We start from the raw sequence: 55,673 nt of genomic DNA, 5'->3' as shown, positions 1-55,673 counted from the left end.
ATGATGGGCTACGCGGGCGTCTACTCCAGCTTCCTGCGCCACGCCGAACGCCAAGCCGAACGCTACGGCGTCTCCGCCGCCGAAATGCTCGTCCGAGCAGGCAAGCGCAAACTCATCGGCGGCCAGGAAGACCAGCTCATCGACATCGCCCTGGAACTCCAGCGCGAGGCATCCGTCAGCGCGTGAGCCGTGCGCCGCGTGGGATCCCACGCGGCGCACGATCAGCGGTGGTGCATCGACTCCTCGTTGTCGTAGCCGAGGGTGACGTCGTGGGTGATCTCGCCGCGGGTCACCGACACCTGGCTGGCGACCGGCGGATAGCCGCGCGCGACCACGGTGTACTCGCCTTCCGGGAGGTCGGGGACCAGATACTGCCCCTGCTCGTCGGTGCGGGTGGTGGCCGCCGGGTCGCCACCCGCGTCGAGGACGGTGATCTGGACGTCGGCGACGGGGCGGTCACCGTCGACCCAGGCCGAGCCGATCAGGATGGCCATCGGCTCGAGATCGATGTCGTGGTGCAGCGAACCCGTCTCCGGCACGGTCAGCGCGACCGCGGACGGGCGCATGTGGTCGGCGACCGCGACCAGCGTGTATGTCCCGCTCACGACATCGCGGCACACGTACACCCCGTCCTCGCCCGTGATCGCCGCACCGACGACGTCACCTTCGGGATCGGTGAGGGTCACGGTCGCGCCGAACAACGGTTCACCGCGCCGCGCCGACCGCACGGTGCCGGTGAGTTCACCTGCCCCGGTGAGCATGAGGTCGACATGCAGCGCCCGCTCCCCCAGCGAGACGCTCACCGCCTCGGGCTGATGGCCCGCCGCGGCGGCGATGAGGACGTAGTTCCCCGGCTGCGGCGCCGCGATGACATAGGCGCCGTCGGCGTCGCCGTTGCCGCGCGCCACCTGATGACCGTGCTGGTCGATCAGGGTGAGGATGGCCGCGGGTACCGGGCGGGCGTCGTCGCGGCGCAACAGCCCCGCGATGACCCGGCCGGTGGCGGCGGGCCGCAGGTGATCGACCATCTCGTGCGCGTCGTGCAGGCTCACGTCGCGCAGCAGCGTACCGTCCGAACCCTCCTCGGGCACCGGATCCTCGCGCAGCGGAATCTCTTTCATGAACACCAGCACCAGGCAGGCCACGATCGCGAGATCGGCGGCGAGCAGGAACACGCCCTGCATCGCGTCGGTGAAGCCGGCCAGGATCGGCATCCGCAACTCGTCGGGCAGCGCGGCGATGCCGGAGGTATCCCGTTGCAGCGCATCCAGACCAGCGGCGTCGAGACCGGCGGGCAGGCTGCCGCCGAACGCGGACAGGATCGATCCGGGCAGCCGATCGAACAGGACGGTGAGGAACACCGCGACGCCCAGGGTGCCGCCCAGCTGCCGGAAGAAGGTCGCCGAGGCGGTCGAGACCCCCATCTCGGTGCTCGGGACGGCGTTCTGCGCGGCGATGATCAGCGTCTGCATGCAGCCACCGAGGCCGAAGCCCATGATCGCGCTGTAGGCGAGCGGCTGCCACAGTGGGCTGTCGTAGCCGACGTGGGCGAACAGTGCGCAGCCGATCGCCAGGATCAGCGCGCCGAGGACCGGCAGCACCTTGTACCGCCCGCTGGCCTTGGTGATCAGGCCCGACAGCTGCGCGCCGACCATGATTCCCAGCACCAGCGGCAACATCAGCAGCCCCGCCTCGGTCGGCGAGAAACCACGCACGACCTGTAGATACTGCGGAACCATGGTGATCGCGCCGAACATCGAGACACCGACAAGGAAGCCGCCGAGGATCGCGATGCTGAAGGTCGGACTGCGGAACAACCGCAGCGGGATCAGCGCCGCGTCCTTCATGCAGAACTCGACGATCAGGAACAGCAGCAGCCCGCCCGCGCCGATGCCGTAGCAGAGCAACGACTTCGGCGACGTCCAGCCCCACACCCGGCCCTGCTCGGCCACGATGAGCAACGGCACGACAGCGACGACGAGGGTGAGCGCGCCCAACCAGTCGATCCGGCTTCGCCTGCGTGTATGCCGCACATTCAGCACCCGGGCGACGACCAGGAACGCCAGCACCCCGACCGGCACGTTCACCAGGAACACCCAGCGCCAGCCCTCGATCCCGCCAAGACTCTCGTACTCGGACAGGAACCCGCCGACCACCGGGCCCAGCACCGTCGCGATGCCGAACACCATGAGGAAATACCCCTGGTAGCGGACCCGTTCGCGGGCGGGCACGATATCGCCGACGATGGTGAACGCCAGCGACATCAGCCCACCCGCGCCCAGTCCCTGGAACGCGCGGCAGGCCGCCAGCTGGTACATCGTGGTCGCGAAGCAGCAGGCCGCCGAGCCGATGACGAACAGGGCGATCGCCAGCAGATAGAACGGTTTGCGCCCGTAGATGTCGGCCAGTTTGCCGTAGAGCGGCGTGGTGACGGTGGCGGTGATCAGGTACGCCGTTGTCGCCCATGCCTGTTCGTCGAAGCCGTCGAGACTGTTCGCGATCCGCACGATCGCGACGCTGACGATGTTCTGGTCGAGCGCGGCGAGGAACACCCCGAGTAGCAGGCCGGACAGAATCGTGAGTGTCTGGCGGTGCGTGAGGCGTGGTTCGGCAACGACGGTATCGGTCATGGAAAAGCCCTGGTTCTGATCGGCTGGCAAGTGGGGGTCGATCATGCGGCCCACACGAGGGCCGACAACCCCGCTGCGAGGAAAACTTTGCGCCGCGGGTGGAACTCTTCATGCACTGGTGCGCAGAGCTTACCCACGTCGAATACGCCGCCGTCAACGAGGGATCAAGTGACCGTTCATTTCGCACCGAATCGATAGGCGGCGGCGATCAGAACTGCCAGTTCGCCGATCGCGTGTCTCGGCCACGGAATGCACGACGACCAGGTTATTCCAGCGCGAGCGGCCGACCTGATTCACCCGGTACACCGGTGGCCGCGCTATTTCCTCGTCGATCGCGAGCATGATTTGGACGGTGCCTTGCGGATTCCGGCCGGTGATGTTGTAGAGCGATACCTACGCGAACTTCCGGGCGAGGCCGAAGGTGATCTGCGATGCCACCGACAGTTCCGCCGGACCGTTGGCCGCGATCAATTCCCGCAGCACGGTGAAGATCTCGAGAGAATACGGTTTGCCCGCGAAGAAGGTTTCGATCGCGGCGTCGACGGATTCGTTCATCGCCCGGCGATCGCGCTCGGTGTGATGAGCCGTTCGGCCAAGGCGCACAACGTCTCCGAGCAGCCTGCCGAAATCCGCACGGTGGCCAGATCGTCGCCGCGTGTGCCGCCGCGATTCACGATCACCACCGGCACACCGTTTTTCGCCGCCCGCCGCACGAAGCGCAGGCCCGACATCACCGTCAGCGACGAGCCTGCCACCAGCAGCGCCTGCGCGTCGTCGACCAGGTCGAAGGCCGCGGCCACCCGGTCGGCTGGCACGGATTCACCGAAGTAGACGATGTCGGGTTTGAGCATGCCGCCGCAGGTCGCGCAGTCGAGCATCCGGAAACGGGCGGTATCGGTCACCACCGCGTCCGCGTCGGGAGCGACTTCGATCCCGGTCGCCGCTGAAACATGTTCCGCGAAACCGGGATTTGCTTCCTCCAGACGTTCGGCCAGCGTCATGCGCGAGATCATCGCGTGGCAGCGCAGACAGCACACCCGCGCGTAGGTGCCGTGCAGGTCGATCACGCGACGCGCGCCCGCCTTGGTGTGCAGCAGGTCCACGTTCTGGGTGATCACGCCGGCGACCACCCCGGCGCGCTCCAGCTCGGCGACGGCCCGGTGCCCCCGATTCGGCCGCGCGGCGTCCATCCGCCGCCAGCCCAGGTGGTTGCGGGCCCAGTAGCGCTGCCGGAACTCGGCGTCGCCGACGAACTGCTGGTAGGTCATCGGGTTGCGCGGCGGCGAATCCGGGCCGCGATAGTCGGGGATTCCGCTGTCGGTGCTCAGGCCGGCTCCGGAGATCACCACCAGGCGGCGCCCGGCCAGCAGTTCGGCCGCGCGCTCCACCGCGGCCGCGGTGTCGTCCGGGGTGGGATCCACCATGAATCCACTGTACGAGCGGTCGCGGGCACGGCGGATGACCGGGTCGCGGCGGCGAACACGCCGCACCGAGTTGCGTACCGCGCAGGTCGGGCGACATGATGGCTCATCTGCCCGGCAGCACGCCACGCGTGCGAGATCGACCGTCAGAGGAAACCTGTGTCCGACAACGACGAGTACGGCCGCGCCGCGCTCAACGCCGCGGTCGACGGGACCATCGTCGCCGTCCGCCGGATGTTCTACGTCCTGGGCGACGACATCGACCGCACCGAGGGCCCGATCGAATTCACCTTCCACAACGGATCGACGCTGCTGCTCGACGCCGGCGTCGACGGCGCGGAACTGCGGATCGGCGCGGCGCCGTGGCGCGACCCGTTCGAACCGCTGGTCGACCCGGTGAACATCGAATACGTCGCCATCTCGGGTAAGTACACCGCCTTCGACGTCACCGACGAGCCGCCCTACGACGTGCTCGCGGGCCGCCGGGTCGACGCGGTCTCGGTCGTGCCGCTCCCCGACGGCAGGCCGCAGGCCGCCACGCTGTACCTCGGCGAGGGCATGGTGAAAGCGGAGTCCATCGCCGACGAACTGATCGTGACCCTGATTCCGGCATGAGTTCTTCGCGGTCGCGCGATCTTCGTCATGGCCGAGCAGACCGGCATCTAGGGCCTTCGAAGCCCGCCGACTATCGTCCCGATTCCGACCGATCGGCGGGATGGTGAACGTTCAGCGCATGCGGTGACACGGTGCGCGGTTACCCGCGTGGGGGTTCCGCTCGAGGCAGCATGGGGCGCGGCGGAGTGGGTGAACCGGGTGGCAGGGAAGGTGTGTGGGCGGGTGCGTGCAGCGGTGCCGGGGCAGGTCAGGTGGCGGGCGGGCTGGGGTGTGGCGGCGGGATTGTTCGTTGCCGTATTCGTCCTGGTTCCCGCGACATTCGCCGTGCAGGACGCGTGGGAGGTGCCGATGCCGCGGACGATCGCGTTCGCGGAGATCGAGCCGATCCGGACCTCGTACTGGCTCAGCTGGGCGCTGACCCTGGCCGCGCTGCTGACCCCGACGCTGCTGCTGGCGCTGCTCCCCGCGGCCCGGATGATCGCGCTCGGCTATCTGCTGACCACCACCGCGGCCGGGTTCGTGCTGTGCGCGACCACGGTGGGTCTGGCGTTCAGCGGCCTCGATCCGGCGTGACCTGGGACAGCGAGAACTCCTCGGACAGGTTGTCGATGACCGAGCCGTGGATCTGCCGGTGCTCGTTGGCCAGCGCGGTGGTGGTGCAGATACCGAAAGCGCCCTCGGCGTCGTAGAGGACCGCCGCACCGGCGGCAATGCCGTCGTCGCTGAGATGCGATTCCGCCTCGATGCCCATCTCGAGCCCGATCGGCATGCGCGAGAACGTGATCGAGACGTCGGTGTTGATGAACCCGATGCCCTCGGTGCCCCAGTTGGTGACCAGGCTGGTCTGCTCACCGGCCATGGCGGCGAAGCAGAACGGGGAGGATTCCTCGCCCGCGACCACGGGGATATTGCGCACCCACTTGCGTTTCCTGGCGTCGTTCTGGTGCTCGGTCATCTTCACCGACCACCCGTTGCCGTCGCTACCGAACAGGTGCATGGCCTCGTCGACGGTGGCGAGCGCGTCGCGCGGCGGCAGCGGACGTTCCCGCCCCGGCCGCCACACCTCCCCCGGCGGCTGGGTCGACCGCTTCAGCAGCAGCGCGCTGCCCCTGGCGACGGGCTCACCGCCGGAACGCAGCACGATCGCCACCGCGCGGACCCGTTTGCCGTCGCGCACCAGTTCGCTGTCGACGGTCAGCGGCACCGCGGGCACCGCCCGGTGCAGGTCGACGGTCAGCCGGGCGGGCGCGAACCCGTCGCCGCAGTAGCGCGCCTCGACTTCGCGGGCGATCAGTCCGCACACCGGCGGCCCGGACAGCGTGCTCGGTGCCCACAGGCTCATGGAGAACCGGGTGGGCTGGAAAACGCCGTCATCCTGCGTGAAGTACGCCGGAGAATTGCTCATTGCGACCCTCTTCTGCCCTGCGGCCGACACGCACGTGCCGTGGTGCGCCAACGCACCACGATCAGATTAGAACGCGTTCTAGTTTTCCGGCAAGTCGGCACCCTCAGGCGCGCGCTGCGTACCGCCGCGCAGCGGAATGTAGGCGTCGATCGCCGCGCCGCTGATCTGCCTGCGCTCGTTGGCCACGCCCGACACGGTGCAGACACCGAACTCGCCGTCCGCGTCGTAGAGCACGGCCGAGCCCGCGGCGATGCCGTCGTGGCTGAGGTGGTTGCCCGCTTCGATGCCCATCTCCGGGCCGATCGGCAACCGGGCGAAGGTGATCGAGACATCGGTGTTGATGAAGCCGATCCCCTCGGTGCCCCAGTTCGTCACCAGGCTGGCCTGCTCGCCCGCCATGGCGGCGAAGACGAACGGCGAACCGGCTTCCCCGGCCACCACCGCTATACCGCGGACCCACTTGCGTTTGCGGGTGTCGTTCTCGTGCCGGGAGATCTCGACGGTCCAGCCGTCACCGGACCCGTCACTGTCGAACAGGTGCACGGTCGGCGCGACCGAGGCCAGCAGCTCGGTCGGCGGCAGCGGCGGCTGCCGCACCTCGCGCCACACCTCACCCCGCGGCTGCGCCGACCGTTTCAGCAGCACTGCCGAGGCCCGCGCGACGACCTGGCCGTCGGCGCGCAGCACCGCCTGCGCCGCGCGCACCCGGTTGCCGTCGCGGGTCAGCTCGCTGTCCACGGTCAGCGGGACCGCGGGCACCGGCTGATGCAGGTCGACGGTGAACCGGGCGGGCACGAATTCCCCGGTGCGGTACCGGTTCTCGATCTCGCGGGCGAGCAGTCCACACACCGGCGGGCCGGACAGGATCCCGTCGGCCCACAGGCTCCGGCCCCACGACGTCGGCGTGTACACCTCGCCGTCGCGCCGGAAATACGCGGCGGACTGCTCGCTACTCACTCCAGCTCGCCCTCGGTCTCGAGGTAGACCTGACGCAGCTTGTCCAGCGTCTCGGGCTCGGGGTGCTCCCACAGCTTGCGCTCGGCGGCCTCGAGCAGGCGTTCGGCGATGCCGTGCAGCGCCCACGGATTGGACTGCTCCATGAACTTGCGGTTCACGTCGTCGAAAACGTAGCTCTCGCTGAGCTTCTCGTACATCCAGTCGGCGACCACGTTGGTGGTGGCGTCGTAGCCGAACAGGTAGTCGACGGTGGCGGCCATCTCGAAAGCGCCCTTGTAGCCGTGGCGGCGCATCGCCTCGAGCCAGCGCGGGTTCACCACGCGGGCACGGAACACGCGCGCGGTCTCCTCCGAGAGCGTGCGGGTGCGCACCGCGTCGGGGCGGGTGGAGTCGCCGATGTAGGCCTCGGGGTTCTTGCCGGTCAGCGCACGCACGGTGGCGACCATGCCGCCGTGGTACTGGAAGTAGTCGTCGGAGTCGGCGATGTCGTGTTCGCGGGTGTCGGTGTTCTTGGCGGCCACCGCGATCCGCTTGTAGGCGGTGCGCATGTCCTCGGCGGCGGGGGCGCCGTCGAGGTCGCGACCGTAGGCGTAGCCACCCCAGGTGGTGTACACCTGCGCGAGGTCGTCGTCGGTGCGCCAGCTCTTGGAGTCGATGAGCTGCAGCAGGCCTGCGCCGTAGGTGCCCGGCTTGGAACCGAAGATGCGGGTAGTGGCGCGGCGGGCGTCGCCGTGCTCGGCCAGGTCCGACTGGGCGTGCGCGCGAACGTAATTCGACTCGGCGGGCTCGTCGAGCTCGGCGACGAGCCGGACGGCGTCGTCGAGCAGGGCGAGCACGTGCGGGAAGGCGTCGCGGAAGAAGCCGGAGATGCGCACGGTGACATCGATGCGCGGACGGGCGAGTTCGTCGAGGGGGATCACCGCCAGGGAGGTGACGCGGCGGCTGGCCTCGTCCCACACCGGCCGCACACCCAGCAGCGCGAAGACCTCGGCGATGTCGTCACCGGAGGTCCGCATGGCCGAGGTGCCCCACACCGACAGGCCCACCGACGTCGGGTATTCGCCGTGGTCGGCGAGGTAGCGCGCCAGCAGCGACTCCGCCATCGCCTGGCCGGTCTCCCACGCCAGCCGCGACGGGACGGCCTTGGGGTCGACGGAGTAGAAGTTGCGGCCGGTGGGCAGCACGTTGATCAGGCCGCGCAGCGGGGAGCCGCTGGGGCCCGCGGGGATGAAACCGCCGTCGAGGGCGTGCAGGACTCGCGCGATCTCGATGCTGGTCTCGCGCAGGCGGGGTACGACCTCGGTCGCGGCGAACCGCAGGATGGTGGCGACCTTGTCCAGTCGCTCGGCATCGCGGTGTCCGTCACCCGTCGCGGCCCGGTGCCCGTCGAGGATCGCGGTCTCGAAGTCGGCGACCAGTCGCTCGACCGCGTCGACGGCCCAGTCCGTCGCCTGCAGTGCCGCCAGCAGTTCGCGGGCGCGGCCCTCGACCACGTCGACCCGCTCGCGGGCTTCGTCACCGGCTTCGCTGAGCCCCAGCGCTTCGCGCAGGCCCGGCACGTTCTGCTCGCCGCCCCACAGCTGGCGGGCGCGCAGCATGGCCAGCACCAGGTCGAGTTCCATCTCGCCCTCGGGCGCCTGGCCGAGGATGTGCAGGCCGTCGCGGATCTGCACGTCCTTGATCTCACACAGCCAGCCGTCGACGTGCAGCAGCATGTCGTCGAAGACGTCTTCCTCGGGACGCTCGGCCAGGCCGAGGTCGTGGTCCATCTTGGCGGCGCGCATCAGCGTCCAGATCTGCTGGCGGATGGCGGGCAGTTTCGCCGGGTCGAGGGCGGAGATGTTGGCGTGCTCGTCGAGCAGCTGCTCGAGCCGCGAGATGTCGCCGTAGGTCTCGGCGCGGGCCATCGGCGGGATCAGGTGGTCGACCAGGGTGGCGTGCGCGCGGCGCTTGGCCTGGGTGCCCTCGCCCGGGTCGTTGACCAGGAACGGGTAGATCAGCGGCAGGTCGCCGAGAGCGGCGTCGGTGCCGCAGGAGGCCGACATGCCGAGGGTCTTGCCTGGCAGCCATTCCAGGTTGCCGTGCTTGCCGAGGTGCACCATCGCGTCGGCGCCGAAACCGTCGGGCGCGGACAGCCAGCGGTAGGCGGCCAGGTAGTGGTGGCTCGGCGGCAGGTCGGGGTCGTGATAGATGGCGACGGGGTTCTCGCCGAACCCGCGGGGCGGCTGCACCATCAGCACCACATTGCCGAAACGCAGTGCGGCGATGACGATCTCGCCATGGGGGTCGGCCGACCGGTCGACGTACAGTTCGCCCGGCGGCGGACCCCACGCCTCGGCCACGGCCTCGCGCAGATCCTCGGGCAGGGACTCGAACCAGCGGGTGTAGGTGGCGGCGCCGATGCGAATCGGGTTGCCCTCCAGCTGTTCCGCGGTGAGCCAGTCCGGGTCCTGACCACCTGCGGCGATCAGGGCGTGGATCAGGGCGTCACCGTCGCGTTCCAGGAGGCCGGGGATCTCGCCGAGATCGCCGAGATCGTAACCGGCGGTGTGCAATTCGGTGAGCAGGCGGATCGCGCTCGCCGGGGTGTCGAGACCGACCGCGTTGCCGATGCGGGCATGCTTGGTCGGGTAGGCCGAGAGCATGATCGCGATCCGCTTGTCGGCGGCGGGGATGTGGCGCAGGCGGGCGTGGCGCACGGCGATGCCGGCGACCCTGGCGGCGCGTTCGGGATCGGGAACGTAGGTCGACAGGCCGTCGGCGTCGAATTCCTTGAACGAGAACGGGACCGTGATGATGCGGCCGTCGAACTCCGGCACCGCGACCTGGGTGGCGACATCGAGCGGCGACAGGCCGTCGTCGTTGGCCTCCCACTGGGCGCGGCCGCTGGTCAGGCACAGGCCCTGCAGGATCGGCACATCGAGGGCGGCCAGTGCGGCCACGTCCCATGCCTCGTCGTCGCCACCGGCCGAGGCGGTGGCCGGCTTGCTGCCGCCTGCCGCGAGGACCGTCACGACGAGGGCGTCGGCGCGGCCGAGCAGGGCGAGCAGTTCCGGTTCCGCGGTGCGCAGCGAGGCGCAGTAGACGGGCAGTGCGCGAGCGCCCTTGGCCTCGATCGCGGTGCACAGTGCGTCGATGTAGCCGGTGTTGCCCGCGAGGTGCTGGGCGCGGTAGTAGACCACGGCGACGGTCGGAGCGTGCGGTTCGAGGATGCGGGCGGTGCGGTCGAGCTCACCCCAACTCGGCAGTTCCACGGGGGGTTCGAAGCCGTGGCCGGTGAGCAGGACCGTGTCGGAGAGGAAGTTGTGCAGCTCGCGCAGGTTGTCCGCGCCACCGGCGGCGAGGTAGTTGTGCGCGTCGGCCGCGACGCCGACCGGGACGGTCGAGCACTCCATCAGTTCCGCGTCGGGGGCGATCTCGCCGCCGAGTGCCACCATCGGCACCCCGCTGGCCCGCACCGCCTCCAGGCCGTCCTCCCAGGCGCGCTTGCCGCCGAGGATTCGCACGATCACCAGATCGACGCCGTCGAGCAACCCCGGCAGATCCTCGACCAGCAACCGGGCGGGATTGCCCCACCGGTAGTCGGCGCCGCTCGCGCGTGCGCTCAGCAGATCGGTGTCGGAGGTGGACAGCAGCAGGATCACAGGGTGTGGCCTTCCTCGGGTGACGCGCCCATCGGGATGCGGTGTGGTGCTCGCCGGAGAGGGTCTGGCTGTTCACAGTGGCGCGACCGCACCGGATTTCCACCGGTTTCCTCGACGCCCGCCGAGCATCCCGATCGTACTGTCCGCCCTCGCATCGCAACTTTCCAGCCCGCGGGCGGCGGTCATCGGGAGGTCTCCTCGGTGTCGGGACGGCACGGCATAGCCAGGGTCAGCAGGTCGCCGTCGTCGGCGGAGCGGATCCGGGCGGGCAGGTCGGGGGCGATCAGGTCGAGCATCACGTCGGGGCCGACGGCGCCCGCGACGGCGGGGTACAGGGTGATGACAGCGAAATGGATCGTCATTCCGGGACCGGTGACGGTCGCGGGCAGCAGGACGGCATCGCCGTTCCCGGCAATCCGCACCGCCCGTGCCGGATCGGCGATGGCGCCCGCGACCGACGCCGCGCGGACGGCCTCGACATCCCTGGCGTCATAGCCATGGCCGAGGATGAACGCGAACGCGGGGGTGGCGGCGAGATCGGCACGCGTGAGCTCGTCGAGGCCGTGCTCCGGGATCACGTGCAGGGTGATCGTGGCCGAACCGGCCTGCTCGAGCGCATCCAGCAGCTCGGTTCTGTTCAGGACGACGCGGGTGACGACAGCGGGCAGCGCCGCCAGCATCGCGCGGTAGTCGGGAAACTCGTCGGCCGCGCGGCGGCAACGTCGCCGATCCGGGCCGAGCGCTTCTGCCCTGCCGTTCTCGGTCGGTGTCGTGTCTGCCTGCTCGGCCGAATCGCCGGAGATGATCTCGAGGTGGGTGGATCCGGGCCGGATCGCGACCGTATGCCTGCGGCGCAGCCAGGATGCGGCGGCGCGGAGGTCGTCGGCGTCGACGGTTGCCGTCCACTCCGCCGTCGTCGCGCGAGCGGGCCGCAGGCTCCGGGTGGCCAGGCGGTACCGGTCGGTGGCGGTGAGGATCAGTTCCTGCGTCCGTGCCTCGAGGTGAATGCTGTTGAGCACCGGCATCTCCGGATCCATGATCGTCGCGGTCGCGATCTGGTCGACAGCAGCCGCGAGCAAAGGCCCGCGCACCCACATGACGCTGTCGGCGAGCGGGTCCACAGCAGTACTCGCCCCGGCGCCGGTCGCCGAAACCGGTCCCGCCGCCGAGCCCGGGGCGATCGCCGAAGCCGTGCCCGATGCCACGAGCGGGCCGAAACGCACTGCGGCACGGGCTGCGTCGGCGGCTGCGCGCACCGACTCCAGTTGACGGTCCAGGCTGGTGAGGTAGCCCTCCACCAGTGTTGCGACGCGGGCCTGGTCGCGCTCGGTGAGGACGGTGATGACCACGGGCAGCGGCATGTCGACGGCACGCAGGTGCCGGATCAGCCGGGCGGTGCCTGCCTGGTCGGGCGCGTAGTAGCGGTAGCCGGTGATCTCGTCGACCACGGCGGGGACGAGGACGCCCGCGTCGGCGTAGAAGCGCAGGGCGCTGGTGCTCAGACCGCACGCACGGGCGAAGGCACCGATGGTGAGCAGTTCGGATTCGGACATCGGCACATCATCGGGGTTCGAGTGGCTCGAAGGTCAAGCCGACAGTCAGCCGCGGCGGGTGCCGGCCGCGACCATCTCCGGGGAGCCGGTGCCGAGGTTGCGGTACACGTTGGCGACCACCATCTGGCCGAGGGCGTTGTTGCCGACGCCGCCGATGACCGCGCCGATACCGGCCGGGATCAGGGTGCCGAACAGCAGCAGCGTGCGTTTGACGAGATAGTTGACCAGAAAACGCTTGGCCGGTGAGTCCGGCATGCTCGCCAGGCCGGGAATGTGGTCGGTGACGACCGAGAGCCACTGGCTGGTCTTGTGTCCCGCGGTCTCGTCGAGCAGCTTGGTGCCCGCGTCACCGAGCACCACCTTCGACACCAGCTGCGCGCGGCGCGGGTCGGCGGGGTCGAGGTCGTAGGCCGCGGCGGCGCCGACGGACAGCACCGAGGACGCCTCGAGGAACACGATGGTGTCGACGCCGGTCGCGGCCAGACCCAGCAGCGTGCCGACCCCGGGCACGGCGGCGGTGAGCCCGACGACGACGCCGCTGGTGGTGACGACGACCAGGTATTGGCGGGAGAGCCGCCGCAGCGTCTGCACCGGCGCGTCGTCCGGATGCCTGCGTTCGAGCCAGTCGACGTAGCGGCCGACCGCGGCGGTTTGCGCGTGCGCGGCCTTGTCCAGTGCGGGAACGACACGCTTGTCCACGAATTCACGCAGCATGCGGCGACCTCTCCTGTCGGCGATCGACCTGGCGAACGATTCCCGCCCACCCTAGGCGACGCGGCCCGGCGACGCCTCGCGTAGCCGCCCGCGTCGGCGGTCGTAGGCTGGACGGATCATGACCAGGAGCACTCCCGACTCTTGCCCCGGTGTCCTGCGACTGCACCAGGCCGCCGACGGACCGCTGGCCCGGATCCGGGTGCCCGGCGGCAGGCTCGAACCCGAGCAGGTGCAGGCACTCGCGGACGCGGCCGTCGACCTGGGCAACGGTCACCTCGAATTGACCTCCCGCGGCAATATCCAGCTGCGGCAGGTGCGTGACGCCGCCGCGCTCGCCGATCGGCTCGACGCCGCCGGCCTCCTGCCGAGCCGCACCCACGAGCGGGTCCGCAATATCGTCGCCTCGCCACTGTCCGGCCGGGTCGGCGGCTGGGCGGATGTGCACGGGCTCGCCGTCGGCCTCGACGCGGGTCTGCGCGCGGATCCGCGGCTGGCGGAGCTGCCGGGACGGGTGCTGTTCACGCTCGACGACGGTCGCGGCGATGTGAGCACGCTGCGCGGCGACATCGGTATCCAGGCCGTCGGGGCGGACGAGTTCGCGCTCCTGCTCGCCGGCGCCGACACCGGCGTGCGGGTGACGGCGAGCGAAGCGATCGACGTGATGCTCGACGCGGCGCGTGGCTTCCTCGATCTGCGCGGGACCGGCGAGGACGGGCAGTGGCGATTGCACGAGATTCCCGGCGGTGCCGAGCGGGTCACCGAGGCCCTGGACCGCTCCCCCGCCGGTGCACGCCTGGAACTCGGTGCGACACACACAGTTCCGATCGGCTGGCTGGATCAGGACAACGGATTGGTCAGCCTCGGCGCGGGCGTGCCGCTGGGCACCCTGCCCGCGCGGACCGCGGAATTCCTCGCGGCCGTCGAGCGGCCCGTCTATGTCACCCCGTGGCGCAGTCTGGTGATCACCGATCTCGACGAGGGTCCCGCAGAAACCGTGGTGCGGGTGCTGGCGCCGATGGGGCTGATCTTCGATGCGCAGTCGCCGTGGTTGCAGGTCAGCGCCTGCGCGGGCCGACCAGGGTGCGCCAAGTCGCTCACCGATGTCCGCGCCGACCTCGCCGCCGCCGTCGACTCCGATCGCGTGCTGCCCGGCGAACCGGGCACGGCGGAGATGGTCGTGCCCGCCGAGGACGTCTCCGTGGCGGGCCGTCAGCACTGGTCGGGCTGTGAGCGCCGCTGCGGCCGTCCCACCGGGCCGGTCACCGATGTCGTCGCAACACCCGACGGCTACCGCATCGACCCGTCGTGACCGCGCGCCTGCGGGACGGTTGTCCCGCAGGGAAATTCGATCGACCCTGTCGGTGCCGGCTCGTACGCTGACCTTCTCATCACGAGGGGGTTTCCATGTCCACACTGCAGGTGACGGCCGAGCGGCTCGTCGTCCTTCCACATCCGAACGCCGATCGGCTCGAGCTCGCCCAGGTCGGTTTGTACCGGGCCGTCGTGGCCAAAGGCCAGTTCGCGACCGGTGATCACGCGCTCTACATCCCGGAGCAGGCCCTCCTGCCCGAGGAGCTGATCGCCGAACTCGGACTGACCGGGAAACTGGCCGGGTCCCAGCGCAATCGGGTGAAGGCGGTGCGGCGGCGCGGGGAGGTGTCGCAGGGCATCGTGTGCACCCCGGCCGCGCTGGGCGGGGTGGATCTGGCGGCGGCCGCGGCCGAGCGCGCCGACTTCGCCGAGCGGCTCGGGATCGTCAAATGGGTTCCGCCCGTTCCGGTCTCGATGGCCGGACAGGTCGAGGCTGCCCCGGATCTGGTGCGGTGGATCGATGTCGAGAACATCAAACGCTTTCCGGATATCTTCACCGCCGGGGAGCCGGTGGTGGCCACGGAGAAGATCCACGGCACCGCCTGCCTGCTCACCCACGTGCGGGCCGACGACCGGATCCTGGTGTCCTCCAAGGGTGTCGGCGGGAAGTCGCTCTCGCTGACACCGTCCGAGGGCAACCTGTACTGGCGGGCGATCCGCACGCACGGACTCGACGAGGCCGCCAGGAAGATCGCCACCGCGCTCGACGCCGACCGGGTCGGGCTGTTCGGTGAGGTCTACGGCGCGGGTGTGCAGGATCTGCACTACGGTGCCTCGGCCGCCCACGACGAGTCGCTGGGCTTCGGCCTGTTCGACATCGCGGTGGACCGCGGCGGCGAGCCGGTGCGCTGGCTCGACCACCACGAGATCGGCACGCTGCTCGGCGAACTCGGCATCACCGTGCCGCGGGTCCCGGTCCTCTACGAGGGCCCCTACGACGCGGACCTGCTGCTGACGCTCGCCGAGGGCACCGAGACCGTCAGCGGTGCTGGCACGAACATCCGGGAGGGCCTGGTGGTCCGCCCTGCCACCGAGCGGCAATCTCCGGTGCTCGGCGGGCGGGCGATCGGCAAGATCGTCTCCGACGCGTACCTGCTGCGCGATGGCGGCACCGAGTTCGAGTGAGTACCGACGGTCTACGCGGGTGAGTGCGGCGTCGGCGTGTCACGGCGCGAGTGCAACTCCAGCACGCAGCACTTCACGCCGCCGCCGCCCTTGCGAAGTTCGGACATGTCGACCGGGACCGGCGCGAACCCGCGAGCCCGCAGCGCCGCGATGAGGCTGGTCGCGCCGGGGTCGAGGAAGACGTGGTGGCCGTCGCTGACGCCGTTGAGTCCGAAGCAGAGGGCGTCGTTCTCGTCGGCGAGGATCGCGTCCGGGTAGAGGGTGGTCAGGACGTCGCGGGCGGCGGGGCTGAACGCGGCCGGGTAGTAGGCGACGGTGGTGTCGTCGAGGACCATCAGCGCGGTGTCGAGGTGATAGAAGCGCGGATCGACGAGTTCGAGGGAGACCACCGGGAGGTCGAAGTACCGTTCGACCTCGGCGTGCGCGGCCGGCGCGCAGCGGAAGCCGACACCGGCCAGGATCCGGTGCCCGGCGAAGGCGAAATCGCCCTCGCCCTCGTTGGTTTCGCAGGCGGGCGCGAGGGCGCGCAGTTCCCTGGCCGCGAACCAGCGGTGGAACGCGGGGCCCTCCGCGGCGCGTTCGGGGTGGGCGAAGCGCGCCGAGAGCGCGTGCCCGTCGATCACGATTCCGCTGTTGGCGGCGAACACCATGTCGGGCAGGCCGGGTTCGCCGGGCACCGTCTCCACGCAATGCCCGTGTTCCTCGAGCACGGCCCGCAGGATCTCCCACTGGGCCAGGGCACGCGGCCGGTCGACGGGGGTGGCGGGGTCCATCCACGGATTGATCGCATAGGCGACCTCGAAGTGGTCGGGCCTGCACAGGACATAGCGGCGCGGGGTGGCGACCCGCGCGGGCGCTGTGGCGCGAAGGGGGGCTGCGGCGGTCATCAGGGCTCCCGGTGGCTGCGCGGTTCGAGTGTTCCTACGAAGGTAAATGTCGTCGCATTGCACGGGGAACACCGATTCGTTGCGCATTCTGGTGCGAGAATGGGGAATCATTGCGTCCAGGCAAGGGAGGAGTGACGTGGACGATCTCGATCGGCGCATCCTGGCAGTGCTGCTCACCCACGCGCGTGCCTCGTTTCAGGAGATCGGCTCGGTGGTGGGGCTCTCGGCGCCCGCGGTAAAGCGGCGGGTCGACAAGATGGTCGCCAGCGGGCAGATCACCGGATTCACCGCGCAGGTCAATCCGGCGGCGCTGGGCTGGAAGACCGAGGCGTACGTGGAGGTCTACTACCGCGACAACATCTCCCCCGCCGAACTGCGGCGAACGCTGGAACCGATCCCGCAGGTCGTCGGCGTCTGGACGATCGCGGGCGAGGCCGACGCGCTCGTGCACGTGATGGCCACCGACATGGCCGAGATCGAGGTGACGGTCGAACGGATCAGGGAGAACGCGCGGGTCGGTCGCACGCGCAGCTCACTGGTGATGTCGCGCATCCTCGAGCGGCCACGCACCTGAGATCGCGCGCCCGCGCACCGGAGCGACCCGCGACGAACACCACGTCCGGCCCAGGTTCTAGGGTTGACCGCATGTCCGACGTGCGTGCCAGCTACCTCACCGACGGGGCCGAGATCTATCGGCGCTCGTTCGCGACGATTCGCGACGAAGCCGATCTAGCCGGTTTCCCCGCCGAGATCGAGCGGGTGGCCGTCCGGATGATCCACGGCTGCGGACAGGTCGACCTGGCCGGTGACATCGCCTACTCCCCCGGGGTGGTCGCGGCGGCGCGCGCCGCCTTGCACGCGGGCAAGCCGATCCTCTGCGACGCCAACATGGTCGCCTCCGGCGTCACCCGCAAGCGCCTGCCCGCCGACAATCCCGTGCTCTGCAACCTCGCCGACCCGCGCGTCCCGGCGCTGGCCGCGCAGCTGGGCAACACCAGATCGGTGGCGGCGCTGGAACTGCTGCGCGACCAGCTCGACGGCGCCGTCGTCGCCATCGGCAACGCCCCCACCGCGCTGTTCCACCTGCTCGACATGCTCGACGCAGGCGCACCGAGGCCCGCCGCCATCATCGGCATTCCGGTCGGTTTCATCGGCGCCGCCGAATCCAAGCAGGCGCTGATCGACTTCGGTGGGATCGAGTTCCTCACCGTGCGCGGCAGGCGGGGTGGCAGCGCGATCACCGCGTCGGCGCTCAACGCGATTGGGAGCGAACAGGAGTGAGTGAGATCAGCACCGGCAAACTGTGGGGTATCGGCCTCGGCCCCGGCGATCCCGAACTGGTGACGGTGAAGGCGGCCCGCCTCATCGCCGAAGCCGACGTCGTCGCGTTCCACAGCGCGCGCCACGGACGCAGCATCTCGCGCGGCATCGCGGCGCCGTACCTGCGGGAAGGCCAGATCGAGGAGCACCTGGTCTACCCGGTGACCACCGAGACCACCGACCATCCCGGCGGCTACCAGGGCGCCATCGACGAGTTCTACGAGCAGGCCGCCGCCCGGCTCGCCACGCACCTCGCTGCGGGGCGCACCGTCGCGCTGCTCGCCGCGGGTGACCCGCTGTTCTACAGCTCCTACATGCACATGCACCGGCGCCTGGCCGACCGGTTCGAGGCCGAGATCGTTCCCGGCATCACCTCGGTCAGCGCGGCCTCGGCCGCCCTGGGCACCCCGCTCGTCGAGGGCGAGCAGGTGCTCACCGTGCTGCCCGGAACCATGCCCGTCGACCAGCTGACCGAGCGCCTGCGCAACACCGAAGCGGCCGCCATCATGAAGCTGGGCCGCACCTATCCCGGTGTGCGCCAGGCACTCTCGGACTCCGGACGGCTCGCCGACGCCTACTACGTCGAACGCGCGAGCAGCACGCGCGAACGCGTCCTCCCGGCCGCCGATGTCGACGACGCCGACGTGCCGTACTTCGCCATCACCCTTGTGCCGGGGCCGACGCCGACGACGCCGATCGTCACCCGCTCGCAGCCCGCGACCGCGCTGGACAGCAGGTCGGTAACGCCGGGCGCCCCCGCCGACGCAGGCCGCCCCGAATCGGCCACCACCGAGCCTGCGGCCGGCGCCCTTGTCGACGCGGCGCCGACCGGCGGCGGCCTCGCCGCGCCGACGACGTCCGCACCCGCCGAGACCGTCACCGCCGCCCAGGCCGAACTCGCAGGCGGCGATACCGGCGGCCAGCAGGGCGAAGTCGTTGTCGTCGGACTCGGCCCCGGCGATACCGCGTGGACAACGCCGGAAGTCACCGCGGCGCTGGCGGAAGCGACCGATCTGGTCGGCTACACCACCTACATCAACCGCGTCCCCGAGCGGCCGGGTCAGCGCAGGCACGCCAGCGACAACAAGGTCGAATCCGAACGGGCCGCCATGGCACTGGATCTGGCCAAGCGGGGCGCGCGGGTCGCGGTGGTGTCCTCGGGCGATCCCGGTGTCTTCGCGATGGCCGCCGCGGTGCTGGAGGTGTCGGCCGAACCGCAGTTCAAGGATGTGCCGGTTCGGGTGCTGCCCGGGCTGACCGCGGCCAACGCCGTCGCCAGTCGCGTTGGCGCGCCACTCGGGCACGACTACGCGATGATCTCGCTCTCGGACCGGCTCAAGCCGTGGGATATTGTCGTCCAACGACTTTCGGCGGTCGCGGCCGCGGATATGGCGATCGCGATCTACAACCCGGCCTCCTCGCAGCGTCGCTGGCAGGTCGGCGCGATGCGCGATGTCCTGCTCGCGCACCGGCCGCCGGAGACGCCGGTGGTGCTGGGTCGCGATGTCGGCGGCCCGACCGAGTCGGTCCGGGTGATCACCCTGGGCGAGCTCGATCCCGACGTGGTGGACATGCGTACGCTGCTCATCATCGGCGCGTCCACCACGACCGCCTTCGACACCGCCGAGGGCACCAGGGTGTTCACGGCGCGCCGGTACGGCACCGGCGAGTAGCGAACCCCGCGCGACACCGGCATTCTTGGTTGCCGACACACCCAGGGCGTAACATTCCACTTAGGAATGTAGTTCGAAGGGAGTTGACCGTTGACCGATACCGCGACTCGACGCCGCCCGCTGAACTCCACCGCGGCCTCGCTACTCGGGTTCCTGCACGAAGGTCCGATGTCGGGCTGGGACCTGGCCACCCAGGCCCAGCTCCGCATCGGCGACTTCTGGACCATCACCCAGAGTCAGGTGTATCGCGAACTGTCCGCCATGGATTCGGCAGGCCTGGTGACCAAGGGCGAGCGGGGCGCCAGGGAGCGCACGCCGTACCGGATCACCGACACCGGGCGTGAGGCGTTCGCCGAGTGGATCGCCCGCGATCCGGGCGCCGAGACGATCCGGGTGCCGCTGCTGCTGACATTGTCCTTCGGCGAGCACCTCGAACCTGCCCATCGCGATCGGATCATCGCCGCCAACCGCAACATCCATCAGGATCGCCTCGACCGCTACCTCGACGAGGACCCGACCGCCCTCGCGCCGCACCAGCGCGCCACCCTCGAATTCGGCATCGCCTACGAACGCGCGGTGCTGCACTGGTTCGACCAGCTCCCGCGCATCTTCACCCCGCCGAACACGGTCTGACCCGCGGTCAGCGCACCCGATGCGAGGCGGCGTCGTGCAGCCAATCCACGGCGGCGGCGACCTCGTCGACCGTCACCGCGCCGACGGGCAGCGGCGGCCGGTCGATCATCACGACAGGGAGCCCGGCGGTGCGGGCGGCGATGATCTTCGCCTCGGTCTGTTCACCACCGCTGTTCTTGGTGACGAGCACATCGATCCGATGCCGTGACATCAGGACGAGTTCGTCGTCGAAGGTGAACGGTCCACGCGCCAGCAGCAATTCGTAGCGCGGGGGCAGCGGAGCCGCGGGGGCGTCGATCGAGCGGATGACGAACCGATGCCGGGCGCAGCCGGCGAACGCGCCGACACCCTGGCGGCCGATGGTGAGCAGCACCCGCTCACCGTGGGGGGCCAGCGCCGCGGCCGCCGACATCAGATCGGGCACGCGCGTCCACAGGTCGCGGGGGCGCTGCACCCATTCCGGCCGCCGCAGGTGCAGCGCGGGAATGCCGAGTTCGTCCGCGGCGGTGGCCGCATGGGTGCTGACCTGGGCCGCGAAGGGATGGGTCGCGTCCACGACGGCGTCGATCGCGTTCTCGCGCAGCCAGGTTCGGAGGCCCTCGACACCACCGAAACCGCCTATGCGTACCGGACCGACCGGCAGCCGCGGATGAGCGACCCGTCCGGCGAGGGACGACACGATGTCGAGGCCCCGCTCGTCGGATGCGATCCGGGCCAGCTCCCGGGCTTCGCCCGTGCCGCCGAGGATCAGGACCCTCAGGGCTGCCTACCGACGCCGGCCGAACCCGCGCCGACCGGCGACGAGCCGCCGGTGCCTGCGGTAGCGGTGTCCTGCACCGCGGGGGCGGTGAACTTCGAGTACTTCATGTAACTCCCCATCATGGATAAAAACGAACCGAGGGATTTACCGGAACGGCCACGACCCTACCCCCGAGGCACACGTTTTACACCTTCGGTTCGTAACTTTCATGGCGTCACGACCCTGCATGAACGGTTTCACCGTGATCTGCGCGTGATCTGCCTGTGATCGAACCCACGCGCTTATCCACCGCTAACCAGCGGGTTTTCCGACGATCCACTGGGCGACCGGCAGGTGCGGCCGCCAGGCCGTGAACCCACCGAGTGCTTCGCCACGGTAGACCTGAAATTTTCGCAGGACCCCACCGTAGGTGGCTGACCAGTCCAGCAGCTGTGCTTCCGATTCCGCGGTGACCGCGTTGGCGACCAGCCTGCCGCCGGGGCGCAGGCGCTGCCAGCACTGCGCGAACACGCCGTCCTGGGTCAGACCGCCACCGAGAAATATCGCGTCCGGCGCGGGAAATTCCGCGTCGGCAAACTCTGAGCGCACTTCGCCGCGGATCGTTATTCCGGGGACGCCGAGCGCGGTGGCATTCGCCGCGATCTGTGCACGGCGCGCGGGAAGGCGTTCGAAGGTGTCAGCACGGCACAGCGGATGCGTGCGGCACCATTCGATGGCGATGCTCCCCGATCCCCCGCCGACATCCCACAGCAATTCTCCCGGCGCCGGTGCCAGCGCGGTGACGGTGAGCGCGCGGACCTCGGCTTTGGTGAGCTGCCCGTCGCCGGTGAAGGCCGTGTCGGCCAGGCCGGGCAGGCGGGTGTCGCGGCGGCGGCCCCGGGCGGCGGCGCAGTCGACGGCGACGATGTTGAGCGGGTCGCCGTGGGGGTGAGCCCAGTTCGTCGCGGTGCCGGTGAGCAGGCGTTCGGCGGGGCCGCCGAGTTGTTCGAGGACGGTCAGCGTGGAGTCACCGAACCCGTTGTCGGACAACAACTGTGCCAGCTGGGCCGGGGTGGACTCGTCCTCACTGAGCACCAGGACGCGGCGGCGGTCGGCCAACTCGGGCAGGACCGTCGGCAACGGCCGGGCAACCACGCTCACCACGGGGGTCTCGGCCAGCGGCCAGCCGAGTCGCGCGCACGCCAGCGACGCCGAGGACGGTTGCGGGAACACGCGCAGCGCGCTCGCGCCGAAGCGACGGGCCAGGGTGACGCCGATGCCGTAGAACATGGGGTCACCGCTGGCCAGGACGCCGATACGGCGATCGGCGTTGCGCGCGAACAACTCCGGCAGGGCGGGCAGCAGCGGGCTCGGCCACGGCACCTGTTCGGCAGCGCCGGGCGGGAGCAAGGCCAGTTGACGCGGCGAGCCGAACACGACGTCACACTCCAGGATCGCCGTCCGCGCGGTCTCACCGAGCCCGGACCAGCCGTCGGCGCCGATCCCGACCACCACGATGGGCCGACCGGCCCACGCCGCGTCGGTCACCGCGGCATCCGGCGCCAGACGAACTGCGGTACCAGCCGCATCACGAAGAATGCCACGGCGAGCTTGCCGGGCACCGCGACCCTGGTCGCGCCCTTGTCCAGGCCGCGCACGACGGCGTCGGCGACCTGATCGGGCGTGCTCGACAGCGGCGCGGGGTCCATGCCGGTGGTCATGCGGCCGATCACGAAACCGGACCGGACGAGCAGCAGCTGCACGCCGGTGCCGTGCAGGGCGTCACCGAGGCCGCTGGCGAAGCCGTCCAGGCCTGCTTTGGCCGCACCGTAGACGTAATTCGCCCGGCGCACGCGGACGCCCGCGATGGAGCTGAAGACGACGATCTGTCCGGCGTCCTGGGCCCGCATCAGGGTGGCGAGGGTGGTCAGCACGCTGACCTGGGCGACGAAGTCGGTGTGCACGACGGCGACCGCGTGCGCCGGGTCGTGCTCGGCGCGCTCCTGATCGCCGAGGACGCCGAAGGCGAGGACCGCGGTCGCGATGCCACCGTGTTCGGCGGCGAGCTTGTCCAGCAGCGGTGCGTGGGCGGCGGTGTCGTCGGCGTCGAATTCCACGGTGTGGACGGCGCTCGCGCCCGCCGCGCGCATCTGCTCGACCTCGGCGTCCAGCGTGTCGGACCGGCGCGCGGCCAGGATCACCACGCGTCCGGGGGCCAGTCTGCGCGCCACCTCGAGGCCGATCTCACTGCGCCCGCCCAAGACCAGCACCGGCCCGTCGTTCTGCTGCTTTCCCATGGGGTCAGTCTGCCCGATCCGGCCGAGGTCGCAGATCCAGGTCGCGGGCCGAAACCCGCGGACCCGGCCCCCGATGGGCCCGGCTACCGTTTCCCCATGCCGACCGCCACCGCACAACTCTCCCCCGCCGCCCTCGAATTCGTCGCCGAGCGGCACCTCGCCACCCTCACCACCCTGCGCGCCGACGGGACTCCGCACGTGGTCGCGGTGGGCTTCACCTGGGATCCCGAGAGCGGAATCGCCCGCGTGATCACCGACGGCGCGTCGGTGAAGGCACGCAATGCCGGACGCGGTGGCTATGCGGCGGTGAGCCAGGTCGACGGTGCGCGCTGGCTCACGCTCGAGGGGCCCGCGACGGTACTCGGCGAGGCCGACGACGTCGCGGAGGCCGTGCGCCGCTATACCGAGCGCTACCGGGTGCCGCGCGAGAACCCGACGCGTGTCGTCGTCGCGATCCAGGTGCGCCGGGTGCTGTCGTCGAGCACGCTGAAATAGCCTGCGCCAGACCGCACCGCGCGGGCGCCTGCCCACGCCCTGACATTGTCTCTGCGCGAACCGCTTACAGCACCGTCAGACCGTGCGGGCGGTTGTTCATCGACTCGGCGCCGTCCTCGGTGACCACCACGATGTCCTCGATGCGGGCGCCCCACTTGCCGCGGAAGTAGATGCCCGGTTCGATGCTGAACGCCATGCCGGGCTCGAGCACCAGGTCGTTGCCCGCCACGATGTAGGGCTCCTCGTGCACCGACAGGCCGATGCCGTGGCCGGTGCGGTGCACGAAGGCATCGCCTAGGCCCGCCTCGGCCAGCATCGTGCGCGCGGCGGCGTCGATGGACTCCGCGGTCACCCCGGGGCGCACAGCGGCCACAGCGGCCGCCTGGGCGGCCTCGAGCAGGGCCACCTGCTCGGCGACCTGCTTGCCCGGGGTGCCGAGCACATAGGTGCGGGTGGAGTCGGAGAAGTAGCCGGGCTCGACCGGACCGCCGATGTCGATGACGACCACGTCGTCCTTCTCGATCGTCCGATCGGAGACCTCGTGGTGCGGGTCGGCGCCATGCGGGCCGCTGCCGACGATCACGAACGCCGCCTCGGTGTGGCCCTCCTCGATGATCGCGGCGGTGATGTCGGCGGCGACCTCGGCTTCGGTGCGCCCCGGGCGCAGGAACTCCCCCATCCGGGCATGCACCCGGTCGATGGCCGCGCCCGCCCGGCGCAGCGCCGCGATCTCGGCGTCGTCCTTGATCATCCGCGATCGCCGCAGCACCGGTGTCGCCGAGGCGGGCAGACCGGTGGTGGACTGGGCCAGCGGGATCAGGTGCAGCGCGGGCATGGTCTCGGCAACGGCGATGCGGGAACCGGCGTGCAGCGTCGAGTGCACCAGCTGGTAGGGATCGATGCCGTCGACCCAGTCCAGCACCCGCAACCCGAGTTCACCGGCTGCCGACTCCGCCAGCGACGCCAGCTCGAGTTTCGGGATCACGACCGCCGGGGTCGCCCCGTCGGAGGTGATCACCAGGCAGGTGAGCCGCTCGAAGGACTGGGCCCTCGAACCGATCAGATACTGCAGGTCGGGGCCCGGCGTGATGAGCAGGGCGTCCAGATGCGCCGCGCGCATCCCCTCGACCGCCCGCTCCAGTCGCCTGCCGTAGACCTCCGCCGCGAACCTTGCCTCCGTCTGCGCGCTCATGGGATGCGACGTTACCCGCCCCGCACCCACCGTCGCAGTATCGGCAACCGGAGCGGAATCGGATCGTGCCACACGGTCCCGTCGCGACCAGGACGGCGCCGTCACGGGCACCGGGACCCGCCTTCGGGGCACAATCACCGGTGTGACCGTTGACCAGACCTCCCGCGGACCCCTGTTGATCCTCGACGGCGCCAGCCTCTGGTTCCGCGCCTACTACGCGATTCCCGACAAGCTCAGGGGCGCAGACGGGCGCTCGGTGAACGCGCTGCGCGGTTTCACCGACATGGTGGCCTCGCTGATCACCAAGCACCGGCCGAGCAGGCTCGTCGTCGGGCTCGACCTGGACTGGCGGCCACCGTTCCGGGTCGCGCTGGTGCCGTCCTACAAGGCGCACCGGCTCGACACCAGCAGCGGCGCGGCGCCCGGCGCCGAGGAAGTGCCCGACACGCTCACCCCGCAGGTGGAGATGATCCTGGAGGTGCTCGCCGCGGCGGGCATCTGCACCGGCGGCGCGGAGGGGCTAGAGGCCGACGACGTGCTCGGCACGCTCGCCAGCCGGGAACGCACGGATCCGGTCGTGGTCGTCAGCGGTGACCGTGACCTGCTGCAGCTGGTCCGCGACGACCCGGCCCCGCCCGTGCGGGTCCTCTACGCGGGCCGCGGGCTGGCCAAGGCCGAGTTGTTCGGACCCGCCGAGGTGTCCGCGAAATACGGTGTGCCCGAACAGAACGCGGGCCCGGCCTACGCCGATATGGCCACTCTGCGCGGTGACGCCTCCGACGGCCTGCCCGGTGTCGCAGGCATCGGGGACAAGTCGGCCGCCCAGCTGATCTCGAAGTTCGGCTCGCTGGACGCGCTGCTGGCGGCGGTGGACGACCCCGGTTCCGACCTGGCCAAGGGTGTGCGGGCGAAACTGGTTGCGGCACAGGACTATCTGAAGGTCGCCGCGCCGGTGGTCCAGGTCGTGCGCGATGCCGAGGTGATCCTGTCCGGCCCGGACACCCTGCCCGCGACCCCTGCCGACCCGGACCGGCTCCTCGAACTGGCCACCACCTACAACGCCGAGAGCCCGATCACCCGCCTGGTCACCGCGCTGACGGCGGTGCACCGCGCCGGGTGACGCAGAGACGACACCGGGCCGCCCGCGTGCTCGCGGACGGCCCGGAACCTGGGGTGCGGCAGCCTAGTTCGGGCGGCCGACCTCGTAGGTGCCGTCGTCCTTGGTGATCTTGACGGTGACCTTCTTCGCCTCGCCGCTGACCTTCAGGTCGCAGGTGAAGGTCGCGTCGACCTCCACTGCCTGACCGGAGGGGCACGACACGTCGGTCACGTCGGCGATGCCGTAGGAGTCCTTCAGCACGCGCGCGACGCCGTCCTGCACCGCGGCATTGTCGAGTTCGTCGGAGGAGAACACGAACAGGAGCAGGGCGACGACGGCGGCGAGCACCAGCACGCCTGCCGCGACGAGGCCGATCACCAGGCCCTTGCCCTTGCCACCGGAGGCCGGCTGCAGCTGGGGCTGCTGGCCCCACTGCTGCTGCGGCTGCTGGCCCCACTGCTGCGCGGGCTGCTGCTGGCCCCACTGCTGTCCGGCGTTGCCCGCCTGGGCATTCCAGTCCTGCGGCGGCGGCTGGGTCTGGCCCCACTGCTGCTGCGGACCGGTCGGCTGCTGCGGCTGCTGCCCCCACTGCGGCTGCTGGCCGGGCTGCTGCGGCTGCTGGGGCGGCTGCTGTCCCCACTGCTGCTGCGGCTGCTGCTGTGCGTTCGGGTCACCCCAGTGCTGGGTGGGCTGGGCCTGCTGCGGCTGCTGCGGTGGCTGTGCCGCTCCACCCCAGTGCTGGGTGGGACCGGCGCCACCGGCCCCTTGCTGACCTCCCCAGTGCTGGGTGGGATCGTTGCTTCCCTCCCCTGGGCCATTCGGTCCGTACGGGCCGCTCATCCACTCGCCTCCACTCGCATCGTTGTACATACGGTAGCCCCCCGCGCCAGGCCAGCCGCTTTCGCACGACTCCGCCATCACGGTCGGTACGCCAGGAAATCAAATCACAGACGTATCGACTACGCGGCGTCCACCGCGACGACACCCCTCCGGACGGCGCGCACGGCCTTGGCCGCGGTGGCCGCGATCTCGGGATCGTCGGCGGTGTTGTGGATCTGGTCGAGCAGGTCGATGACCTGCCTGCACCAACGCACGAAATCACCCGCCGACAGCGGCGTGCCCTGATCGCCGCTGGCCAGCAACGCCTCGGCCAATGCGTCACCACGGGCCCACTTGTAGACGCCGGTGACGAAGCCGAGGTCGGGTTCGCGGGTCGGCGGCAGCTTGTGCCGCGCCTCGTCGGCGCGCAGCTGCGTCCACACCTCGATGGTGGCGCCGACCGCCCTGCGGATCGGTTCGGTCGGGCCGGACGCGGTCAGGAAGCCGCCCTCCTGGCGCGACTCGTAGACCAGCGTGGATACCACCGCGGCGAGCTCGGCCGGGCCGAGTCCGCGCCACAGCCCCTGCCGCAGCACCTCGGCGACGACCAGATCGCTCTCGGCGTAGATCCGGGCCAGGCGCCTGCCGTCGGCGGTCACTTCACCGCGCTCGACGAACCCGCGTTCCTCGAGCAGCCCGACGATCCGGTCGAAGGTGCGCGCCAGCGAATTCGTCGTCGCGGCAACCTTCTGGCGCATCGTCTCGGTCTCGCGCGCGAGCCGGGCGTACCGCTCGCCGGTGCGGCTGAGCTGTTCCCGATCGGGCCGCGTGTGCGCCGGGTGCGAGCGCAGGCTGCGGCGCAGGGTCGAGAGTTCACGATCCTCGCCCGCGCGGGTGTGGTCGTTGCGCCTGCGCCTGCCCGGCGCGGAGATCCCGGTGCTGCGCAGCGCCGAGGCGAGGTCGCGACGGATGCGGGCGGTCCGGTGATCGACGCGCCGCGGCAACCGCATGTGGCCCAGCGCTTCGGCGGGAACGGGGAAGTCGGCCGCCGAGACCCGGCCCGCCCAGTGGTCTTCGGTGAGCACCAGCGGACGCGGGTCGCCGGGGGTCTGATCGGGTTCCAGGATCACCGCGAGCCCGGCTCGCCTGCCCGACGGGATCGCCACCACGTCACCGCGGCGCAGTTCGATCAGCGCTTTCACCGCGGCGCCGCGCCGGTCGGCCTTGCCCTGCTGCTGGATCTCGCGCTCGCGCTGCTTGATCCGCTCCCGCAACGACAGGTACTCCATGAACCCGCCGTCGACGCCGCCGAGCTGACTCTCCAGCTTGCGCATCGCGCCCTGATTGCGTTCGATGCCACGCACCAGCCCGACCACCGAACGGTCGGCCTGGAACTGGGCGAAGGACCGCTCGAGCAGCGCCCGCGCCTCCTGCGCGCCCATCCGGTCGATCAGGTTGATCGACATGTTGTAGCCCGGCCGGAACGAGCTGCGCAGCGGGTAGGTGCGGGTGGAGGCCAGGCCGGCGACCGCGCTGGTGTCGACCTCGGGCTGCCACAGCACCACCGCGTGACCCTCGATGTCGATGCCGCGCCTGCCCGCGCGCCCGGTGAGCTGCGTGTACTCGCCCGGGGTCAGCTCGGCGTGGGATTCACCGTTGAACTTCACCAGGCGCTCGAGCACGACGGTCCGCGCCGGCATGTTGATGCCGAGGGCCAGGGTCTCGGTGGCGAAAACCGCGCGCACCAGGCCCTTGACGAACAGTTCCTCCACGGTGTGCCGGAACGCGGGCAGCATGCCCGCGTGGTGCGCGGCCAGCCCGCGGTGCAGCGCCTCGCGCCATTCCCAGTAGCCGAGCACTTCCAGATCGCCCTTGGGCAGGTCGCCGGTGTGCTTCTCGATGATCTCGTCGATCCGTTCGGCCTCGTCCGGCCTGCTCAGGTCGAGTCGCGCCCGCAGGCACTGCGCCAGCGCGCCGTCGCAGCCCGCGCGGCTGAAGATGAACGTGATCGCGGGCAGCAGACCTTCCTCGTCGAGACGGGCCAGCACCTCAGGGCGCGGCAGCGGCCGGAAGTTGCCGCGCGCGCCACGACCGCGCGGGCCGCCGTAGCCCTGCATCCGGTCGGCGGCTTCGCGCTGGCGGATGAACCGCACGAGGTCTTCGTCGACCAGCACCTTCTGGTCGCTGGATTTCGTGTCGAACAGGTCGAACATCCGCCTGCCGACCATCACGTGCTGCCACAGCGGCACCGGCCTGGTCTCGTCGACCACCACCGCGGTGTCGCCGCGCACGGTCTCCATCCACGCGCCGAACTCCTCGGCGTTGGACACCGTCGCCGACAGACTCACCAGCCGCACATCCGGCGACAGGTGCAGGATGACTTCCTCCCACACCGCGCCGCGGAACCGGTCGGCCAGGTAGTGCACCTCGTCCATCACCACGTAGGACAGTCCGCGCAGCGAATCCGAGGACGCGTAGAGCATGTTGCGCAGCACCTCGGTGGTCATCACGACCACCGGTGCGTCGGGGTTGATCGACTGGTCACCGGTGAGCAGGCCGACGCTGTCGCGGCCGTAGCGTGCGGTCAGGTCGGCGAACTTCTGGTTCGACAGTGCCTTGATCGGCGTGGTGTAGAAGCATTTGCCGCCCGAGGCCAGCGCCATGTGGACCGCGAATTCACCGACGATCGTCTTGCCCGCGCCGGTCGGGGCGCAGACGAGCACGCTGTGCCCGTCTTCCAGCGCCGCGCAGGCGGTCCGCTGGAATGGGTCGAGATCGAACGAGATTTCGCTGGCGAACTGCGCCAACTCGTTGGCCCGCGCGGGAGAATCGGTCACCCGTCAGAGCGTATCGGAGTAGTCCGACACCGGACGGGTGGTTTTCTCAGGGTCGGCGACCGGGTCGGCGGGCCGGACGGGTTCCGGGGTGTCCAGCGGCGAGGCTTCCTCGTCCGAGAGCGCGCCCCAGCCCTCGTTCGCCGCGCGACGGGCCCGGCGGGCGTCGTTGAAGCGGGCAAACTGCACCGCCAGCTCGAACAGGACCGTCAGCGCGATGGCCAGCGCCAGCATCGAGAACGGGTCCTGCGGTGTCACGATCGCGGCGAAGACGAACAGGCCGAAGATGATGCCGCGCCGCCACGCCTTGAGCTTGACGTAGGGCAGCACGCCGACCAGGTTCAGCCCGATGATCACCAGTGGCGTCTCGAAGCTGACGCCGAAGATGATCAGCAACTGGATGATGAAGCCGAAGTACTGGGTACCGCTGAGCGCGGTGATCTGGACGTTGTCACCGATGGTCAACAGGAACGACAACGCGTGCGAGACGACGACGTAGGCCAGCACCGCGCCCGTCACGAACAGCACCGTGCCCGAGACAACGAACCCGACCGCGTACTTGCGTTCCTTGGCGTACAGGCCGGGGGTGATGAACGCCCACAGCTGGTACAGCCAGAACGGCGCCGCCATGACCACACCCGCGGTGAAGCCGACCTTCAAGCGCAACATGAACTGCTCGAACGGCGCGGTCGCCAGCAGGCGGCAGGCGCCGTCGGGGCTCAGGCTCGCGCGCGCCGATTCCGGCAGCGAACAGTAGGGCCCGCGCAGGATCTCGCCGAGGCTCTCGAGGCCGAAGAGGGAATGCGCGTACCAGAAGAAGCCGATCAGCGTGGTGACCGCGATCGCGGCCAGCGCCAGCAACAGCCGGGTGCGCAGTTCCTGCAGGTGCTCGACCAACGACATGGTGCCGTCGGGATTCGTCCTGCGCTTGCTGCGCCGTGGATCGAACGGAATGCGCATGGTGGGTGGTGGCCTCTAACCCTCGACGTCGGCGGTTGCTCGCGAAACAGCACTCAGCCCCGGAGCGTTATCCGCGCTCCGGGGTGAACACCGAGGTCAGACCGACTTCTGGCCCGGCTGCGGTTCGACGATCGGGGTCTGCGCCTGCGGGGCGGACGCGGGCAGCTGCTGCTGCGGCGCCTGCGGGGCGGGCGGATTGGCCTGCGTGGCCGACTCCGACTGCATCTGCCCGACCTCGCTCTTGAAGATCCGCAGCGACCGGCCGAGACCGCGCGCCGCGTCCGGCAGCCGCTTCGCGCCGAAGAGCAGGACGAACAGCAACGCGATGATCAGCAGGTGCGTCCAGCTGAACGTGCCCATTATCAGATACCTCCAAAGACTGTGGTGATTACCGATGCTACCTGCACTGCGGCGGTGGTGACCGGTCACCCGCAGCGGTGTTCGCCACGCGTTCAACCCTGCACAGCGGCCGCCGCCCCGGTCAGCTCCGCGAACAACCGGCTTCCGCTGAACCGTCGGGTGTCCCCCGATTCGGCATTGCGGATCAGCTCGGTGAGCCTGCGGTTGACCGGCGTCGGGCGCCCGACCATCTCGCCGAGGCGCACGATTTCACCGCACAGCCACGCGATTTCCGTGCGTCTGCCCAGGGCAAGGTCGTCGGCCATGGACGAGCGGGCGAGCGGGTCGATGGCCAGTACCCGGCCGAACACCCGGCGGAAGATCGAGTCGGGCACACGCAGCAGATGCACCATCAGCTCGGGCGGTACCGGCGTCAGCTGGGCGGGCCGAATTCGCGCAGTGTTCATCACCGCGAGCGCTTCGGCCTGGGTGAGTGCGAGGCAGCGCCGGTAGTCACGCTCGGCGAGTTCTTCGCGCAGCGGACGCCCCGAGAGCGCGTTGATCGGGTTGTTCAGGTTGAGCAGCAGCTTGGCCCACTGCACCGGACGCAGGTCGCGATGGCGGCGCAGCGGCAGGCCCGCGGCCCGGAAGCGCTCGGCGAACCGGTCGACCACCGGGTCGTCCTGGATCGCCACGACGCCGTCGCTGGCCCGGTGGAAACGGCCGTGGTCGCGGTGCACGACATTGAACATCACCATGCCCGCCAGCACGATGCTGGTGGGCAGGATCTCCCGGATCAGGGTGTCGTTGCCGATGCCGTTCTGCAGGCTCACCACCGGGGTGCCGGGGCGCAGCCTGCCCGCGACGGTCCTGGCTACGGCCGCGGTGGCGGCGGATTTCACGGTGACGAGGACGAGGTCGGCCAGTTCCGGTTCGTCCGGTTCCAGGGCCAGCCCGAAGCGGTCGGGCGGGACGTCGGTGACGCCGCCGTCGAGGTCGGTCAGGTGCAGACCGTGCTCGGCGATGTCGTCGAGGACGCGCTGACGCCCGACGAAGATCACTTCCATGCCTGCCGCGGCCAGATGACCGCCGATGAAGACCCCGATGCTGCCGGCGCCGAGGACCAGTACTCGCTGGTTCACGCGGGTTCGGTCTCCCCCGGCAGTCCGGCGGCCGCGTACGCGGCCAGTGCCGCATCGGCCCGGTCACGCACCGCCGCCACCAGCTCCGGTGGGCCAAGCACGCTCACGCCCGTGCCGAAGCCGAGCAGCAGTCGCGCCATCCAGTCCGCGGTCGCGAACCGCATGCCCGCCTCGATGCTGCCGTCGGGCCTGGACTGGATGCGGTGCATCGGGTACTGGTCGAGCACCCAGGCGTAGTCGGCGCGGATCCGCAGCCTGGCCAGCGGCACGTCGGGATCGTCCTGGAACAGGTCGAGGGCGGCCGCGTCGGTGGCGGCGTGGCTGGGCGGGCGGGCGGGTTCGTCGAGTTCGGTGGCGTCCTCGATCCGGTCGAACCGGAACAGCCGGACGCCCTCGGCCTGCCTGCACCAACCCTGCAGATAGCTGTTGTTGTCGACCAGCACCACCCGGATGGGGTCGACGATCCGCTCCGAGACCTCGTCGCGGCTGGCCGAGTAGTAGACCAGGCGCACGGCGCGGGTGTCGGCGAGCGCGGCGCGCACGGTGGCGACGACCGGCTGCTCCACGGGCACGTCGACGGGCTTGCCGGTGACGACGGCGTCGCTGCTGGCGATGGCCGATTCGATCTTGGCGATCGCGGCGTGCGCGGCGGTCGGGTCGACCATGCCCGGCATCTCCACGATCGAGCGCAGCGCCACCAGTAGCGCGGTCGCCTCGGTGGAGGTCAGTCGTAGTGGCCTTTCGATGCCAGCGGAGAAGGTGACTTCGATGCTCTCCTCGGAGAACGACAGGTCGATCAGGTCGCCGGGCCCGTAGCCGGGCAGCCCGCACATCCACAGCTGATTCAGGTCGCTCATCAGCTGCTTGGTGGTCACGCCGAGCTCGGCGGCAGCCTCGGCCGCGCTGATGCCCGGGTGCGCGAGCAGGTACGGCACCATGTTCAACAGGCGCGAAAGGCGTAGGGACAGGCGCGAACTCACGACGTCACCTCCGTGTGGTCGAGTACCGACCGTAGCCGGTTCATCACGTCGGCGCGCAGTTCCGGTGGATCAAGCACGAGCACGTCGGGGCCGAGGCCGGTGATCAGGCGGGCCACCCAGTCGCGCGAGCGGACCGGGACTTCCACGACCGACCCGTCGCGGCCACCGAGTTCCCTGGTGCCGACCTCGGTGCCGATGCGGCGCAGCTCGCGTCCGCGGCCCTTGGCGACCCACACGGTGGCCGATCCGGTGACGGGCGCGTCACCGGTGACGCGGTCGACGATGGCGCGCAGGTCGGCGTCCTCGGGTTTGCGGACCGCGTTGTGCGGACCGTACGGGGTGACCTCGCCGCCGATGCGGGACAGCCGGAAGGTCCGCACGGCGTCACGCTCCCGATCGTGCCCGACCAGGTACCAGCGACCGTGCCGGGTGACCACACCCCACGGCTCGACATCCCGGGTGACGAACGGATCGGTGACGGCGCTGTGGTGCCCGAAGCGCACCGCCTGCCCGGCGTCGATCGCGGCGAGCAGCTCGCGCAGCACGGGCTCGGATCCGCGGGTGCGGGCGGGGACCGCGGGCACCGACACCCCGACGTTCTCGGTTTCGACGGTGACGCCCGCCGCGCGCAGCTTCAGCAGCGCGCCCTCGGCGGCGCTCGCGAGTTCCGGCGACGCCCACATCTGCACGGCGACCGCGACCGCGGCCGCTTCCTCGCTGGACAGGTCGATGTCGGGCAGTTCGTAGGCGTCCCGGTTGATCCGGTATCCCTCGAGTGTCGAGAAGCGCCCCACCGGACCGACTTCCAGCGGAATGCCCAGGTCGCGCAGTTCGTTCTTGTCGCGCTCGAACATCCGGCTGAACGCCTCGTCGGTCGCGGAGTCCTCGTAACCGGCCACGCTGGCGCGAATGCGCTCCGCGCTCAGGAACTGCCGGGTCGACAGCAGCGCGATGACCAGATTCATCAGCCGCTCGACCTTGGATATCGCCACGCGATAGAGGGTAATGGTCGCGCTGCGGTCACGGCGCGTCGGCGCACGGTTGCGGGCCCGGCGGGGCGGCATGATGATCCGGGTACCCGTAGCGAAAGGATCACCATGCTTGTCGCGTTCTCCGTGGCGCCCAGTGGCGCGGCCAAGGCCGACGGGTCGGTCGGGGAAGCCGTGGCGGCGGCGGTGCGCGTGGTGCGGGCCTCGGGGCTGCCGAACCGCACCGATGCGATGTTCACCACGATCGAGGGTGACTGGGACGAGGTGATGGCCGTGGTGAAGGCGGCCTGCGACGCGATTCTCGCGGTCGCGCCGCGGTGCAGCCTGGTCCTGAAAGCCGATCTGCGGCCGGGCGTCACCGACATGCTCACCGCGAAGGTGGAGACGGTCGAGCGGTACCTGGCCGACGACGACTAGCGACCGGCGGCACGATCTCGTCCGTGCCGCCGGTCGGCGTGGTCAGCTCAGGTAGCGGGCGATGGCGTCGGCCACGCAGGCGGGCCGTTCGGCGCCCTCGAGTTCGACCGTGACGCGCCGGTGTACCTGCACGCCGCCGGGCACCTCGGTGACCTCGGTGAGCGCGACCCGGCCGCGGATCCGGCTGCCGACCGGGACCGGTGTCAGGAAGCGGACCCGGTCGAGGCCGTAGTTGATCGCGGCGCTCGCGGCGCTGACGGTCATCACCTGCTGGGTGATCGGCACGATCAGCGACAGCGTGAGGAAGCCGTGCGCGATGGTCGTGCCGTACGGGCCGGCGGCGGCTCGCACCGGGTCGACGTGGATCCACTGGTGATCACCGGTGGCCTCGGCGAACCGGTCGATCCGGTCCTGATCGATCGTGATCCAGTCACCGGGGCCGAGTTCGGTTCCCGCGGCGGCGCGCAGGGCGTCGAAATCGGCGAAATCCGTTGTCATGCCGCTCCTCCGAATCGACGGCGCAGTTCGCGCTTGAGCACTTTGTGGGTGGGTCCGAGCGGGAGTTCGGTGACGAACTCGACGCGGCGCGGGTACTTGTACCTGGCGACCTGTTCCCTGCCGAACTCGATCACGTCCTGCTCGGTCAGCTCACCGTCGGGGACGACGACGGCCACGATCTCCTCACCGTAATGCTCGTCGGGCACCCCGATCACGGCGACCTGCGCGATCCTCGGATGCCGCATCAGCGCCGCCTCGACCTCGGTCGGATAGACGTTGAATCCGCCGCGCAGGATCATCTCCTTGATCCGGTCGACGATCCGCACCCGGCCGGTCTCGTCGCGTGTGCCCAGATCACCGGTGCGGAACCACCCGTCGACCACCGCCGCCGCGGTCGCTTCCGGTCTGCCGGTGTACCCGGTGAACACGTTGTGCCCGCGCACCACCACCTCACCGGTCTCCCCGACGGGCAGCAACACGATCCGGTCGGCGATCGTGGGGTCGGCGATCTCCACGTCGACGCCCCACACCGGATGTCCGACGGTGCCCGCCTCGGTGCCGTAGATCGGCTGGTTGACCGCCGCGGTCGGCGAGGTTTCCGACAGTCCGTAGCCCTCGAGCACCGGTGCGTGGAATACCCGTTCGAAGTCCTCGAGCACGGCCACCGGTAGCGCCGCGCCGCCGCTGACGCACAGTTTCAGCGCGGGCAGTTCCGGCGCGCTCGCCGCGGCCTCGATCAACGCGATGTACATCGTCGGCACGCCGTGGAAGAGGTTGACGTTCTCCGCGGCCATCAACGAGACCGCTTCAGCCGCATCGAATCTCGGCATGAGCACCAGCGTGCCGCCGACCCGCCAGTGCGAGTTCATCGACACCGTCTGCCCGAACACATGGAACAGCGGCAGTGCGCCGAGGGCGATGTCGTCGCGGTGGATCTCGTTGGCGTCGAAGGTGTTCACCGTCGCGCACATCACCATGTTGAGGTGACTCAGCTCGGCGCCCTTGGGCGTGCCGGTGGTGCCGCTGGTATAGAACACCACCGCGGTGTCGAGCGGCCCGCGCGAGACGAACGCCGGAATCGGTTCGCCGACGAGCTCGTCGGGGGCGACGATGTCGATCCCCGCGCTACTCGCCGCCGCGGCGCCGGTCCGCGCCACCATCGGATGACAGATCAGCAGGGACGCTCCGCTGTCGCGCAGGACGTACTCCATCTCGGGTGCGGTGAGCAGCAGGTGCACGGGCACCACCGTCGCGCCTGCGGCGAGGATCGCGAAGTACGCGCGCGGGAAATCCGCGGTGTTCGGGCACAGCAGCGCCACCCGATCACCGGGACGGACCCCGCGCGCGATCAGGGCGCCCGCCTGTTCGCGCGCCTGCCGCCACAGGTCGGCGAAGGTGATGCGGTGTTCGCCCTCGATCAGCGCGAGGTGGTCCGGGCGGCGGCGGGCCGGTTCGGCGAGGATGCTCGCCAGGGAGAGTGTGGCATTCACGGGGTTTCCTAGTGTCGGCTGCTGCGGTGGAGATGGACCGCGAGGCCCTGCCCGACGCCGACGCACAGCGTGGCGACGGCATGCCGGGCCTCCCGGTCGGCGAGCTCGATGGCGGCGGTGAGCGCCAGGCGCGCGCCGCTGGCCCCGAGCGGGTGACCGAGGGCGATGGCGCCGCCGTTCGGGTTCACGTGCTCGGCGTCGTCGGGCAGGCCGAGTCCACGCAGCACGGCCAGCGCCTGCGCGGCGAAGGCCTCGTTGAGTTCGACGACGTCGATGTCGGCGATGCCAAGACCTGTTCGCGCGAGCAGCTTCTCGACGGCGGGGACCGGGCCGATCCCCATGGTGCGCGGCGGCACACCGGCCACCGTGACCGCGCCGACCTCGGCCAGCGGCGTCAGGCCGTAGCGCCGCACCGCGGCTTCCGAAGCCAGCAGCACCGCGGCGGCACCGTCGTTGATCCCCGAGGAGTTGCCCGCGGTGATCGACCCGCCGGGCACCACGGCCCGCAGACCGGCGAGCGCCTCGATGCTGGTCTCGCGCGGATGCTCGTCGCGCTCGACGAGGACGGGTTCGCCCCGCCGCCGCGGGACCGATACCGCGGTGATCTCGCGGGCCAGCCTGCCCCGCGCGATCGCCGCGGCCGCCCGCTGCTGGGAGCGCAGCGCGAACGCGTCCTGGTCGGCGCGGGCGATGCCGTAGTCGTCGGCGACGTGCTGGGCGGTCTCGGGCATCGAGTCGATGCCGTACCGCTCCCGCATCCGCGGGTTCACCAACCGCCAGCCGAGCGTGGTGTCGGCGAGCTGGGCCGAACGTTCCCAGGGAGCACCGGTTTTGGGCAGGACGTAGGGCGCCCGCGTCATGGATTCGACACCGCCCGCGATCACCAGATCCGCATCGCCGGCCTTGATCGCCCGTGCCGCGTAACCGACCGCGTCCAGCCCCGACGCACACAGCCGGTTGACGGTCACGCCCGGCACATCCACCGGCAGCCCCGCCAGCAGTGCCGCCATCCGGGCGACATTGCGATTGTCCTCGCCCGCCTGGTTCGCGCACCCGAACACGACGTCGTCGACGGCCGCCCAGTCGACGGCCGGAAGCCGTTGCGTCAGTGCGGTGATCACGTGGGCGGCCAGGTCGTCGGGGCGCACGGCGGCCAGCGCGCCGCCGTAGCGGCCGAACGGCGTGCGGACGCCGTCGACCAGGTACGCGGGGCCGGTCACAAGCCCATGTCCTTGGCGATGATCATCTTCATCACCTCGCTGGTGCCGCCGTAGATGCGGTTCACCCGGTTGTCGGCGTACAACCGGGCCACCGGGTACTCGTTGATGTAGCCGTACCCGCCGTGCAGCTGCAGGCAGCGGTCGATCACCCGCGAGGCCATCTCGGTGCAGAACAGCTTCGCCGAGGCGGCATCGGCCGGGGTCAGTTCGCCGCGGTCGAGGGCATCGAGCGCGCGGTCGACCACGGCTTCGGCGGCGTCGACCTCGGCCCGGCAGGCCGCCAGCTCGAACTTGGTGTTCTGGAAGTGCGACACCGGCTGACCGAAAACGGTGCGGCCGCTGGTGTATTCGAGCGCGAACCGGATCGCGGACTTGGCCTGGGCGTAGGCGCCGACCGCGATGGACAGCCGCTCCTGCGGCAGGTTCTGCCCGAGGTAGCTGAAACCCCGGTGCGGTTCGCCGAGTAGATCGGTGACCGGCACCCGCACGTCGGTGAAGGACAGTTCGGCGGTGTCGGACACCTTCAAGCCGAGCTTGTCGAGCTTGCGTCCGACGGTGTACCCCGGCGACTTCGTGTCGACGACGAACAGCGAAATGCCGTGGCGGCGATCGGAATCCGACGGCGGAGCGGTCCGGGCGCAGACGATCACCCGATCGGCATGGACGCCGCCGGTGATGAACGTCTTCGCACCGTTGAGCACATAGTGCGTGCCGTCCTCGGACAGCTGCGCGGTGGTGCGCATGCCCGCCAGGTCCGATCCGGTGCCCGGCTCGGTCATCGCGATGGCGAACATCATCTCCCCGGACACGAAGCCCGGCAGCCACCGCTGCTTCTGCTCGTCGGTCGCCAGGTTCTTCAGATAGGGAAGGCACAACCCGACGTGCACGCCCGAACCACCGAAAGACACACCGGCACGGGCGGTTTCCTCCATGAGGATCGCCTGGAACTTGAACGAGTCGATCCCGGCGCCGCCGTACTCCTCGGGCACCTCGATACCGAAAACACCCAGATCGGCCAGGCTGCGGTAGAACTCGCGCGGCACGATGCCCGCCTCGTACCACTGCTCGTACACGGGAACGACCTGCGATTCGATGAACGCGCGCGCCGTCTTGCGGAACGCCTCGTGCTCATCGGTGAAAACTGTGCGCTGCATGATGATCTCCGGAAATCTCTCTTCAGAGACGGCGTCCGCCGTCGACATACACGGTCTGGCCGGTGACGAACCCGGCATCGTCGGAGGCGAGGAACGCGACAACAGCGGCGATGTCGTCGGGCGTGCCGACCCGGCGCAGCGGCGTGATCTCGGCTGTCTTGGCCTGCAACTCTTCGGCACTCACCCCGATCCGCGCTGCGGTGGCGGCGGTCATCTCGGTGGCGATGAACCCGGGGGCGACAGCGTTGACGCGGATACCGAACGGGCCGAGTTCCATGGCCAGCGTGCGGGTCAGGCCCTGGATACCGGCCTTGGCCGCGGCGTAGTTGGCCTGCCCGCGGTTACCCAGCGCCGACACGCTCGAGGTGTTGACGATCGCGCCGCCACCACGTTCCACCATGTGCTTCTGGGCGGCCTTGCTGCACAGGAAGGCACCACGCAGGTGCACCGCCATGACGGTGTCCCAGTCGTCCACCGACATCTTGAACAGCAGGTTGTCGCGCAGCACGCCCGCGTTGTTCACCAGCACGTCCAGCGAGCCCAGGTCGGCGACGGTGCGCGCCACCGCGTCGGCCACCGAGGCTTCGTCGGCGACATCGCAGCCGACGCCGATGGCGGTACCGCCCGCCGCGTTGATCTTCCCGGCGGTCAGGACGGCGGCGTCGGCGTCGAGATCGACGACGGCGACCGCGAATCCGGCGGCGGCCAGCCGGGCCGCGGTGGCCGCGCCGATGCCGCGGGCCGCCCCGGTGACGAAGGCAGTTCTGTGGGTCATGCGTTGTACTCCTGTGTCAGACAATGGCGTTCACGCCGGTCAGCGCGCGGCCGATGAGCAGTTTCTGGATCTGGGTGGTGCCCTCGTAGAGGGTCAGCACGCGTGCGTCGCGCAGATACTTGGCGACGGGGTACTCGTCGATGTAGCCGTACCCGCCGAATACCTGGATGGCGTTGTTCGCCGCCTTCACCGCGGCCTCGGAGGCGAACAGCTTCGCCATCGACGCCGCCGTGCCGAACGGCTCGCCCCGGTCGACGAGATCGGCCGTGCGCCACGCCAGCAGGCGCGCGGCCTCGGTCTCGACGGCGATGTCGGCGAGCAGTTCCTGCACCAGCTGATAGCCGGCGATCGGCTTGCCGAACTGTTCGCGCTCCCCCGCGTAGCGCACCGCCGCCTCGAGGCACGCCCGCGCCAGACCGACACACCCCGCGGCGACGCCCATGCGGCCCTTGTCCAGCGCCGCCATCGCGATCCGGAACCCCTGCCCCTCCTCGCCGAGGCGCAGCGCATCCGGCACGCGCACCCGATCGAGGACCAGTTCGGCGGTGGCCTGGCCACGCAGGCCGAGCTTGCCCTTGATCTCGGTGCGGCCGAAGCCCGGGGCATCGGTCGGCACGAGGAACGCGGTCACGCCCTTCGGCCCCGGTCCCCCGGTGCGCGCGAACACGAGCGCGACGTCGGCCCAGGTGCCGTTGGTGATGAAGATCTTGGTGCCGTCGATGATCCAGTCCGACCCGTCACGGGTGGCTCGGGTGATCAGGTTCGCGGCATCGGAGCCGGTGCCCGGCTCGGTGAGCGCGAAGCAGCCCAGCTGCTCGCCCGCGCACAGCGGCGGCAGGAAGCGGCGCTTCTGTTCCTCGCTGCCGTACGTCGCTATCGACTTGCCGACCAGTCCGAGCGAGACCGACACGATGCCGCGCACCGCGCTGTCACCCCGGCCGAGCTCTTCGAGCAGCACACAGTAGGCCAGAGCGTCACCGCCGGAACCGCCGTACTCCTCGTCGATCCCGATCCCGAGGAACCCCAGCGCGCCGAGCTTGCCGACGATCGCCGGGTCGACCGATTCCTCCCGGTCCCAGTGCGCGGCATGCGGCACGACTTCCTTGTCCACCCACGTGCGGGCGAGCTCGCGCAGATCGCTGTGCGCTTGTGTGAGTGCGAGATCCATCGGACCACTCCTGAACCAAACGGTGTTAGGTTTACTCGGGCACCGTATCCTAACGCCGTTCGGTTAATCAAGGGCCGAAATGCCTATCGGTGATAGCGTTCGTATCCCGACCGGACCCCGAGCAGACAGGAGTGGCACATGGCGCGGCCGCGCGTACCGCTGTTGAGCCGCGAGCGCATCCGCGACACCGCGCTGACCCTGATCGACCGGGACGGGCTGGCCGAGGTCTCCATGCGCAAGCTGGCCGCCGAACTCGGCGTGCAGGCCGCCTCGCTCTACGGCCACTACCCGAACAAGGACGACCTGTTCGACGACATCGCCACCGGCATCATGAGCCACGTCGACACCTCGGCGTTCGACACCGAGCCCTGGAACGAGGCACTGGCCGCCTGGGCGCGCAGCTATCGGTCGGCGCTGGTCGCGCACCCGAATTTCGTGCCCTACCTCGCCGCGGGCCCCGGCCGCCGCGCCGAGAACCTGCGCGCGGCCGACGCCGTGCACGGCGGCCTGGTCGGCGCGGGCTGGCCGCCGCGCTACGCGACCATGATCGGTGCGGCGACCCGCTACCTGGTGATGGGCTCGACGGTCGGTTCGTTCGCGGGCGGGTTCGCCGACGATGTGCAGGTCTACCGCGACCGCTATCCGCACCTGAACCAGGCGCACCTGCTGCGCGCGGTGGCCGAGGAGATCGACGACGACAGCTTCGAGCTGGCCCTGACCTCGTTCATCGCCGGCCTGAGCGCCACCTACGCGAACATCGTCAGCACCGGCTGAGCCCGTACGCGACGACGGGACCGGTGGCGCCTACGCATTCGCTCCCATGCGCCACCGGTCCCGTCGCAGATCCCCCCTGCTCAGGGGGTACGCCTACATCGAGGCGATCAGCCGATCGACGCGCTCGTCGACCGACCGGAACGGATCCTTGCACAGCACCGTGCGCTGCGCCTGATCGTTCAACTTCAGATGCACCCAGTCGACCGTGAAATCGCGGCCTGCCTCCTGAGCAGCGGTGATGAAGTCGCCGCGCAGCTTGGCCCGCGTGGTCTGCGGCGGGGTCTCCACCGCGGCGTCGACGGCCTCGTCCTCGGTGATCCGCTTGGCCAGACCCTTGCGCTGCAGCAGGTCGAAGACGCCGCGGCCGCGCTTGATGTCGTGGTAGGCCAGGTCGAGCTGGGCGATCTTCGGGTCGGACAGCTCCATGTTGTAGCGGTCCTGGTAGCGCTGGAACAGCTTGCGCTTGATCACCCAGTCGATCTCGGTGTCGACCTTGGCGAAGTCCTGCGCCTCGACCGCGTCGAGAGTGCGGCCCCACAGGTCCACCACCGCGTCGACCTGCGGATCGCGGTCGCGATTGCGTAGGTGCTCGACGGCACGGGCGTAGTACTCGCGCTGGATCTCGAGCGCGCTGGCCTGGCGTCCACCGGCCAGCCGCACCGGACGGCGGCCGGTCAGATCGTGGCTGACCTCACGGATCGCCCGGATCGGGTTGTCGAGGGCGAAGTCGCGGAACGACACGCCCGCCTCGATCATCTCCAGCACCAGCGACGCCGTGCCCACCTTGAGCATGGTGGTCGGCTCGGCCATGTTCGAGTCGCCGACGATCACGTGCAGGCGCCGGTACTTCTCGGCGTCGGCGTGCGGCTCGTCGCGGGTGTTGATGATCGGGCGCGAGCGGGTGGTCGCCGAGGAGACGCCCTCCCAGATGTGCTCGGCGCGCTGCGACAGGCAGAACGTGGCCGCCTTGGGCGTCTGCAGGACCTTGCCCGCACCGCAGATGAGCTGGCGGGTGACCAGGAACGGCAGCAACACATCGGAGATCCGGGAGAACTCGCCGGCGCGGACCACGAGGAAGTTCTCGTGGCAGCCGTAGGAGTTGCCCGCGGAGTCGGTGTTGTTCTTGAACAGGTAGATGTCGCCGCCGATGCCTTCCTCGGCGAGACGCTGTTCGGCGTCTATGAGCAGGTCTTCCAGGACCCGCTCACCGGCCCGGTCGTGGGTGACCAGCTGCACCAGGCTGTCGCATTCTGCGGTGGCGTACTCGGGATGCGATCCGACGTCGAGGTACAACCTGGCACCGTTGCGAAGGAAGACATTAGAGCTACGGCCCCAGGACACCACCCGGCGGAACAAGTACCGGGCTACCTCGTCGGGGGACAGCCGACGGTGACCGTGGAAGGTGCATGTCACACCGAACTCGGTCTCGATCCCCATGATTCGTCGCTGCACATTATCGACACTACAGCCATGACCAGTGCCCGCGCGGCGCTCCGGACAACCCATCTGCATACGTGTTCACAACGATTCGGACAGCGAACAGCCGGGCGGGCACGACGAGAACGGGCCCGCGAACCGGATCGGTCCGCGGGCCCGTTCATGATCGTGACGGCGGGGTCTACTCCCCCGCGCCGTCCTCGGGCTCGGGTAGCTTCGCCTCTTTCACGGCTTTCGCCTTCGGCGTCCCGAGCGCCTTCTCCAGGGCGGGACCCTGCAACCGCCGGAACGCCCGCCGCGGCCGGGACTGCTCGAGCGTGGCCACCTCGAGGGAGGCCTCACCGAGCGCGCGCTTGTCCTTGTCGGCCTCGGGCTGACCGGCCTGCAGTGCCCCGATCGCCACCTTCAGCGCGTCGTCCAGGGACAGACCCGGCTTGTAGGCGGCCTTGAGCGCGGTCACGATCGGCTCGGTGGTGCCGCCCATGACGACGTACTCGCGTTCGTCGACGATGGACCCGTCGAAGGTGATCCGGTACAGCACCGAGGTCGGCGCCTGCTCCGGATAGCCCACTTCGGCGACGCACAGCTCCACCTCATAGGGCTTGAGCTGATCGGTGAAGATCGAGCCGAGGCTCTGGGCGTACAGGTTGGCCAGCCCACGACCGGTGACATCGCGCCGGTCGTACTGGTAGCCCTTGAGGTCGGCCTGCAGGATGCCACCGCGGCGCAGGGCCTCGAACTCGTTGTACTTGCCGACCGCGGCGAAACCGATGCGGTCGTAGAGTTCGCTGACCTTGTGCAGCGTCGCCGAGGGATTCTCGGCGACGAACAGCACGCCCTTGTCGTACACCAGCACCACCACGCTGCGACCGCGACCGATGCCCTTACGGGCGAGCTCGGTCTTGTCGCGCATGATCTGCTCGGCCGAGGCGTAATACGGCAGCGTCATCGGACGGCGCCCCCTTCTTCCGCGGCTTCCCGATCGGCGATCACAGCCCTGGCCACCTCGGCGAGCAGATCCTCGCCGACCTCGGCCGCACCGTCGGCGTCGATCACCACTGCCGTGGGGTAGATCCCGCGCAACAGGTCGGGACCACCGGTGGCGGTGTCGTCGTCGGCGGCGTCGAACAGCGATTCCACCGCGATCCGCAGCGCCCGGTCCTGATCGATGCCGCGCCGGTAGAGCTTCTTCAGCGACGACTTCGCGAACCCGGAACCCGAACCGACCGCGGTGTAGCCGAACCGCTCTTCACTGCGGCCGCCGACCACGTCGTAGGACACGATCCGGCCGGAGCGGTCCTCGTCGGTGGCCTGGTCGTCGTAGCCGACCAGGATCGGCACGACCGCCAGGCCCTGCATGGCGGCAGGCAGGTTGTCGCGGACCATCTTCGACAGCTTGTTGGCTTTACCGTCGAAGGTCAGTGGCACGCCTTCGATCTTTTCGTAGTACTCGAGCTCCACCGCGAACAGCCGGATCATCTCGATCGCGATGCCCGCGGTACCCGCGATGCCTGCCGCCGAGAAGGTGTCGGTGATGTAGACCTTCTCGGTGTCGCGGCTGGCGAGCAGGTTGCCCATGGTGGCCCTGCGGTCGCCCGCGATCAGCACGCCACCGCGGTAGGTGACCGCGACGATGGTGGTGCCGTGTGGCGCCAGATCCTTCGCCGCGGTCAGGTCCGAGGCCGCGAACCTGTTGCCGGGCAACAGGTCGGGAGCGTGCATTCGCAGATGTTCGGTGAACGAGGAGAGAGCCTGCCCCGCATGGAGGCGCAACGGATCACCTGAGGTCACTGGCCGCCCTTCTGCACATATGCCCGCACGAAGTCCTCGGCGTTCTCCTCGAGCACGTCATCGATCTCGTCGAGCAGGTCGTCGGTCTCCTCCGCGAGCTTTTCGCGGCGCTCCTGACCCGCCGCGTCGACACCCTCGGGACCCTCGTCCTCGTCGCCACCCCCGGCGCGCTTGGTCTGCTCTTGTGCCATGGCAGCCGACCTCCTCTTTCCTCATCATGACCGCGACCTTTCGGATGAGCACGGTCGACGATCATGAGCAATGTTCGTGCTCGTCCTACAACCCTACCGAGCGGATCCGACAAGGTGGTCTATTAGCGATCGGATTGTCGCCCTGTCGTGCCGGAAAAGCCCTCAGTGGGTGAGCTGGTCGACGAGTTCGGCCGCCGACTGCGCGGCATCGAGCAGCTTGCCGACGTGCGCCTTCGTCCCGCGCCGCGGCTCCAGCGTCGGGATCCGCACCAGCGAATCACCGCCGAGATCGAAGATCACCGAATCCCAACTGGCTGCGGCGATATCGGCGCCGAACCGGCGCAGGCACTCGCCACGGAAGTACGCGCGGGTGTCGGTCGGCGGCTTGGTCATCGCGTCGAGCACATCCTGTTCGCTGACGAGCCGCTTCATCGAGCCGCGCGCCACCAGGCGGTTGTAGAGGCCCTTGTCCAGGCGCACATCGGAATACTGCAGGTCCATCAGGTGTAGCTTCGGCGCGGCCCACCCTAGGCCCTCACGGCTGCGCATGCCCTCGAGCAGGCGCAGTTTGGCAGGCCAGTCGAGCAGGTTCGCGCATTCCATCGGGTCGCGCTCGAGCAGGTCGAGCACCATGGCCCAGTTGTCGACGATGTCGCGTACGCGCGGGTCGTCGTTGCCTTCGCGGTCGATGAACTTGGCGACGCGCTCGTGGTAGAGCCGTTGCAGCGCAAGGCCGGTCAGCTCGCGGCCGTCGGCCAGCGCCACGGTGGCGCGCAGCGACGGATCGTGGCTGATCTGGTGCACGGCGGTGACCGGACGTGCCAGCTGGAACTCCGAGAGGTCCTCGCCCGCCTCGATCAGGTCCAGCACCAGCGCGGTGGTACCGACCTTGAGGTAGGTCGACATCTCGGCGAGGTTGGCGTCGCCGATGATCACGTGCAGGCGCCGGTACTTGTCGGCGTCGGCGTGCGGCTCGTCGCGGGTGTTGATGATGCCCCGTTTGAGCGTGGTCTCCAGGCCGACCTCGACCTCGATGTAGTCGGCGCGCTGGGACAGCTGGAAGCCCGCGTGGTCACCGGACTGGCCGATGCCGACCCGACCGGACCCGCAGATCACCTGGCGGGAGACGAAGAACGGCGTCAGGCCCGCGATGATGTGGCTGAACGGGGTGTCGCGGTTCATCAGATAGTTCTCGTGGGTGCCGTAGGAGGCGCCCTTGCCGTCGACGTTGTTCTTGTAGAGCTGCAGGCGCGGCGCGCCGGGGACGCTGGAGGCGTGCCGGGCGGCGGCCTCCATCACGCGCTCGCCCGCCTTGTCCCAGATGACCGCGTCGAGCGGGTCGACGACCTCCGGCGCGGAGTACTCCGGGTGGGCGTGGTCGACGTAGAGCCGGGCGCCGTTGGTGAGGATCATGTTCGCCGCGCCGACCTCGTCGGCGTCGATCACGGGCGCGGGCCCACTCATCCGGCTCAGATCGAAACCACGCGCGTCACGCAGCGGGGATTCCACCTCGTAGTCCCACCGGGTCCGCTTGGCCCGCGGCACCCCTTCGGCGGCCGCGTAGGCGAGCACGGCCTGGGTGGAGGTGAGGATCGGGTTGGCCGTCGGCTCCGTGGGGGTCGAGATGCCGTACTCGACCTCGATTCCGATGATGCGCTGCATGCTGTCGAGCCTAGGCGACGCGCCCGACACGCACCGGCATCTCGGCCCAGCGGGCTCTGTGGGCCCCGGCTCAGGCCCGCGGGCGCAGACCGGCCAGCAGCTGCGCGATGTCGCCCGCGGCCTGATCAGGCCGCATGTCGAGCTCCTGGTCCGCGGCCTCGGCGCCCGCGCCGTCGTGCTGCCGCGCGGCGGCCACCTCGGCGCGTACGCCGACGACCACACGACCTGCCGGAGGCGGTCACTCTGGTGGAAGAGGTTCTGGCACACCGCGGCTGAGTGCCGTCCACACCCCGAGGTCCCCCTCCAGGAGGACCTCGGGGTGGTCCTCGCGGGCGATCCGATCGGCGGGCGCGGTCGCGATACTCGGACCATGAGCGAATCCGTCCAACAGCTCGCCACCGACGTCCCGAACCGGCCCGGCCGGCTGATCGCGCTCGATGTCCTGCGTGGCATCGCGATCCTGGGCACCCTCGGCACCAACATCTGGATCTTCACCGACCCGGAAGGGCTCGTGGGGTATGTCGACGGGCTCGGGGCGGCGGCGGAGACCGGCTGGATGTGGTCGGAGCGGGTGTTGCAGCAGCTGGCCCAGGGCAAGTTCCTCGGCCTGCTGACGGTGATGTTCGGCATCGGGCTGGCCATCCAGCAGTCCTCGGCGCAGCGCGCGGGTCGCCGCTGGCCGGGCAAGTACCCGTGGCGGGCCGCGCTGCTGTTCCTCGACGGCTTGCTGAACTTCCTGCTGGTGGCCGAGTTCGATGTGCTGATGGGCTACGCGGTCACCGGGCTCGTCGTCGCCTATCTCCTCGCGACCAGCGAACGGGCCCAACGCCGCTGGCTGATCACCGCGGCCTCCATCCACGTGACGATGCTGACGCTGATCGCCGCCGCCCTCGCCTTCGCGCCCGCCCAGGAGTCCGCCACCTCGGAACCGCTCGACCCGAATCCCTACGCGGACGGCTCCTTCTGGGATCTGGTGCTGTTCCGGCTCGATCACGCGCTCGAGTTCCGGCTGGAAGCGATCTTCGTGTTCCCGATGTCGGTGGCGCTGTTCCTCGTCGGCGCGCGACTGTACCGGGCGGGTGTGTTCCGGCCGGAAGGCACGCGAATCCGCCGGTGGCTCATGGTGATCGGCTTCGCGGTCGCGGCACCGCTGGATTTCACGATCGGCGTCTTCGGCGGCGGCGATCTGGTGCTGTTCACCCGCTACGGCATCGCGCCGTTCGTGGCACTCGGCATCCTGGCGGCGGTCGCGGAGTTCTACCTGCGCAGGCCGCGGGTCGGCTTCGCGGGAACACGCCTGAGCGAAGTCGGCAAGACCGCGCTCAGCTGCTACATCCTGCAGAACCTGCTGGCCGGAATCCTCTGCTACGGCTGGGGTTTCGGGCTGGCGGCGCGGGTGCAGGAAACCGCGCTGGTCCCGTTCACGATCGGGATCTATATCCTCGTCGTCGTGCTCATCACGGCCTTCGCCCACCTGTGGCTGCGCCGGTTCGAGCGCGGACCGGTGGAGTGGCTGTGGCACCGCAGCTATCAGCTGCTGGCCGGCTGAGTCAGCGCAGCCGCTCCGCCGGCGGCGGGGCGGCGTCGGGCGCGACGAGCAGGTCGGCGACGAGCGAATCCCGTTCCAGCGGAACACCGAGACTGCGGGCATTGCCCTCGAACAGCGACAGCACCGATTCGGTCAGAATGCCCTGCACCTGGTCGGTGGTGAGCACCGGTTCCGGATCGGCCCGCCAGCTGGCGACCACGCCGTCGACGAGCCCGACCATGCCGAAGGCCATCGGCCTGGCCCGCGCGGGGTCGATACCGAAGCGGGCCAGACTCGCGGCGAACATGTCGGCCAGCTGCCCGCCCACCTCGCGTCCGGCCCCGGCCAGGGTGGCGGTGCCGGTGCCCTCGGGTGCGGCGTCACCGAGGAAGCGGTGCAGATTGGGGTGCAGTTCGATCCAGCCGAGATAGGTGCCGATGGCGCCGCGCACCGCGTCCTTGAGCGTCCCGTCGGGCTGCAGCGCGGGCAGCAACTCCGCGAGCAGCAGTTCCAGGATCCGCTTGCGGGCCAGGGCGTCGAGTTCGGCGCGACCACCGACGTGCCGGTACACCACGGGCCGCGGCAGCGCGAGATGCTCGGCGATCAGCTGCACCGAGATCTCGAGCCCGTGCTCCTCGATCACCTCGATCGCGGCGTCGATCATCTCCGCGCGGCGGCGCGCCTTGTGACCGTGCCAGCGGGTGGCGCGGCCGTCGCCGATGGGCTGCTCGGCCTGGGCGGATGGTGCAGTCACAGTGCCAACGATACGCGTGTCCGATATTGACCGTGACATGGCGTTCCACTAACCTTGGTGATACACCATGTAACAGTTAATCGGCACTGCTGCCGAGAGTGAGCCCGCGATGCGCCACGCTACCTCCCCGCGCGATTCCTTCGCCCAGCGCCTGCTGATCGGCTCGGTCCGAAAATCCTACGATCCGGTGGTCGACATCGACTGGGCCGAGCCGCTCGATCCGGACAAGCTGTTCCTGCCCGCCCGTGTGGTCTCGCTCTGCGGCACCGCGCTGTGGGACGCGATGTCGGCCGCGGACAGGCGCGAGCTGTCCCGGCAGGAGCTGGCCAACATGCTCTCGGTCGGCATCTGGTTCGAGAACCTGCTCGAGCGCCTCCTGCTGCGGGAACTGCTCGCAGGCGACCCCACCTCGGCGACCGCGCACTACACGCTCACCGAGATGGCCGACGAGTGCAGGCACATGATGATGTTCGGCAAGCTCATCGAACGCATCGAAGCGCGTCCGTATTGGCCGCGCCCGGCCGCGCGGCTGGCGATCACCGCCCTGCCCACCCTCCTGCGCGGCAGCATGGTGTGGGTGGCCGCGCTGGTGGGCGAGGAGATCTTCGACGCGCTGCAACGCCGGGTGCTCGACGATCCGGATCTGCAGCCGATCGTGGCACGCACCATGCGCATCCACGTCACCGAGGAGGCGCGGCACATCGGTTTCGCCAGGGACGCGCTGACGCGCCGGGTGCCGGCGATGTCGCGCGGCGAGCGGATCTACGCCCGGCTGTGTGTGGCGGTCGCCGGACCGCTGTTCGTCTCGCTGGTCCTCAATCGGCACATGTACGTGCGTGCCGGGCTCGACGGCCGCCGGGCGCACAGCATCGCGTTGCGCAATCCCGTCGCCCGGGAGGCCAGAGCCGTCGGAGCGGCCGATCTCGCGGCTTTCCTCGGTGCGCACGGCCTGATCGGGCCGCTGGGTCGCCGGTGGTGGCGGGCGGTGGGTCTGCTGTGACCGTCGCGATCATCGGTGCCGACGCCGCGCCGCTCGTACGAGCATTGCGGGCGGCGCGGATCGTCGACGTCGTCGTCTACGAACCCACCGCGGTGCCGCCGCCACCGAAGCAGCCAGGGGCACGACGGCGCACCGATCCGCCGTCACCGCGGTACCGGAGCGATGTCCTCGGTCTCGATTTCGACGAGCAGGCCGACCAGTGGCTGATCCGGCTCTCCGGTGGCAAGGGGGCCACCGCCGATGTCGTCGTCCTCACCGCGGACACGGTCGACGCGTCGCTGCCCACCGGACGCGGCCGCCCGACCCGGCCGCTCCCCGTCACCGGCCGCGACGGCCGCACCCTGGACGCCGCGTGGGCGGGCGGGCCGATCACCTTCCGCGGCATCGCCGTCCACGGCTTTCCCAACCTGTTCCTCCTCGACGGCCCCGATCCCCTTGCCCCGCTTCGGCATTCCCACCGGCAGACCCAGATCGACCACATCACCACCTGGATCAGCGCGCTGCGCGGGCAATCCGGCACCCGCATCGAGGTCAGGGCGAGCACCCAGCACGAGTACCACCGCAGGCTCGCGCTGCACCGCGACGGCAGTCGCCCGCGACGACTCGGCGGGCCGAAACCGCACCACTTCGACATCACCGTCGCCGCCGACCGGCACCCCGCCCACGACTATCAGGGCCCGGCCCTGCTCGACCTGCCCGGCGCGGAGTATCCGGTCATCGCGACCCTCGCCGGGCATACCGATCCGATCGACGGCCGCTACCACTGGTACGGACGCCTCGACCCGGTCGACGGCTCGCTCCCGGAGCCGACCCGGGTGACGGCCCTGCTCGCGCTGCCCGGCCACGCCCCGACACCGGCCCGCCTCACCGAGCGCGACCCGTGGGGCAATCTTCGGATCACCGGCACCGGCGTGCCGCCCTACCCGCTCGAACAGTTCTGAGGCACTCGCCGCCGGCCGGTATGCTCGACGGCATGCACTCACGGGCAGTGATCTTGGCGTACGCGGTGCTCGCGTGCGTGCTGCCTGCCTTCGTGCTCCTGTCCACACCGGGTACCGACACCGCGCGCATGCTCGCGTTCGGCGCGGTCGCCGCGGCCATGGTGTGCGCGCTGGTCGCGATCACCGGTCACCGGCAGATTCCGGTGCGGGTCGCCGTCGCGGGCCCACCGGGATCGGCGCAGCGCCGGTTGCGCGGTTCCTTTCTGCCACAGAGCAATCCGGATTCCGCGGGCCGTCCGCGGCCACGAGCACCGGGGATCGATCACCGCTGACGGGCGCAGCGCTGTCCGCGCCGCCTGTCGGATTCCGTGATCCCACTCCCCTTCCCGTGCGTTCACGCACGCCCTCCGGACAGGTCGTTCCGTCATGCTCGATGTCGTGTACTTCCCGGTGTCCGCCGCCCTGTGGTGCTGGCACCGGCTCTTCGCCCTCCCCTTCGGACCCGCCGACGGGCTCGCCTGGCTACTCGCCGTCGCCGCGCTCGTGATCACGGTCCGTGCCCTGCTGGTCGTTCCCGCACTGCGCCAAGCCCGTTCCCAGGCCGTCCTGCGTTCCCTGCAACCCCGGATGGACAAGATCCGCAAGAAGCATTCCGACGATCAGCGCAAGCAAGCCGAGGAGATCCGGGCGCTGCACCGCGAACACGGGGTCCGGCTCTTCGGCGGGCTCGTCCCGATGATCGTGCAGGGCTTGGTGTTCCTCGGCCTGTTCCACGTGCTGCGTTCGTTCGACCGGACCGGCGCCTTCGCGGTCGGCCCGTTCGCCTCGACCGGGACGCCGATGTCGGTCGAGGCCAACAGCGCGACACCGAACTATCTGCTCGGCGTCTCCGAGGTCCGGGCTTTCCTCGATGCCCGGGTGTTCGGCGCACCGCTGTCGGCGACCATGACCGGGGCCGGTGATCTGTTCGTCTCCGTGGCCGCGCTGGCCGTCCCGCTGGTGCTGATCACCGCGCTCGCTACGCATCTCACCGCCCGGATCACCCCACCCGCGCAGGACGCAACGGCCGCGTTGCTGCGCCGGTTGTCACTGTGGGTGTTTCCGGCGGGCGCGCTGGTCAGCGGCGCGATCCTGCCGGTCGCGGTGCTCGTCTACTTCGCCACCAATGCGGCGTGGACGTGCGGCCAGCAGTATCTGATCCGGCGCAAGCTCGATGCGGAGGCGGCAACCGTGGCGGCGAAGTCTGCGGCGCGAGCCCGTGCCGCCGCACCGCGTCCGGGGGTGAAGCCGCAGCGACAGCCCCGGTGAGCCGGGGTTACCCTCGGGCGGTGTCTGTGAACCCGGAGTCGGAACTGCTCGCCGTCTACGACGCCGCGGGCCAGGTGATCGGCGAGGCAGATCGAGGCACCGTCTATCGCGAGGGGCTGTGGCACGGCAGCGCCGGAGTGCTGGTGCGGTCCGGGGACGGCAGCCGGATCTATGTGCATCGGCGCACCGACAGCAAACTCGTCTTCGCCGGTCTGCACGACTGCCTGGCAGGCGGGGTCGTCGACGCGGGCGAGGATCCCGCCGACACCGCGGCCCGCGAACTGCGCGAGGAACTCGGCATCACACTGCCAACGGGCACCGCACCGGCCTTGCGCGCCGCCGCGTCCTGGGACGGCGTCTGGGCGGGAAGACCGCTGCGCTGCCACCTGTTCGGCTACGAGGTCCGCTACGACGGCCCGATCCGCCACCAGCCGTCCGAGATCGCGGACGGCTGGTGGTGGCGCGATGCCGAACTGCGTGCGCACCTGCGGGATCCGGCATGGCCCTTCGTCCCCGACACGCGCGTCATCCTGGACGACCTGCTCACCGACTGACTTCGCGGGCTCAGTCGAGCGAGCGCAGGGATTCCTCGTCCCGGGCCACGACCGCGCCGCCGTCGGCGGTGAGCACGATGGGACGCTGGATGAGCTTCGGATGCTCGGCCAGCGCGGCCAGCCACCGGTCGACATCGGCGTCGGTACGACCCCAGCTCGCCATGTCCAGGTCCTTGGCGATCTGCTCGCCGGTGCGGGTGATGTCCCACGGTTGCGCGCCCAGCCGGGCCAGCACCGCCCGCAGTTCGTCGGCCGTCGGCGGGTCGTCGAGGTAGCGCCGCACCGTGTACTCGACCCCGGCCGCGTCCAGGTGCGCGGTGGCATTGCGACTCTTCGTGCAGCGGGGGTTGTGCCAGATCTCGGTCATACTCGCAGCGTAATAGCAGGGCGAGAGCACCGAATGCGGGTGCGGGCGCACCGGACGATACTGGGACCATGACCGACACCGCGCCCTCCGAAAACCCGTACGGCACACCGACAACCACCGGACCCGAGCCGATCCGGTCCTACCAAGCCAAGGTCAACACCGTCGTCCGCAGCCTGCTGAAGGTCCCCGTGCTGGGGGGTATCGTCGGCAAGCGCCTGGCCACCCTGCACGTCACCGGCCGCAAATCCGGCAAGGTCTACGACGTCCCGGTGGCCTACACCGTCCACGACGGCACGCTGCTGATCGGCACGTCCCTGCGCCCGTGGGTGAACAACCTGCAGGGCGGCGCGGAGGTGCGTGTCTCCCGCGGCAGTACACCCGAAACCTGCACCGCCACCGTGCATTCCGACGAGCGCAGCGTACTCGACCTGTACACGGTCATCGCCCGCGACAACAAGCAGAACGCCAAGTTCAACGGCATCGGCTACACGGCCGACGGCGAGCCGTCCAAGGCCGACATCTACCAGACCTGGCAGCAGGGCGGCGTGGTCGTACAGCTGACCCCACGCTGACCCCCTTGTGACGACGGCCCACCGGGAGTTCCGATGGGCCGTCGTGCGCTGGGTTACAGCACGGCAAGCCTGTGCCGAGGACGCGGCCCCGCCCGATGACGTCGGTCGCCGATGCGGCAGACTGGACGATTCCTCCCCTCGAAAGGCAGCAGTGGTGACGCTCGGCATGGTCCTCGGCGACGCAGGCTCGCGCATTTCGACGCGCTGAGCGAAGAGGCTTTCCCTCCCGCACCCGGCGTCGAAGTGCTCGTCGTGTCACCAGCACCGCCGACTACCGGGAGACACCCGTGTCCACCATCGACTGGACCGAAGACCATACCCATCACACCGCACGCTGGCATTCGGAGAACGGCGCGCCCGCACCGGCCGCCGTCTCGGTCGCCGACGACCGGCTCTCGGCCGATCAGGCCTACCGCCGGATCCGGGCGGGACAATCCCTGCTCTGGCAGGGCGATTTCCACAACGGCCGCCAGCTCCTGCAGGCGCTGGGCCGGCGCGCCGATCGCATGACCACCGCACCTTCCGGCGGCGAGCTGAGTGTGCGCTACGACCACGAGCGGGCCAGGAAACGCAGTCGCGCAGGCATTCTCGGCGGGCTGCTGGTTCAGCTCGACGACACCAACGAACTCGACCTGCGGCGTGCGCCCGACGTCAAGGCGGCCTGCACCGCCGCCTACGGTCCGGCGAGCGCGGGCCGGGTCGTCACCTTCCCGGAATTGCTCGGTGTCCTGAGCGCGTATCGCTGGCAGCAGCAGGGCGTCGAGGTGCCTGCGCTCGGCGCGCGGATCTACCCTGGCTACGGCGTCTTCTCCCCCACCCGCAGCGAATACGTGGATCTGGTCGCGGACGCGCCGCTGGATCCCGAGGTGCGCACCGCCTTCGATCTCGGCACCGGCACCGGCGTGCTCGCCGCGCTGCTCGCCCAGCGCGGCGTCTCCCGGATCACCGCCACCGACATCAACGCGCGCGCGGTGCGCTGCGCGACCGACAATCTGACCCGCCTCGGTTACGCCGACCGGATCACCGTCACCGGCCCCACGCTGTACCCGGACGGGCGCGCCGATCTCGTCGTCTGCAATCCGCCCTGGCTGCCCGGCACGCCGACCTCCGACCTGGAACGTGGTGTCTACGACCAGGATCAGTCGATGCTCACCGATTTCGCGCGCGGCCTGCGCGCGCACCTCACGCCCCGTGGCGAGGGCTGGCTGGTGCTCTCCGATCTTGCCGAACTGCTCGGACTGCGCCCCGCCGATCGCCTCCCGCGCCTGCTCGACGCCGCCGGACTGCACGTCATGGCCCGGCTCACCACGCGCCCGCGCCATCCGCGCGCCGCCGACCGTGACGATCCACTGGCCGCGGCCCGCACCGCGGAAACGACCTCGCTGTGGCGGCTGCGGGCGCGCTAGCCGCGGACGGCGAGTTCCCGCGGTCACTCCCCGCGCGGCGGCCGCGACTGGCAGGATGCGCGGTACATCGTCCAGCAGCACCCCAGTTCGAGGAGACACCGTCCAGGTGAGCAGTCATTCGCAGGACCGTTCCATCGCCGGCGCCGCCCGGCGCGCCGCACTCGGCCTCGGCGCCGTCGTGGCCGCGCTGGTGGCGATCGCCCCCGCCGCGCAGGCCGTGCCCGCCCACCAGGCGGTCGTTCCCGGCTGCGCCCCGGCCGCCGCGGGCGCGCCCAACGGCAAGCAGTGGCCCACCGAGCCCGCCCTCACCATCAACCCCGCCGCGGCCTACACCGCGACGCTCGACACCACCTGCGGCACCATCTCGATCGAGCTCGCCGCCGCCGCGGCGCCGCGCACGGTGAATTCGTTCGCCTTCCTGGCCGGCGAGGGATACTTCGATCACACCCGCTGTCACCGGCTCACCACCCAGGGCATCTACGTGCTGCAGTGCGGCGATCCCACCGCGACCGGCATGGGCGGCCCCGGCTACAAGTTCGGCGACGAAAACCTCGCCGGCGCGGTCTACCCGGCGGGCACGGTGGCCATGGCCAACGCGGGCCCCGGCACCAACGGCAGCCAGTTCTTCCTGGTCTACCGCGACACCCAGCTGCCCCCGAACTACACCCCGTTCGGCCGGATCACCGAGGGCATGGACGCGCTCACCACCATCGCGAACGCCGGCGTCGCCGGTGGCGGCGGCGACGGCACCCCGGTGGCCGACGTGGTGTTCAACGCGGTGACCACCGCACAGGGCTGAGCAACGGCCGTCGGCGTCCGGCTGGGGGATCGGC

At 70.1% G+C, this 55,673-nt stretch carries 55 protein-coding genes and 1 pseudogene; 22 read left to right on the top strand and 34 right to left on the bottom strand.

The features are described 5' to 3' along the window. Positions 1-186: pseudogene (locus tag ACWF9G_RS18000) on the top strand (4-hydroxy-2-oxovalerate aldolase); the annotation flags it as partial. 35 nt (positions 187-221) lie between these two features. Here the strand turns inward: ACWF9G_RS18000 and ACWF9G_RS17995 are convergent. From ACWF9G_RS17995 to ACWF9G_RS17985, 3 genes are all read right to left on the bottom strand, one after another. Further along, positions 222-2,630, bottom strand: coding sequence for an MFS transporter (locus ACWF9G_RS17995; protein ID WP_452516512.1), 2,409 nt, complete (start codon positions 2,628-2,630; stop codon positions 222-224). Positions 2,631-3,023: 393 nt separating this feature from the next. After that, complete coding sequence (locus ACWF9G_RS17990) at positions 3,024-3,185, bottom strand: hypothetical protein (protein ID WP_452516511.1); 162 nt, start codon at positions 3,183-3,185, stop codon at positions 3,024-3,026. Continuing rightward, positions 3,182-4,054, bottom strand: a complete 873-nt coding sequence (locus tag ACWF9G_RS17985) for an NAD-dependent protein deacetylase (protein WP_452516510.1) — start codon at positions 4,052-4,054, stop codon at positions 3,182-3,184. Before ACWF9G_RS17985 ends, ACWF9G_RS17990 begins: the two co-directional genes overlap by 4 nt. A gap of 156 nt (positions 4,055-4,210) precedes the next feature. Here ACWF9G_RS17985 and ACWF9G_RS17980 point away from each other — a divergent pair, with 156 nt between their 5' ends. Further along, positions 4,211-4,666 (top strand): hypothetical protein, encoded by a 456-nt coding sequence (locus ACWF9G_RS17980; RefSeq protein ID WP_379309159.1) that lies wholly within the window; start codon positions 4,211-4,213, stop codon positions 4,664-4,666. Positions 4,667-4,813: 147 nt separating this feature from the next. Continuing rightward, positions 4,814-5,239, top strand: coding sequence for a hypothetical protein (locus ACWF9G_RS17975; protein WP_452516509.1), 426 nt, complete (start codon positions 4,814-4,816; stop codon positions 5,237-5,239). On the opposite strand, the gene ACWF9G_RS17970 is transcribed toward ACWF9G_RS17975, so the two are convergent. From ACWF9G_RS17970 to ACWF9G_RS17950, 5 genes are all read right to left on the bottom strand, one after another. Continuing rightward, complete coding sequence (locus ACWF9G_RS17970; RefSeq protein WP_452516507.1) at positions 5,217-6,071, bottom strand: acyl-CoA thioesterase domain-containing protein; 855 nt, start codon at positions 6,069-6,071, stop codon at positions 5,217-5,219. The two genes, ACWF9G_RS17975 and ACWF9G_RS17970, sit on opposite strands and share 23 nt — an antisense overlap. 78 nt (positions 6,072-6,149) lie before the next feature. After that, a complete protein-coding gene (locus ACWF9G_RS17965) occupies positions 6,150-7,028 on the bottom strand; it encodes an acyl-CoA thioesterase domain-containing protein (protein WP_452516505.1) in 879 nt (292 codons plus the stop codon). Next, positions 7,025-10,672, bottom strand: coding sequence for a cobaltochelatase subunit CobN (cobN, locus tag ACWF9G_RS17960; protein WP_452516503.1), 3,648 nt, complete (start codon positions 10,670-10,672; stop codon positions 7,025-7,027). Before cobN ends, ACWF9G_RS17965 begins: the two co-directional genes overlap by 4 nt. 182 nt (positions 10,673-10,854) lie before the next feature. Further along, positions 10,855-12,225: a DNA polymerase III subunit beta family protein gene (locus ACWF9G_RS17955; protein ID WP_452516501.1), complete on the bottom strand. Its 1,371-nt coding sequence runs from the start codon at positions 12,223-12,225 to the stop codon at positions 10,855-10,857. 45 nt (positions 12,226-12,270) lie between these two features. Beyond that, positions 12,271-12,939 carry a hypothetical protein gene (locus ACWF9G_RS17950; RefSeq protein WP_452516500.1) on the bottom strand — a complete coding sequence of 223 codons (669 nt, stop codon included), beginning with the start codon at positions 12,937-12,939 and terminating at the stop codon, positions 12,271-12,273. Positions 12,940-13,057: 118 nt separating this feature from the next. Between ACWF9G_RS17950 and cobG the strand changes: the two genes are divergently transcribed. Beyond that, positions 13,058-14,248: a precorrin-3B synthase gene (gene cobG, locus ACWF9G_RS17945; RefSeq protein ID WP_452516498.1), complete on the top strand. Its 1,191-nt coding sequence runs from the start codon at positions 13,058-13,060 to the stop codon at positions 14,246-14,248. 95 nt (positions 14,249-14,343) lie between these two features. Beyond that, on the top strand, positions 14,344-15,435 hold the full coding sequence (locus tag ACWF9G_RS17940; RefSeq protein WP_452516496.1) for an RNA ligase (ATP): 1,092 nt from the start codon (positions 14,344-14,346) through the stop codon (positions 15,433-15,435). Between the two features lie 11 nt (positions 15,436-15,446). On the opposite strand, the gene ddaH is transcribed toward ACWF9G_RS17940, so the two are convergent. Further along, the gene (gene ddaH, locus ACWF9G_RS17935; RefSeq protein ID WP_452516494.1) at positions 15,447-16,322 is read right to left on the bottom strand and encodes a dimethylargininase; all 876 of its coding nucleotides are present in this window, start codon (positions 16,320-16,322) and stop codon (positions 15,447-15,449) included. A 136-nt stretch (positions 16,323-16,458) separates the two neighbouring features. Between ddaH and ACWF9G_RS17930 the strand changes: the two genes are divergently transcribed. The 4 genes from ACWF9G_RS17930 to ACWF9G_RS17915 all read left to right on the top strand — a co-directional run bounded on the left by ACWF9G_RS17930 (position 16,459) and on the right by ACWF9G_RS17915 (position 19,948). Further along, a complete protein-coding gene (locus ACWF9G_RS17930; protein WP_379309169.1) occupies positions 16,459-16,896 on the top strand; it encodes an Lrp/AsnC family transcriptional regulator in 438 nt (145 codons plus the stop codon). Positions 16,897-16,967: 71 nt separating this feature from the next. Next, a complete protein-coding gene (locus ACWF9G_RS17925) occupies positions 16,968-17,603 on the top strand; it encodes a precorrin-8X methylmutase (protein ID WP_452516493.1) in 636 nt (211 codons plus the stop codon). Further along, positions 17,600-19,315 (top strand): precorrin-3B C(17)-methyltransferase, encoded by a 1,716-nt coding sequence (gene cobJ, locus ACWF9G_RS17920; RefSeq protein WP_452516491.1) that lies wholly within the window; start codon positions 17,600-17,602, stop codon positions 19,313-19,315. The genes ACWF9G_RS17925 and cobJ overlap by 4 nt, the downstream gene beginning before the upstream one ends. 90 nt (positions 19,316-19,405) lie before the next feature. Beyond that, a complete protein-coding gene (locus tag ACWF9G_RS17915; protein WP_452516489.1) occupies positions 19,406-19,948 on the top strand; it encodes a PadR family transcriptional regulator in 543 nt (180 codons plus the stop codon). A 7-nt stretch (positions 19,949-19,955) separates the two neighbouring features. On the opposite strand, the gene ACWF9G_RS17910 is transcribed toward ACWF9G_RS17915, so the two are convergent. The 3 genes from ACWF9G_RS17910 to ACWF9G_RS17900 form a co-directional block, all read right to left on the bottom strand. Further along, on the bottom strand, positions 19,956-20,708 hold the full coding sequence (locus ACWF9G_RS17910; protein WP_452516517.1) for a cobalt-precorrin-6A reductase: 753 nt from the start codon (positions 20,706-20,708) through the stop codon (positions 19,956-19,958). Positions 20,709-20,999: 291 nt separating this feature from the next. Next, positions 21,000-22,253, bottom strand: coding sequence for a precorrin-6y C5,15-methyltransferase (decarboxylating) subunit CbiE (gene cbiE / locus ACWF9G_RS17905; RefSeq protein ID WP_452516515.1), 1,254 nt, complete (start codon positions 22,251-22,253; stop codon positions 21,000-21,002). Next, on the bottom strand, positions 22,232-22,984 hold the full coding sequence (locus tag ACWF9G_RS17900; RefSeq protein ID WP_452516487.1) for an SDR family NAD(P)-dependent oxidoreductase: 753 nt from the start codon (positions 22,982-22,984) through the stop codon (positions 22,232-22,234). The genes cbiE and ACWF9G_RS17900 overlap by 22 nt, the downstream gene beginning before the upstream one ends. A 96-nt stretch (positions 22,985-23,080) precedes the next feature. On the opposite strand from ACWF9G_RS17900, the gene ACWF9G_RS17895 reads away from it, so the two are divergent. Next, the gene (locus ACWF9G_RS17895) at positions 23,081-23,479 is read left to right on the top strand and encodes a PPOX class F420-dependent oxidoreductase (RefSeq protein ID WP_452516485.1); all 399 of its coding nucleotides are present in this window, start codon (positions 23,081-23,083) and stop codon (positions 23,477-23,479) included. Between the two features lie 64 nt (positions 23,480-23,543). On the opposite strand, the gene ACWF9G_RS17890 is transcribed toward ACWF9G_RS17895, so the two are convergent. After that, positions 23,544-24,671, bottom strand: a complete 1,128-nt coding sequence (locus tag ACWF9G_RS17890) for a M24 family metallopeptidase (protein WP_452516484.1) — start codon at positions 24,669-24,671, stop codon at positions 23,544-23,546. A 142-nt stretch (positions 24,672-24,813) separates the two neighbouring features. Between ACWF9G_RS17890 and ACWF9G_RS17885 the strand changes: the two genes are divergently transcribed. Next, entirely contained in the window at positions 24,814-25,791 is a 978-nt protein-coding gene (locus ACWF9G_RS17885) for a 5'-3' exonuclease (RefSeq protein WP_379309175.1), read from the top strand. A gap of 63 nt (positions 25,792-25,854) precedes the next feature. On the opposite strand, the gene ACWF9G_RS17880 is transcribed toward ACWF9G_RS17885, so the two are convergent. From ACWF9G_RS17880 to ACWF9G_RS17850, 7 genes are all read right to left on the bottom strand, one after another. Then, positions 25,855-26,610: a DUF4333 domain-containing protein gene (locus tag ACWF9G_RS17880; RefSeq protein ID WP_379309176.1), complete on the bottom strand. Its 756-nt coding sequence runs from the start codon at positions 26,608-26,610 to the stop codon at positions 25,855-25,857. A 119-nt stretch (positions 26,611-26,729) separates the two neighbouring features. Beyond that, positions 26,730-29,426, bottom strand: a complete 2,697-nt coding sequence (locus ACWF9G_RS17875) for a DEAD/DEAH box helicase (protein WP_452516481.1) — start codon at positions 29,424-29,426, stop codon at positions 26,730-26,732. A gap of 3 nt (positions 29,427-29,429) precedes the next feature. Continuing rightward, positions 29,430-30,383 (bottom strand): twin-arginine translocase subunit TatC, encoded by a 954-nt coding sequence (gene tatC, locus ACWF9G_RS17870; protein WP_379309178.1) that lies wholly within the window; start codon positions 30,381-30,383, stop codon positions 29,430-29,432. Positions 30,384-30,479: 96 nt separating this feature from the next. Then, a complete protein-coding gene (gene tatA / locus ACWF9G_RS17865) occupies positions 30,480-30,743 on the bottom strand; it encodes a Sec-independent protein translocase subunit TatA (RefSeq protein WP_378850534.1) in 264 nt (87 codons plus the stop codon). 92 nt (positions 30,744-30,835) lie between these two features. Next, the gene (locus ACWF9G_RS17860) at positions 30,836-31,864 is read right to left on the bottom strand and encodes a 2-dehydropantoate 2-reductase (protein WP_379309179.1); all 1,029 of its coding nucleotides are present in this window, start codon (positions 31,862-31,864) and stop codon (positions 30,836-30,838) included. Beyond that, a complete protein-coding gene (locus tag ACWF9G_RS17855; RefSeq protein WP_379309180.1) occupies positions 31,861-32,844 on the bottom strand; it encodes a helix-turn-helix transcriptional regulator in 984 nt (327 codons plus the stop codon). The genes ACWF9G_RS17860 and ACWF9G_RS17855 overlap by 4 nt, the downstream gene beginning before the upstream one ends. Continuing rightward, positions 32,841-33,836 (bottom strand): helix-turn-helix transcriptional regulator, encoded by a 996-nt coding sequence (locus ACWF9G_RS17850; protein ID WP_452516479.1) that lies wholly within the window; start codon positions 33,834-33,836, stop codon positions 32,841-32,843. The genes ACWF9G_RS17855 and ACWF9G_RS17850 overlap by 4 nt, the downstream gene beginning before the upstream one ends. Positions 33,837-33,941: 105 nt before the next feature. On the opposite strand from ACWF9G_RS17850, the gene ACWF9G_RS17845 reads away from it, so the two are divergent. Continuing rightward, positions 33,942-34,250, top strand: a complete 309-nt coding sequence (locus tag ACWF9G_RS17845) for a thiamine-binding protein (RefSeq protein ID WP_379309182.1) — start codon at positions 33,942-33,944, stop codon at positions 34,248-34,250. A 42-nt stretch (positions 34,251-34,292) separates the two neighbouring features. Here the strand turns inward: ACWF9G_RS17845 and ACWF9G_RS17840 are convergent, their stop codons facing one another. The 6 genes from ACWF9G_RS17840 to ACWF9G_RS17815 are packed head-to-tail and all read right to left on the bottom strand — an operon-like array spanning position 34,293 to position 40,555. Beyond that, complete coding sequence (locus ACWF9G_RS17840) at positions 34,293-34,748, bottom strand: MaoC family dehydratase (protein WP_452516478.1); 456 nt, start codon at positions 34,746-34,748, stop codon at positions 34,293-34,295. Continuing rightward, complete coding sequence (locus ACWF9G_RS17835) at positions 34,745-36,238, bottom strand: long-chain-fatty-acid--CoA ligase (RefSeq protein WP_452516476.1); 1,494 nt, start codon at positions 36,236-36,238, stop codon at positions 34,745-34,747. The genes ACWF9G_RS17840 and ACWF9G_RS17835 overlap by 4 nt, the downstream gene beginning before the upstream one ends. An 8-nt stretch (positions 36,239-36,246) precedes the next feature. After that, positions 36,247-37,458 (bottom strand): 3-oxoadipyl-CoA thiolase, encoded by a 1,212-nt coding sequence (pcaF, locus tag ACWF9G_RS17830; RefSeq protein WP_452516474.1) that lies wholly within the window; start codon positions 37,456-37,458, stop codon positions 36,247-36,249. After that, complete coding sequence (locus ACWF9G_RS17825) at positions 37,455-38,612, bottom strand: acyl-CoA dehydrogenase family protein (RefSeq protein WP_452516472.1); 1,158 nt, start codon at positions 38,610-38,612, stop codon at positions 37,455-37,457. Before ACWF9G_RS17825 ends, pcaF begins: the two co-directional genes overlap by 4 nt. A gap of 22 nt (positions 38,613-38,634) precedes the next feature. Beyond that, positions 38,635-39,387 carry a 3-oxoacyl-ACP reductase FabG gene (gene fabG, locus ACWF9G_RS17820; RefSeq protein WP_379309188.1) on the bottom strand — a complete coding sequence of 251 codons (753 nt, stop codon included), beginning with the start codon at positions 39,385-39,387 and terminating at the stop codon, positions 38,635-38,637. A gap of 16 nt (positions 39,388-39,403) precedes the next feature. Next, positions 39,404-40,555 (bottom strand): acyl-CoA dehydrogenase family protein, encoded by a 1,152-nt coding sequence (locus ACWF9G_RS17815; RefSeq protein WP_452516471.1) that lies wholly within the window; start codon positions 40,553-40,555, stop codon positions 39,404-39,406. Between the two features lie 138 nt (positions 40,556-40,693). Between ACWF9G_RS17815 and ACWF9G_RS17810 the strand changes: the two genes are divergently transcribed. Then, positions 40,694-41,329, top strand: coding sequence for a TetR/AcrR family transcriptional regulator (locus ACWF9G_RS17810; RefSeq protein WP_379309190.1), 636 nt, complete (start codon positions 40,694-40,696; stop codon positions 41,327-41,329). A gap of 93 nt (positions 41,330-41,422) precedes the next feature. Here the strand turns inward: ACWF9G_RS17810 and pafA are convergent, their stop codons facing one another. The 6 genes from pafA to ACWF9G_RS17780 form a co-directional block, all read right to left on the bottom strand. Beyond that, on the bottom strand, positions 41,423-42,781 hold the full coding sequence (gene pafA, locus ACWF9G_RS17805; protein WP_355275500.1) for a Pup--protein ligase: 1,359 nt from the start codon (positions 42,779-42,781) through the stop codon (positions 41,423-41,425). 166 nt (positions 42,782-42,947) lie between these two features. Beyond that, a complete protein-coding gene (prcA, locus tag ACWF9G_RS17800) occupies positions 42,948-43,715 on the bottom strand; it encodes a proteasome subunit alpha (RefSeq protein WP_379311168.1) in 768 nt (255 codons plus the stop codon). Next, positions 43,712-44,488 carry a proteasome subunit beta gene (gene prcB / locus ACWF9G_RS17795; RefSeq protein WP_379311167.1) on the bottom strand — a complete coding sequence of 259 codons (777 nt, stop codon included), beginning with the start codon at positions 44,486-44,488 and terminating at the stop codon, positions 43,712-43,714. The genes prcA and prcB overlap by 4 nt, the downstream gene beginning before the upstream one ends. A 65-nt stretch (positions 44,489-44,553) precedes the next feature. Continuing rightward, a complete protein-coding gene (locus tag ACWF9G_RS17790; protein WP_019047503.1) occupies positions 44,554-44,748 on the bottom strand; it encodes a ubiquitin-like protein Pup in 195 nt (64 codons plus the stop codon). 162 nt (positions 44,749-44,910) lie between these two features. Then, positions 44,911-46,410 (bottom strand): depupylase/deamidase Dop, encoded by a 1,500-nt coding sequence (gene dop, locus ACWF9G_RS17785; protein WP_189022959.1) that lies wholly within the window; start codon positions 46,408-46,410, stop codon positions 44,911-44,913. Positions 46,411-46,480: 70 nt separating this feature from the next. Then, positions 46,481-46,630 carry a hypothetical protein gene (locus tag ACWF9G_RS17780; protein WP_452516467.1) on the bottom strand — a complete coding sequence of 50 codons (150 nt, stop codon included), beginning with the start codon at positions 46,628-46,630 and terminating at the stop codon, positions 46,481-46,483. Positions 46,631-46,780: 150 nt separating this feature from the next. Here ACWF9G_RS17780 and ACWF9G_RS17775 point away from each other — a divergent pair, with 150 nt between their 5' ends. Next, the gene (locus tag ACWF9G_RS17775) at positions 46,781-47,959 is read left to right on the top strand and encodes a DUF418 domain-containing protein (protein ID WP_452516466.1); all 1,179 of its coding nucleotides are present in this window, start codon (positions 46,781-46,783) and stop codon (positions 47,957-47,959) included. A gap of 1 nt (position 47,960) precedes the next feature. On the opposite strand, the gene ACWF9G_RS17770 is transcribed toward ACWF9G_RS17775, so the two are convergent. Further along, complete coding sequence (locus tag ACWF9G_RS17770; RefSeq protein WP_379311164.1) at positions 47,961-48,692, bottom strand: TetR/AcrR family transcriptional regulator; 732 nt, start codon at positions 48,690-48,692, stop codon at positions 47,961-47,963. Between the two features lie 109 nt (positions 48,693-48,801). Between ACWF9G_RS17770 and ACWF9G_RS17765 the strand changes: the two genes are divergently transcribed. The 5 genes from ACWF9G_RS17765 to ACWF9G_RS17745 all read left to right on the top strand — a co-directional run bounded on the left by ACWF9G_RS17765 (position 48,802) and on the right by ACWF9G_RS17745 (position 52,495). Further along, the gene (locus tag ACWF9G_RS17765; RefSeq protein WP_452516465.1) at positions 48,802-49,692 is read left to right on the top strand and encodes an AurF N-oxygenase family protein; all 891 of its coding nucleotides are present in this window, start codon (positions 48,802-48,804) and stop codon (positions 49,690-49,692) included. Next, on the top strand, positions 49,689-50,633 hold the full coding sequence (locus ACWF9G_RS17760) for a DUF4873 domain-containing protein (protein ID WP_452516463.1): 945 nt from the start codon (positions 49,689-49,691) through the stop codon (positions 50,631-50,633). The genes ACWF9G_RS17765 and ACWF9G_RS17760 overlap by 4 nt, the downstream gene beginning before the upstream one ends. A gap of 32 nt (positions 50,634-50,665) precedes the next feature. Next, positions 50,666-50,965, top strand: coding sequence for a DUF6412 domain-containing protein (locus tag ACWF9G_RS17755; RefSeq protein WP_452516461.1), 300 nt, complete (start codon positions 50,666-50,668; stop codon positions 50,963-50,965). A 94-nt stretch (positions 50,966-51,059) separates the two neighbouring features. After that, positions 51,060-51,941 carry a membrane protein insertase YidC gene (gene yidC / locus ACWF9G_RS17750; protein ID WP_452516459.1) on the top strand — a complete coding sequence of 294 codons (882 nt, stop codon included), beginning with the start codon at positions 51,060-51,062 and terminating at the stop codon, positions 51,939-51,941. 20 nt (positions 51,942-51,961) lie between these two features. After that, positions 51,962-52,495 (top strand): NUDIX hydrolase, encoded by a 534-nt coding sequence (locus ACWF9G_RS17745; protein WP_452516457.1) that lies wholly within the window; start codon positions 51,962-51,964, stop codon positions 52,493-52,495. A gap of 10 nt (positions 52,496-52,505) precedes the next feature. Here ACWF9G_RS17745 and ACWF9G_RS17740 read toward each other — a convergent pair whose 3' ends face one another. Continuing rightward, the gene (locus tag ACWF9G_RS17740) at positions 52,506-52,862 is read right to left on the bottom strand and encodes an arsenate reductase family protein (RefSeq protein ID WP_379311157.1); all 357 of its coding nucleotides are present in this window, start codon (positions 52,860-52,862) and stop codon (positions 52,506-52,508) included. Positions 52,863-52,930: 68 nt separating this feature from the next. Between ACWF9G_RS17740 and ACWF9G_RS17735 the strand changes: the two genes are divergently transcribed. From ACWF9G_RS17735 to ACWF9G_RS17725, 3 genes are all read left to right on the top strand, one after another. Continuing rightward, positions 52,931-53,434 (top strand): nitroreductase/quinone reductase family protein, encoded by a 504-nt coding sequence (locus ACWF9G_RS17735; protein ID WP_452516455.1) that lies wholly within the window; start codon positions 52,931-52,933, stop codon positions 53,432-53,434. Positions 53,435-53,721: 287 nt separating this feature from the next. Further along, positions 53,722-54,840, top strand: a complete 1,119-nt coding sequence (locus ACWF9G_RS17730) for a methyltransferase (RefSeq protein WP_452516454.1) — start codon at positions 53,722-53,724, stop codon at positions 54,838-54,840. A gap of 106 nt (positions 54,841-54,946) precedes the next feature. After that, positions 54,947-55,639, top strand: coding sequence for a peptidylprolyl isomerase (locus ACWF9G_RS17725; RefSeq protein WP_379311152.1), 693 nt, complete (start codon positions 54,947-54,949; stop codon positions 55,637-55,639). Positions 55,640-55,673: the final 34 nt, after the last annotated feature.

It is taken from the genome of Nocardia sp. NPDC055029, assembly GCF_053608525.1.
This window is presented reverse-complemented; position numbering and strand designations above follow the sequence as displayed.

Excerpts from the sequence above, each read along its gene's own strand:
- ACWF9G_RS17995 (WP_452516512.1), bottom strand. The coding sequence starts at position 2,630 with ATGACCGATACCGTCGTTGCCGAACCACGCCTCACGCACCGCCAGACA.
- ACWF9G_RS17990 (WP_452516511.1), bottom strand. The coding sequence starts at position 3,185 with ATGAACGAATCCGTCGACGCCGCGATCGAAACCTTCTTCGCGGGCAAA.
- ACWF9G_RS17985 (WP_452516510.1), bottom strand. The coding sequence starts at position 4,054 with ATGGTGGATCCCACCCCGGACGACACCGCGGCCGCGGTGGAGCGCGCG.
- ACWF9G_RS17970 (WP_452516507.1), bottom strand. The coding sequence starts at position 6,071 with ATGAGCAATTCTCCGGCGTACTTCACGCAGGATGACGGCGTTTTCCAG.
- ACWF9G_RS17955 (WP_452516501.1), bottom strand. The coding sequence starts at position 12,225 with ATGTCCGAATCCGAACTGCTCACCATCGGTGCCTTCGCCCGTGCGTGC.
- ACWF9G_RS17950 (WP_452516500.1), bottom strand. The coding sequence starts at position 12,939 with ATGCTGCGTGAATTCGTGGACAAGCGTGTCGTTCCCGCACTGGACAAG.
- cobG (WP_452516498.1), top strand. The coding sequence starts at position 13,058 with ATGACCAGGAGCACTCCCGACTCTTGCCCCGGTGTCCTGCGACTGCAC.
- ACWF9G_RS17940 (WP_452516496.1), top strand. The coding sequence starts at position 14,344 with ATGTCCACACTGCAGGTGACGGCCGAGCGGCTCGTCGTCCTTCCACAT.
- ddaH (WP_452516494.1), bottom strand. The coding sequence starts at position 16,322 with ATGACCGCCGCAGCCCCCCTTCGCGCCACAGCGCCCGCGCGGGTCGCC.
- ACWF9G_RS17925 (WP_452516493.1), top strand. The coding sequence starts at position 16,968 with ATGTCCGACGTGCGTGCCAGCTACCTCACCGACGGGGCCGAGATCTAT.
- ACWF9G_RS17900 (WP_452516487.1), bottom strand. The coding sequence starts at position 22,984 with ATGGGAAAGCAGCAGAACGACGGGCCGGTGCTGGTCTTGGGCGGGCGC.
- ACWF9G_RS17895 (WP_452516485.1), top strand. The coding sequence starts at position 23,081 with ATGCCGACCGCCACCGCACAACTCTCCCCCGCCGCCCTCGAATTCGTC.
- ACWF9G_RS17890 (WP_452516484.1), bottom strand. The coding sequence starts at position 24,671 with ATGAGCGCGCAGACGGAGGCAAGGTTCGCGGCGGAGGTCTACGGCAGG.
- ACWF9G_RS17880 (WP_379309176.1), bottom strand. The coding sequence starts at position 26,610 with ATGAGCGGCCCGTACGGACCGAATGGCCCAGGGGAGGGAAGCAACGAT.
- tatC (WP_379309178.1), bottom strand. The coding sequence starts at position 30,383 with ATGCGCATTCCGTTCGATCCACGGCGCAGCAAGCGCAGGACGAATCCC.
- tatA (WP_378850534.1), bottom strand. The coding sequence starts at position 30,743 with ATGGGCACGTTCAGCTGGACGCACCTGCTGATCATCGCGTTGCTGTTC.
- ACWF9G_RS17845 (WP_379309182.1), top strand. The coding sequence starts at position 33,942 with ATGCTTGTCGCGTTCTCCGTGGCGCCCAGTGGCGCGGCCAAGGCCGAC.
- ACWF9G_RS17840 (WP_452516478.1), bottom strand. The coding sequence starts at position 34,748 with ATGACAACGGATTTCGCCGATTTCGACGCCCTGCGCGCCGCCGCGGGA.
- ACWF9G_RS17825 (WP_452516472.1), bottom strand. The coding sequence starts at position 38,612 with ATGCAGCGCACAGTTTTCACCGATGAGCACGAGGCGTTCCGCAAGACG.
- fabG (WP_379309188.1), bottom strand. The coding sequence starts at position 39,387 with ATGACCCACAGAACTGCCTTCGTCACCGGGGCGGCCCGCGGCATCGGC.
- ACWF9G_RS17815 (WP_452516471.1), bottom strand. The coding sequence starts at position 40,555 with ATGGATCTCGCACTCACACAAGCGCACAGCGATCTGCGCGAGCTCGCC.
- ACWF9G_RS17810 (WP_379309190.1), top strand. The coding sequence starts at position 40,694 with ATGGCGCGGCCGCGCGTACCGCTGTTGAGCCGCGAGCGCATCCGCGAC.
- prcA (WP_379311168.1), bottom strand. The coding sequence starts at position 43,715 with ATGACGCTGCCGTATTACGCCTCGGCCGAGCAGATCATGCGCGACAAG.
- prcB (WP_379311167.1), bottom strand. The coding sequence starts at position 44,488 with ATGCACGCTCCCGACCTGTTGCCCGGCAACAGGTTCGCGGCCTCGGAC.
- ACWF9G_RS17790 (WP_019047503.1), bottom strand. The coding sequence starts at position 44,748 with ATGGCACAAGAGCAGACCAAGCGCGCCGGGGGTGGCGACGAGGACGAG.
- dop (WP_189022959.1), bottom strand. The coding sequence starts at position 46,410 with ATGCAGCGCATCATCGGAATCGAGGTCGAGTACGGCATCTCGACCCCC.
- ACWF9G_RS17775 (WP_452516466.1), top strand. The coding sequence starts at position 46,781 with ATGAGCGAATCCGTCCAACAGCTCGCCACCGACGTCCCGAACCGGCCC.
- ACWF9G_RS17765 (WP_452516465.1), top strand. The coding sequence starts at position 48,802 with ATGCGCCACGCTACCTCCCCGCGCGATTCCTTCGCCCAGCGCCTGCTG.
- ACWF9G_RS17755 (WP_452516461.1), top strand. The coding sequence starts at position 50,666 with ATGCACTCACGGGCAGTGATCTTGGCGTACGCGGTGCTCGCGTGCGTG.
- yidC (WP_452516459.1), top strand. The coding sequence starts at position 51,060 with ATGCTCGATGTCGTGTACTTCCCGGTGTCCGCCGCCCTGTGGTGCTGG.
- ACWF9G_RS17740 (WP_379311157.1), bottom strand. The coding sequence starts at position 52,862 with ATGACCGAGATCTGGCACAACCCCCGCTGCACGAAGAGTCGCAATGCC.
- ACWF9G_RS17735 (WP_452516455.1), top strand. The coding sequence starts at position 52,931 with ATGACCGACACCGCGCCCTCCGAAAACCCGTACGGCACACCGACAACC.